The 57,671-nt window shown below is 67.5% G+C and carries 41 protein-coding genes, 3 tRNA genes, 1 other RNA gene and 2 pseudogenes (1 of these 47 running past the window's edge); 27 read left to right on the forward strand and 20 right to left on the reverse strand.

Annotation, left to right across the window (positions count from 1 at the left end):
• From GX414_10250 to GX414_10275, 6 genes and pseudogenes are all read left to right on the forward strand, one after another.
• Window positions 1-360, forward strand: a 360-nt coding sequence (locus tag GX414_10250; GenBank protein NLI47478.1) for a (4Fe-4S)-binding protein, incomplete at its 5' end; no start/stop codon positions are given.
• Window positions 344-727 (forward strand): annotated as a pseudogene (locus GX414_10255) (iron-sulfur cluster assembly scaffold protein). The gene GX414_10250 and the pseudogene GX414_10255, both read left to right, overlap by 17 nt.
• A gap of 123 nt (window positions 728-850) precedes the next feature.
• A pseudogene (locus GX414_10260) lies at window positions 851-2,035 on the forward strand (P-loop NTPase).
• Window positions 2,036-2,091: 56 nt separating this feature from the next.
• Window positions 2,092-2,532: a CGGC domain-containing protein gene (locus GX414_10265; GenBank protein NLI47479.1), complete on the forward strand. Its 441-nt coding sequence runs from the start codon at window positions 2,092-2,094 to the stop codon at window positions 2,530-2,532.
• Entirely contained in the window at window positions 2,529-2,972 is a 444-nt protein-coding gene (locus GX414_10270) for a PaaI family thioesterase (GenBank protein NLI47480.1), read from the forward strand. Before GX414_10265 ends, GX414_10270 begins: the two co-directional genes overlap by 4 nt.
• On the forward strand, window positions 2,948-3,778 hold the full coding sequence (locus tag GX414_10275; protein NLI47481.1) for an MBL fold metallo-hydrolase: 831 nt from the start codon (window positions 2,948-2,950) through the stop codon (window positions 3,776-3,778). The genes GX414_10270 and GX414_10275 overlap by 25 nt, the downstream gene beginning before the upstream one ends.
• Window positions 3,779-4,121: 343 nt before the next feature.
• Here the strand turns inward: GX414_10275 and GX414_10280 are convergent, their stop codons facing one another.
• The 6 genes from GX414_10280 to GX414_10305 form a co-directional block, all read right to left on the reverse strand.
• Complete coding sequence (locus GX414_10280; protein NLI47482.1) at window positions 4,122-5,492, reverse strand: FAD-binding oxidoreductase; 1,371 nt, start codon at window positions 5,490-5,492, stop codon at window positions 4,122-4,124.
• 251 nt (window positions 5,493-5,743) lie between these two features.
• On the reverse strand, window positions 5,744-7,795 hold the full coding sequence (gene ligA / locus GX414_10285) for an NAD-dependent DNA ligase LigA (GenBank protein NLI47483.1): 2,052 nt from the start codon (window positions 7,793-7,795) through the stop codon (window positions 5,744-5,746).
• 90 nt (window positions 7,796-7,885) lie between these two features.
• Entirely contained in the window at window positions 7,886-8,935 is a 1,050-nt protein-coding gene (recA, locus tag GX414_10290; GenBank protein ID NLI47484.1) for a recombinase RecA, read from the reverse strand.
• Window positions 8,936-8,953: 18 nt separating this feature from the next.
• Window positions 8,954-10,129 carry a tetratricopeptide repeat protein gene (locus GX414_10295; protein NLI47485.1) on the reverse strand — a complete coding sequence of 392 codons (1,176 nt, stop codon included), beginning with the start codon at window positions 10,127-10,129 and terminating at the stop codon, window positions 8,954-8,956.
• Window positions 10,130-10,154: 25 nt separating this feature from the next.
• Window positions 10,155-11,012 carry a 3-hydroxybutyryl-CoA dehydrogenase gene (locus GX414_10300; protein NLI47486.1) on the reverse strand — a complete coding sequence of 286 codons (858 nt, stop codon included), beginning with the start codon at window positions 11,010-11,012 and terminating at the stop codon, window positions 10,155-10,157.
• A gap of 80 nt (window positions 11,013-11,092) precedes the next feature.
• On the reverse strand, window positions 11,093-11,758 hold the full coding sequence (locus tag GX414_10305) for a TrkA family potassium uptake protein (GenBank protein ID NLI47487.1): 666 nt from the start codon (window positions 11,756-11,758) through the stop codon (window positions 11,093-11,095).
• Between the two features lie 116 nt (window positions 11,759-11,874).
• On the opposite strand from GX414_10305, the gene GX414_10310 reads away from it, so the two are divergent.
• Together GX414_10310 and GX414_10315 are read left to right on the forward strand one after the other, a co-directional pair.
• A tRNA-Ala gene (locus GX414_10310) sits at window positions 11,875-11,950 on the forward strand.
• Window positions 11,951-12,043: 93 nt separating this feature from the next.
• Window positions 12,044-12,271, forward strand: coding sequence for a hypothetical protein (locus GX414_10315; GenBank protein NLI47488.1), 228 nt, complete (start codon window positions 12,044-12,046; stop codon window positions 12,269-12,271).
• A gap of 487 nt (window positions 12,272-12,758) precedes the next feature.
• On the opposite strand, the gene GX414_10320 is transcribed toward GX414_10315, so the two are convergent.
• The 3 genes from GX414_10320 to GX414_10330 form a co-directional block, all read right to left on the reverse strand.
• Window positions 12,759-12,846: transfer RNA gene (locus GX414_10320), tRNA-Leu, on the reverse strand.
• Between the two features lie 140 nt (window positions 12,847-12,986).
• Window positions 12,987-14,345 carry a hypothetical protein gene (locus GX414_10325; GenBank protein NLI47489.1) on the reverse strand — a complete coding sequence of 453 codons (1,359 nt, stop codon included), beginning with the start codon at window positions 14,343-14,345 and terminating at the stop codon, window positions 12,987-12,989.
• Between the two features lie 22 nt (window positions 14,346-14,367).
• Entirely contained in the window at window positions 14,368-17,511 is a 3,144-nt protein-coding gene (locus GX414_10330) for a VCBS repeat-containing protein (protein NLI47490.1), read from the reverse strand.
• 85 nt (window positions 17,512-17,596) lie between these two features.
• Here GX414_10330 and GX414_10335 point away from each other — a divergent pair, with 85 nt between their 5' ends.
• The 15 genes from GX414_10335 (at window position 17,597) to GX414_10405 (ending at window position 33,422) form a co-directional block, all read left to right on the forward strand.
• A complete protein-coding gene (locus GX414_10335) occupies window positions 17,597-19,147 on the forward strand; it encodes a hypothetical protein (GenBank protein ID NLI47491.1) in 1,551 nt (516 codons plus the stop codon).
• A gap of 102 nt (window positions 19,148-19,249) precedes the next feature.
• A tRNA-Val gene (locus tag GX414_10340) sits at window positions 19,250-19,324 on the forward strand.
• A gap of 62 nt (window positions 19,325-19,386) precedes the next feature.
• Window positions 19,387-21,174, forward strand: a complete 1,788-nt coding sequence (gene thrS, locus GX414_10345; GenBank protein NLI47492.1) for a threonine--tRNA ligase — start codon at window positions 19,387-19,389, stop codon at window positions 21,172-21,174.
• A gap of 38 nt (window positions 21,175-21,212) precedes the next feature.
• On the forward strand, window positions 21,213-21,746 hold the full coding sequence (locus tag GX414_10350) for a translation initiation factor IF-3 (GenBank protein ID NLI47493.1): 534 nt from the start codon (window positions 21,213-21,215) through the stop codon (window positions 21,744-21,746).
• A gap of 145 nt (window positions 21,747-21,891) precedes the next feature.
• On the forward strand, window positions 21,892-22,089 hold the full coding sequence (gene rpmI / locus GX414_10355) for a 50S ribosomal protein L35 (GenBank protein NLI47494.1): 198 nt from the start codon (window positions 21,892-21,894) through the stop codon (window positions 22,087-22,089).
• Window positions 22,090-22,111: 22 nt separating this feature from the next.
• Window positions 22,112-22,462, forward strand: a complete 351-nt coding sequence (rplT, locus tag GX414_10360) for a 50S ribosomal protein L20 (protein NLI47495.1) — start codon at window positions 22,112-22,114, stop codon at window positions 22,460-22,462.
• Window positions 22,463-22,540: 78 nt separating this feature from the next.
• Complete coding sequence (gene pheS, locus GX414_10365; protein ID NLI47496.1) at window positions 22,541-23,575, forward strand: phenylalanine--tRNA ligase subunit alpha; 1,035 nt, start codon at window positions 22,541-22,543, stop codon at window positions 23,573-23,575.
• 25 nt (window positions 23,576-23,600) lie between these two features.
• Window positions 23,601-25,646 (forward strand): phenylalanine--tRNA ligase subunit beta, encoded by a 2,046-nt coding sequence (locus GX414_10370; GenBank protein ID NLI47497.1) that lies wholly within the window; start codon window positions 23,601-23,603, stop codon window positions 25,644-25,646.
• 7 nt (window positions 25,647-25,653) lie between these two features.
• Window positions 25,654-25,926 (forward strand): cell division protein ZapB, encoded by a 273-nt coding sequence (gene zapB / locus GX414_10375; GenBank protein NLI47498.1) that lies wholly within the window; start codon window positions 25,654-25,656, stop codon window positions 25,924-25,926.
• Window positions 25,927-25,946: 20 nt separating this feature from the next.
• Window positions 25,947-26,234: a cell division protein ZapA gene (locus GX414_10380; GenBank protein ID NLI47499.1), complete on the forward strand. Its 288-nt coding sequence runs from the start codon at window positions 25,947-25,949 to the stop codon at window positions 26,232-26,234.
• A non-coding RNA gene (ssrS, locus tag GX414_10385) (6S RNA) lies at window positions 26,233-26,405 on the forward strand. Before GX414_10380 ends, ssrS begins: the two co-directional genes overlap by 2 nt.
• A gap of 95 nt (window positions 26,406-26,500) precedes the next feature.
• Window positions 26,501-28,075, forward strand: coding sequence for a ribonuclease Y (gene rny / locus GX414_10390; GenBank protein ID NLI47500.1), 1,575 nt, complete (start codon window positions 26,501-26,503; stop codon window positions 28,073-28,075).
• Window positions 28,076-28,119: 44 nt separating this feature from the next.
• On the forward strand, window positions 28,120-28,905 hold the full coding sequence (locus GX414_10395) for a TIGR00282 family metallophosphoesterase (protein ID NLI47501.1): 786 nt from the start codon (window positions 28,120-28,122) through the stop codon (window positions 28,903-28,905).
• A 112-nt stretch (window positions 28,906-29,017) separates the two neighbouring features.
• On the forward strand, window positions 29,018-31,810 hold the full coding sequence (locus tag GX414_10400) for a hypothetical protein (GenBank protein ID NLI47502.1): 2,793 nt from the start codon (window positions 29,018-29,020) through the stop codon (window positions 31,808-31,810).
• A 19-nt stretch (window positions 31,811-31,829) separates the two neighbouring features.
• Entirely contained in the window at window positions 31,830-33,422 is a 1,593-nt protein-coding gene (locus tag GX414_10405) for a glycosyltransferase family 39 protein (protein ID NLI47503.1), read from the forward strand.
• Between the two features lie 19 nt (window positions 33,423-33,441).
• Here GX414_10405 and GX414_10410 read toward each other — a convergent pair whose 3' ends face one another.
• Window positions 33,442-34,548 carry an NAD(P)/FAD-dependent oxidoreductase gene (locus tag GX414_10410; GenBank protein ID NLI47504.1) on the reverse strand — a complete coding sequence of 369 codons (1,107 nt, stop codon included), beginning with the start codon at window positions 34,546-34,548 and terminating at the stop codon, window positions 33,442-33,444.
• Window positions 34,545-35,690: a deoxyhypusine synthase gene (locus GX414_10415; protein NLI47505.1), complete on the reverse strand. Its 1,146-nt coding sequence runs from the start codon at window positions 35,688-35,690 to the stop codon at window positions 34,545-34,547. Before GX414_10415 ends, GX414_10410 begins: the two co-directional genes overlap by 4 nt.
• A 443-nt stretch (window positions 35,691-36,133) precedes the next feature.
• Between GX414_10415 and GX414_10420 the strand changes: the two genes are divergently transcribed.
• Together GX414_10420 and GX414_10425 are read left to right on the forward strand one after the other, a co-directional pair.
• Entirely contained in the window at window positions 36,134-37,675 is a 1,542-nt protein-coding gene (locus tag GX414_10420) for a hypothetical protein (GenBank protein NLI47506.1), read from the forward strand.
• 25 nt (window positions 37,676-37,700) lie between these two features.
• Window positions 37,701-40,865: a DUF4981 domain-containing protein gene (locus GX414_10425; GenBank protein NLI47507.1), complete on the forward strand. Its 3,165-nt coding sequence runs from the start codon at window positions 37,701-37,703 to the stop codon at window positions 40,863-40,865.
• Between the two features lie 1,270 nt (window positions 40,866-42,135).
• Here GX414_10425 and GX414_10430 read toward each other — a convergent pair.
• From GX414_10430 to kdsB, 3 genes are all read right to left on the reverse strand, one after another.
• A complete protein-coding gene (locus GX414_10430) occupies window positions 42,136-42,783 on the reverse strand; it encodes a LysE family transporter (GenBank protein ID NLI47508.1) in 648 nt (215 codons plus the stop codon).
• 133 nt (window positions 42,784-42,916) lie between these two features.
• The gene (locus GX414_10435; GenBank protein NLI47509.1) at window positions 42,917-43,849 is read right to left on the reverse strand and encodes a VWA domain-containing protein; all 933 of its coding nucleotides are present in this window, start codon (window positions 43,847-43,849) and stop codon (window positions 42,917-42,919) included.
• 142 nt (window positions 43,850-43,991) lie between these two features.
• On the reverse strand, window positions 43,992-44,765 hold the full coding sequence (gene kdsB, locus GX414_10440; GenBank protein ID NLI47510.1) for a 3-deoxy-manno-octulosonate cytidylyltransferase: 774 nt from the start codon (window positions 44,763-44,765) through the stop codon (window positions 43,992-43,994).
• Window positions 44,766-45,017: 252 nt separating this feature from the next.
• On the opposite strand from kdsB, the gene GX414_10445 reads away from it, so the two are divergent.
• On the forward strand, window positions 45,018-46,397 hold the full coding sequence (locus GX414_10445; GenBank protein ID NLI47511.1) for a hypothetical protein: 1,380 nt from the start codon (window positions 45,018-45,020) through the stop codon (window positions 46,395-46,397).
• Window positions 46,398-46,404: 7 nt separating this feature from the next.
• Here the strand turns inward: GX414_10445 and GX414_10450 are convergent, their stop codons facing one another.
• From GX414_10450 to GX414_10475, 6 genes are all read right to left on the reverse strand, one after another.
• A complete protein-coding gene (locus GX414_10450) occupies window positions 46,405-47,811 on the reverse strand; it encodes a hypothetical protein (protein NLI47512.1) in 1,407 nt (468 codons plus the stop codon).
• 239 nt (window positions 47,812-48,050) lie between these two features.
• Complete coding sequence (locus GX414_10455; protein NLI47513.1) at window positions 48,051-51,383, reverse strand: hypothetical protein; 3,333 nt, start codon at window positions 51,381-51,383, stop codon at window positions 48,051-48,053.
• Entirely contained in the window at window positions 51,380-52,231 is an 852-nt protein-coding gene (locus tag GX414_10460; GenBank protein ID NLI47514.1) for a hypothetical protein, read from the reverse strand. Before GX414_10460 ends, GX414_10455 begins: the two co-directional genes overlap by 4 nt.
• 200 nt (window positions 52,232-52,431) lie before the next feature.
• A complete protein-coding gene (locus GX414_10465) occupies window positions 52,432-55,140 on the reverse strand; it encodes a transglutaminase domain-containing protein (GenBank protein NLI47515.1) in 2,709 nt (902 codons plus the stop codon).
• An 84-nt stretch (window positions 55,141-55,224) separates the two neighbouring features.
• The gene (locus GX414_10470; protein NLI47516.1) at window positions 55,225-56,373 is read right to left on the reverse strand and encodes a hypothetical protein; all 1,149 of its coding nucleotides are present in this window, start codon (window positions 56,371-56,373) and stop codon (window positions 55,225-55,227) included.
• On the reverse strand, window positions 56,370-56,903 hold the full coding sequence (locus GX414_10475; protein ID NLI47517.1) for a hypothetical protein: 534 nt from the start codon (window positions 56,901-56,903) through the stop codon (window positions 56,370-56,372). The genes GX414_10470 and GX414_10475 overlap by 4 nt, the downstream gene beginning before the upstream one ends.
• A 192-nt stretch (window positions 56,904-57,095) precedes the next feature.
• Between GX414_10475 and GX414_10480 the strand changes: the two genes are divergently transcribed.
• A protein-coding gene (locus tag GX414_10480) for an enoyl-CoA hydratase (GenBank protein NLI47518.1) crosses the window boundary here: on the forward strand, window positions 57,096-57,671 show its 5' portion. Its footprint extends 210 nt past the window's final position; only the first 576 of its 786 coding nucleotides appear in the window; its start codon is at window positions 57,096-57,098; the stop codon falls past the right edge of the window.

The following is a 57,671-nucleotide window of genomic DNA, read 5'->3' on the forward strand; positions in this document are numbered from 1 at the left end:
ATCGGCTGTCCCGTCATCGCCTCGCTCACCGGCGCCGCCCGCGTGCTGGTGGTGACCGAACCCACAGTTTCCGGCGAGCACGACCTGCACCGCGTGCTCTCGCTGGCGCGGCACTTCGACATTCCGGCCGCGGTCTGCGTGAACAAGTGGGACATCAATCCGGACATGACCGCCCGGATCGAGGCCGCCGCCGGCCAGGCCGGCGCCCGGGCGATCGGGCGGATCCGTTACGACTCCGCGGTGACCCGGGCCCAGCTCGCCACCCGGGCGGTGGTGGAGATCGGCGGTCCCGCCGCCGAGGATATCCGCACTATCTGGACTTTGCTGATGGAAAAGGAGACCTATGGATCAACCGAATGAAATCACCGGTTCGCCGGAGCTGGCCAAACACGCGGCCCATCCCCGGAACCGGGGCGCGATGCACCGCGCCGACGGCCACGCCCAGGTGACCGGGCCCTGCGGCGACACCATGACCTTCTGGGTCAAGGTCCGCGGGGAACGCCTGGTGCGCGTCACCTTCGAAACCAGCGGCTGCGGCGCCACGGTGGCGTGCGGCAGCATGGCCACGGTTCTGGCTCAGGATCGCGAACTGACCGACGTCCTGGATCTGCAGGCGGAACAGATCCTGGCCGCCATCGGCGGCCTGCCGCCGGAGTACGCGCATTGCGCCCAACTGGCCTGTGACACACTCCACGCGGCCTGCGAGGACCACCTCTTCCGCCAGGCCCGCCAGTCACCCACCCGGACGGGCGACTGCCAGACATGCGGGGACACCTCCTGCGCGGCCGCCAACCGCCAGGAGGGTGAAAGCGACAAGGATTTCGAAGAGCGCCGCCAGCTCCAGGCCCGCATGTGCCGCATCCGGCACAAGATCGTCGTCTTGTCGGGCAAGGGGGGCGTAGGCAAGAGCACGGTGGCGGTGAACCTGGCCGTGGCGCTGCTGCAGTCCGGCAAGGCGGTGGGCTTGCTGGACGTGGACGTGCACGGCCCGAGCCTCCCCACCATGCTGGGCCTCGAGGGTGCGGCCGTCCACGGTGACGACGGGATGCTCATCCCCGTGGACGTGGACGGACTGAAAGTGCTGTCCATCGGTTTTTTCCTCCGCAGCCCGGACGATCCGGTGATCTGGCGGGGGCCGATGAAGTACAGCGCCATCCGGCAGTTTCTCAAGGACGGCGAGTGGGGCGACCTGGACTACCTGATCGTGGATTCGCCGCCGGGTACCGGTGACGAGCCGCTGTCGGTCTGCCAGCTCATCGGGTAGATGGACGGCGCCGTGGTGGTGACCACGCCCCAGCGGGTGGCGGCGGTGGATGTGCGCAAGTCCATCAATTTCTGCCGGCACCTGGGCGTGCCGGTGCTGGGTGTTGTGGAGAACATGAGCGGTTTTGCCTGTCCGCGCTGCGGCGAGATCACGCCGATTTTCCGCTCCGGCGGCGGCCGGCAGATCGCCGAAGATATGGACGTGCCGTTCCTCGGCTCCATTCCCATCGACCCGGTCATCGCCGAGGCATGCGATGCCGGCCGGGCGTTCATCCTGCACTACGCCGCCTCGCCCACGGCGGCGGTCATGCAGGACATCATTCGTCCGTTCCTGGCACTGGATCTTCCGGATCCACCGGCCGCGAGCGAATCGGAATCCGAATCGGAATCCGAATCCAAATCCAAATCCAAATCTGAAAAGGAGAACACTATCATGCGTATCGCCATTCCCCTGGCCGACGGCCAGTTGGCACTTCATTTCGGTCACTGTGAGCGCTTCGCCCTTCTCGACGTCGATCCCGCGACGCGACAGATCCTCAAACGGGAGGACGTGGAGCCCCCGCCGCACCAGCCGGGCCTGCTGCCGCCCTGGCTGGCCGAACGAGGCGTCCAGGTGGTCATCGCCGGCGGCATGGGCCAGCGGGCGGTGGCCCTGTTCAACCAGCAGGGCATCCATGTGCACGTGGGCGCCGCGGCCGCGGCGCCGGAGCAGATCGTGCGCGATTTCCTGAGCGGATCGCTGCAGTTGGGCGACAACGCCTGCGACCATTGAGGCCGGCCGGTCCGGCCCGTGTGTTTCCCAATCCATCGGGAGGAGTTGCATCGGCCATGAAAATCGGCATCATCATCTGCGGTCGGTACCAGTCGTGCGGCGGCGGCAAGTGTCTCCGGGCCGTCCGGGAGCGGGTGGGCGGCTTCGCCCGCTATCCGGCCGACGAGCCGCTGGAAGTGGTGGGCTACTCGTACTGCGGCGGCTGCCCGGGAGGCAACATCGAGTACGTGCCCGTCGAGATGAAAAAGAACGGAGCGGAGGTCATCCATTTGGCCACCGGCCTGGTGGTGGGGTATCCGCCGTGTCCCCGCCTCCGCCAGTTCAAGGAGTATATCGAGACGGCTCACGGTCTCAAGGTGGTCGTGGGCACTCACCCCATCCCGCTGAAATACATGGAACAGCACCGCCGGCTTCCCTTCTGGAAGGCGGCCGGGATGGAGAAGCTGGCGGGGGATCTGATGGCGGAGGATTCCAAAATCATGGAGGCCTACAATTGACCGGAGAGTCGGCGCCGGCCGACGGATTCGACCATGAGCACTGCCTGCTGTGCGGCCAGCGCAATCCGTTGTCGCTCCGGCTCCGGTTCGAGCCGGTGGAAGGCGAGGCGGTCTGCGCCCGTTTCCGCCCCGGCCGCCGGCTGCAGGGGTACCGGGGCGTGCTCCACGGCGGCGTGATCAGCGCCCTGCTCGATGCCGCCATGACCCACTGCCTGTTCCACAAGGGCATCCGGGCAGTGACCGGTGACCTGTACGTCCGGTTCCTGGCGCCCGTGTCGTGCGATGACGAGGTGGAGCTCGCCGCTTGGCTGGTGGCGAAAGCGCCACCCGTCCACCGCCTGGAAGCCCGGATCACCCGGGAGGGCAAGACCATGGCCCGGGCCCGCGCCCGGTTCATGGAGAGCGGGAGGACCCGATGCCGGCGACCGAAGCGACCCTGACCATCCTGGTGGATAACGAAGCGGCGCCGCCCCTGGCGGCAGAGCACGGCTTCGCCCTCTGGATCGAGGCCGCCGGCCGGCGCATCCTGTTCGACACGGGGCAAGGCGGCGCGCTTGCCGGCAACGCCGGGCGGCTGGGCGTCGATTTGTCCGCCGCTGACACCTTCGTGCTGAGCCACGGCCACTACGACCACGGCGGCGGCATCCCGGCCGTGCTGACCCTGAACCCGGACATCTCGGTCTTCGCCCATCCCCACTGCCTGCGCCGCCGTTTCGTCGTGTCGCCGAAAGAAACCCGGGCGGTCGGGCTGCCGGACGAGGCGACGGCGGCGCTGCGGCGCCACCACTCCGTCACCTGGTTGGAGGCGCCTGCACTGCTTGAGCCGGACGTGGGGCTCACGGGACCTGTCGCTCGCGCGACCGCCTTCGAGGATACCGGCGGCCCCTTCTTCCTGGACCGCGACGGCCGGCGGGCCGATCCCCTCGACGATGACCTGGCCCTTTGGATAAGGACCTCCCGCGGCCTCGTGGTCTGCGTCGGCTGCGCCCACGCCGGCGCGATCAACACCGTCCGCCAGGCGCAGGCCCGGAGCGGGAGCCGCGAGCTGTTGGCGGTGATCGGCGGCTTCCATCTCGGCGCCGCGAGCGCGGCGCGCATGGCGGCGACCATCGCCGCGCTGCGGGAGCTGGATCCGCGGCATCTGGTCCCGTGTCACTGCACCGGCCGCGCGGCGTCGGAGACACTCCGGGCGATGCTGGGCGACCGTGTGGCGCCGGGCGCGGCCGGGCAGACCTTTCGCTTCTGAGTCCGCCTCCTCCACTCGGGCCCCACGCCCTCATCGCCCTCGTGCATCGGATTCGTATTGATATCCACTGGATTTTGCCAACATGGTGAATCGTGAGTGGCCGAAGGAATTAGTTAAATGGTGAATCGGCGAATGGGTACCAGGATCCGGGTTCCGTGATCCGGGGCCCGGAACCCGGGTCCCGGGTCCGAAGTCCGATGTCCGATGCCCGATGATCGGTAACGAGCCTCGAGTCTCGAGCCTCCAACCTCGATCACGATTACGATCACGATTACAACTTACGGTTACGAGCACGACAAGAAGAACCGTTGTGTCCTTCGTGCCTTCGTGGTGCACGCGCTTACTAGAAATCAAAAATATTCCCGGGGGCGAGGATGAGGGCGGGGTCGAGCTCGCGCTTGAAGGCGCGCATCCACGCGATGGCCCGGGGCGGGAAGCAGTAGGGGAGGAATTCCTTTTTCACCTTGCCGATGCCGTGCTCGGCGCTCACCGTGCCGGCGGCGGCCTGGACCAGCCGGCACATCTCGTGGACGGCCGCTTTGGCCCGGGCCTTGGCGTCGGCGTCGGCGGCGACGATGTTGAAGTGGGGGTGGCCGTTGCCGATGTGGCCGTAGCCGTACACCTCGTCCAGGCCGTGTGTTCGGCAGATGGCGCGGACGGCGGGGAACATCGCGGCGATCCGGTTGTGGTGCACCGCCCAGTCGGTGGAGACCTTGCCGCCGCCGGCGCCGCGGCAACGGATGCCGCGCTCGTTCAGCGTGGACGGGATGGCGTGGCGGAGCGCCTTCATCTCCTCTTTCCGCGCCCGGGTGTCGCCCACCATGGTGTCGTCCACCAGGGCGCCGCTCCCCTCCAGCCGCTCCAGCCATGCCTCGAGCAGCGCGTCGACGCCCCCTGCGGGCGCCTCCTCCTCGATGAAGAGCATGCCACCGGCGCCAGCCGGCACGGCGGCGCCCTTCTCGTCGCGGATGAGCGCCAGCGACCCGCCGTCGAAGTACTCGAGGCAGCGGACGCCGGGGGCGTTCTCCCGGAACGCGGCCGCCGCGGCCAGGGCCGCGGCCTCGTCGGGATAGTAGGCGTAGAGCGACAGGTAGTCGGCGGGGAGGGGCAGGCACCGGAGCTCGATTTCGGTGATGACGCCCAGGGTCCCTTCGCAGCCGATGAAAAACTGGATGGGATCCTGGAAGCCGTAGTAGCCGGCGGCGTTCTTGTCCACCGCCGCGGCGTGCAGCTCCAGCGCCTCGCCGGAAGCGAGCACCACGCGGAGCCGCTGCACCCAGTTGCGGACGGCCCCGTACTTGAGGCTGCGGGCGCCCGAGGCGTTGGTGGCCACGGCGCCGCCGATGCAGCAGTCGGGCTCGCTGGTGGGGTCGGGCGGGAAGAACAGGCCGTGCGTCTCGAGCTGCGCCTTGAGCTGGGCGAGGTTCAGCCCGGGTTGGACCACGGCGGTGCGCGTGTCGGGGCGGATGTCGGGCGGGGCCTGGAACCGCTCCAGGCTCAGCAGGTACCCCGACGGCGCCACGCAACTGCCGGTGGTGGACGAGCGCAGGCCCACCGGCGTGACCGCCCGGCGTTCCGCCAAGGCCCAGGCCAGGATGTCGCGCACCTCGGCCTCGTCGGCGGGGCGGAACAGCCCCTCCGGCGCGCCGCGGTAGCCCAGCGCGTCGGCGTTGTATCCCGCGAGGATTTCAGGGTCGGTGACTGGTGCGATCATCGGTGGTTGCCTCGACTCGCAGCATCGATCTGCGGGGCTCGGGACTCGAGGCTCGCGGCTCGTTCTCGCTCCCTCAATTCTAACTCGTAATCGTAATCGTAATCGTGCTCGTAATCGTGGTCGTGCTCGTGATCGTAATCGAACTGTTTGATGCAGGTTTGAACGTTTGAATGTTTGAATGTTCGCATCTGCTCACCCATTCACCCGCTCACCCATCTAATCCTCTGGGTCCTCTGCGCCTCGGCGGTGAATCAGCCTTCTTCCAACTTCTCGAGAAACGCGGCCTCGTCCAGCACCGCTACGCCCAGCGCCTGCGCCTTGGCCAGCTTCGAGCCGGCGTCGGCGCCCACCACCAGATAGTGCGTCTTCTTGCTCACCGAGCCGGTGACCGTACCGCCCCGGGCGCGGATCTTGTCGGCCGCCTCGTCGCGGCTCATGGCCGCCAGCGTGCCGGTGAGCACGAACGTCTTGCCGGCGAAGAACGCCGCCTCGCCGCCCGCGGGGACCGGCGGGGCTTCGGGTTCCGCCAGGTTGAGACCGGCGGCACGCAGGCGCTCCACCAGCGCCCGGTTGCGCGGCTCGGCGAAGAAGGCCCGGATGCTTTCGGCCACCACCGGGCCCACCTCCTCGGTGGCGAGCAGTTCCTCCTCCGAGGCGGCCATCACGGCGTCGAGGGTGCCGAAGCGACGCGCCAGCAACTGCGCCGTGCGCTCGCCCACGAAGCGGATGCCGAGGCCGAACAGGAGCCGATGCAGGGGATGGGCGCGGCTGGCGTCGATCTGGGCGAACAGGTTCTCCGCCGACTTGCGACCCATCCGCTCCAGCGCCACAACCGTGTCGAAGTCCATGGTGTAGAGGTCGGCCACGCTGGCCACCATCTCCGTGTCCACGAGCTGGTCCACCAGCGCCTCACCGAGGCCCTGAATGTCCATGGCCCGGCGGGAGGCGAAGTGGAGGAGCGATCCCTTCAGCTTGGCCGGGCAGTCGGCCGACTCGCACCGCGCCACCGCCTCCCCCTCGGGGCGGTGGACCGTGCCGCCGCACGCCGGGCACCGCTCCGGCATGACGAATTCGGGGAGCTCGCCCTCGCGACGACTGATGATCACCTGGACCACCTTGGGGATGACATCGCCCCCCTTCTCGATCAGCACCCAGTCGCCTACGCGGACGTCCAGCCTCCGGACCTCTTCCGGGTTGTGCAGCGTGGCCCGGCTCACCGTGGAGCCGTCGAGGAGCACCGGATCGAACTCGGCCACGGGGGTGAGCGCTCCGGTGCGGCCCACCTGGACGGCGATGTGTCGCACCCGCGTGGTGGCCTGTCGGGCCGGGTACTTGTACGCAACGGCCCAGCGCGGGATCTTGGCGGTGGCCCCGAGGCGGGCCTGCAGCGCCGCGGCGTTGACCTTGACCACCACGCCGTCGATTTCGAAGGGGAGATCGGGCATCCGGCCGCGGACCTCCTCGATGAACGCCTCAAGCTCGGCGAGATCGCCGCACTCGCGGACCATCGGGCTCGTCCGGAAGCCGTGGCGGTTCAACCAGTGCAAGGTGTCCAGATGAGTGGAGAGCGGCGTGGTGCCATCGACCAGGAGTCCGTAGGCATAAAAGTCCAGGCGGCGGCTGGCCACCACGCGGGCATCCAGCGTCCGCACCGTGCCGGCGGCGGCGTTGCGGGGGTTGGCGAACGGCGCTTCGCCCGCTTCCCGTCGCGTCCGGTTCAGGCGCTCGAAGCTCGCCAGCGGCATCACCACCTCGCCGCGCACCTCGATGCGGCCGGCAACGGACGGACCGGCCGGCTCCCGCGCGCCGGCGCGGGCGCCGCGGGCTTCCAGCACAAGCGGGACAGTCCGGATGGTCCGGATGTTGGCGGTGACCACCTCGCCGCGCAGGCCGTCGCCCCGGGTGACGGCCTTGACCATCCGGCCGTCCTCGTAGAGCAGCGACATGCTCAGGCCGTCGAACTTGAGCTCGGCGGCGTAGGTGAACGCCTCGCCGGGGATGAGCTTGCGCACCCGGGCGTCGAACTCGCGGATCTCGTCCAGGGAGTACGCGTTGTCGAGGCTGAGCATGGGCGCGGCGTGGACGTGGATGTCGAACCCCTCGGCCGGCTCGCCGCCCACGCGCTGCGTGGGCGAGTCGGGAGAGCGAAGCTCAGGATGCGCCGCCTCCAGCTCCTGGAGGCGCCGCATGAGCTGGTCGAATTCGAAGTCGGAGATCTCCGGCGCGTCCAGCACGTAGTAGCGGTGCTCGTGGTGCCGGATCTCCCGCCGCAGCCGCTCGATGTCCTTTCGGATGTCGCCCATCCCGTCACCGCTCCCGCTGGGCTGTCGCCCGGATATCGTCATCCCGCCGCCGGCGGGGTGCGTCCGGGCGGACCGGTCGTGGCGCCCGCGCTAGGCGTCCTCGTCCCCGGCCGCCGCTTCCTCGGCGGCGCCAGGCGTCCGCACCAGGCCCATCTTCTCGCGCACGAGCGGCTCGATCTTCGCCTGGACGTCGGGGTTGTCCTTGATGAACTGTTTGGCGTTCTCGCGCCCTTGGCCCAGCTTCATGCCGTCGAAGGAGAACCAGGCGCCGCTTTTGTCCACGACCTTCAGGTTGATGCCAAGGTCCAGGAGATCGCCCTCGCGCGAGATACCCTCGGAGTAGATGATATCGAACTCCGTCTCCCGGAAGGGCGGGGCGATCTTGTTCTTGACGATCTTGAGCTTGGTCCGGTTGCCCACGACCTCCTCGCCGATCTTGATGGAGCCGATGCGACGGATGTCCACCCGGATGCTGGAGTAGAACTTCAACGCCCGGCCGCCGGTGGTGACCTCGGGATTGCCGAACATGACCCCGATCTTCTCGCGCACCTGGTTGATGAAGATCAGGCAGGTTTTCGACTTGGCCACGATGGCGGTGAGCTTGCGCAGCGCCTGGCTCATGAGCCGGGCCTGAAGCCCCATGAACGAGTCGCCCATCTCGCCGTCGAGTTCGGCCTTGGGGACCAGCGCGGCCACGGAGTCGATGACGATGATATCGACGGCGCCGCTCCGCACCAGCAGCTCGGCGATCTCCAGGGCCTGCTCCCCGTGGTCGGGCTGGGAGACCAGCAGCTCGTCGGTGTCCACGCCCAGCTTCTTGGCGTAGATCGGGTCCAGCGCGTGCTCGGCGTCGATGAAGGCGGCGGACCCGCCCTGACGCTGGGCGGCGGCGATGGCGTGCAGGGCCAGCGTGGTCTTGCCGCTGGACTCGGGGCCGTAGATCTCGACGATCCGGCCCTTGGGCCAGCCGCCCACCCCGAGGGCCGCGTCGATGGACAGCACGCCGGTGGGGATCACCGGGATGTCCAGGTCGCGGGGCCGGTCGCCCAGCTTCATGATGGATCCCTTGCCGAACTGACGCTCGATCTGGCTGAGCGCCGTCTCGATCGCCTTGCTCTTCTGGTCGCGTTCGTTGGCCATATGTGCTCCTCTGATCGGTTATGGTTCCATGGACTGGATTTCGCTGATGAGCAGGCCCATCAGCGATTCCATCTCCCGGTGCATCCGGGAGGTGAAGATCCGGACTTCGGTCCGCCGGACCGCGTCCGGGTCGCCGGTGCGCACCTGCTCGATCACCGGCTGCCAGCGCGGGTTGTGCCGGACCACCTGTTCAAAGTGTTGATCGGCGCGCTGCGGCTGGCGCCGCCGCCGCTCGATGAGCCCGGCCAGGAAATGGAAAAACGCGGTGCGTCCGAGCCGCGGCGTGACCTGGCGGGTGCCCGCGGCCGCCTCCCGCGTGGCGTCGCCCAGGTAGTAGGCAACGGAGCTCAGCAGCGACACCTGGGGCAGGGGCCGCGCCTGGAAAGCGGAGCGGAACGTCCGCCCCGAGTGCTTGAAATCCTCCGCCAGGAAGCGGGTGATGCCCAGCAGGAACTGGGGCGCGAACGCCCGCGGCGCCCGGTGGCCGGCCACCTCCAGGTGCGACTGGGCGTCGTCGAACCGGCCGCGCTTGATCTGGATCAGCCCCATGAGCAGATTGGCCGGCGCGTGTTCCGGGTGCCGCTGGAGGAGCCGTTCGAGGCAGCGCCGGGCGGCCGCCTGGCGGCCGGCGATGAAATGCAGCTCGGCGAGGATCCGCAGCACCCCCTCGTTCTCGGCGTCCAGGGCCAGCGCCTGCTCCAGCAGTTGCACGCCGCGGCGATGCCGGGCGGTGTAGAGCAGCGGCACGGCCATGCGGATGTACCGCTTGAACTGCGGCGCCGGGCCGCGGTAGCGGGCGGCCACCGGCTCGAGCCGCCGGGCCAGGTCCTGGCGCTGGTCGTGTCCGAAGAGCTGACCCTTGAGTTCGTCCCTGACGCGCCGCTCCAGCTCCTTGCGCTCCAGCACGCCGCGCTGCTCCAGCGCGTCGATGATCTTCTCCACCGAAATGCTCAGGTAGAGGTTGTTGAGGAACTGCTTCTCCAGGTAGCCGACGAGCTCCTCCAGGTTCTTCTCCGAGCTCTTCAGGCTGAACTCGATGGTGGAGATCCGCTCCAGGTCGGCGTCGTCCAGGAGATAGTTCACCTCGTCCCGGTACTGGTGGGGCACCACCGGCGGGGTGAGCTCCGCGTGGCACTTGGCGCAGCGGAGGGCGAAATCGGGATTGCGGGCGTGGCAGCGCTGGCAGATGTTCATCGGTGCGTCGGCGTGCGCCTCCCCCTCAGACCGGATCGTATTCGTAGAAGCCCCGGCCGGACTTGCGGCCCAGCCAGCCGGCGTCGACCATCTTCCGCAGCAGCGGGCACGGCCGGTACTTGGGATCGCGGAAGCCCTCGTGCAGGACCTCCAGGATGTTGAGGCAGACATCCAGGCCGATGAAGTCGGCCAGAGTCAGGGGCCCCATCGGGTGGTTCATCCCCAGCTTCATGACGGTGTCGATGGCCTCCCGGCCGGCGACGCCCTCCATCAGGGCGAAGGCGGCTTCGTTGATCATGGGCATCAGCACCCGGTTGGCGATGAAGCCCGGGAAGTCGTTGACCTCCACCGGCACCTTGCCGAACCGTTCGGCCAGGCCGCGGGTTTCGGCAAAGGTGGCGTCGCTCGTGGCGATGCCGCGGATGATCTCCACCAGTTTCATGAGGGGGACCGGGTTCATGAAGTGCATGCCGATGACGCGGTCGGGCCGGCGGGTGGTCGCCGCCAGGCGGGTGATGGAGATCGAACTCGTGTTGCTGGCCAGGACGACCTCGGGGCGGCAGAGCGCGTCCAGCCGCCGGAAGATCTCCTGCTTCGTGGCGAAGTCCTCGAACACCGCTTCGACGACGAAGTCGGCGTCGGCGCACTCGTCCAGAGAGGGGGTCGTGGTGATCCGCCCCAGGGTCTGCCGCCGGGCCTCGTCGGTGATGACGCCCTTCTCGACGAACTTGGCCAGGCTCTTGCCGATGGCGGCCATGGCGCGCTCCAGCGGCGTCGACTGCACGTCCACCAGCTTCACCCGCAGGCCTGCGGTGGCGGCGGTCTGGGCGATGCCGTTGCCCATGGTGCCGGCGCCGATCACGGCAAACGTTGTGATGGCCATCGGTGCGATCCCTCCTTTCATTAATAGATAACGTTTGAGTCGGTCGGGTGTTCGGGTCCGGCGATGCGCGCCGGGTCCGCTCACGACGGGATCCCCTTGAACGCCTCCACCCGGTCGTCAGGGCCCACGAGGACGAGCACGTCCGTGCGCTTGAGAATGAAATCCGGACGGGCGAGCACGAAGGCGTGGCCGCCGTCCGGCTGCAGTTCCTTGATGCCGATGACGTTCAGCGAGTAATCTTTCCGTAGTTTGGCGTCCAGGATGGATTTGCCCACCAGGAAGGGAGGCACGATCAGCTCCAGGATGGTGACGCCGTCGCCCAGGGGGATCTGGTCCAACACGTCCCGGTGGCTGTACCGGTCGGCCGTGCGGATGGCCATCTCCTTTTCGGGGAAGACCACCTCGGTGGCGCCGATCTTCCGGAGGATCTTGCCGTGGGTGTCGTTGGCGGCCTTGACCACGATTTTCTTGACGCCCATTTCGGCCAGGTGCAGGGTGATCAGGATCGAGTTGTCGATCCGCTCACCCACGCTGATGATGGCGCAGTCGACGTCCTGCAGGCCCAGCGCCTCGAGCGTCTCGCGGTCGGTGGCGTCGGCGTGGACCGCCTGGGAGGCGGTGTCGCGGGCGCGCTGCACCATCTCCTCGCTGATGTCGACGGCGATGACGTCGTGGCCTTTCTCGTACAGGGACTGAGCGACATGGAAACCGAAAATCCCCAGTCCGATCACCGCATATCGCGCCATGGTGGGTGTGCTCCCGGCCCGAAATTCAAGCCGGGATTATACCACAGCGGAAAATGGTCTTGACAATAAAGAACCCCTGCGGTATTAAGGGTGCTCGCTGGACGGATCTTTGCCGTGGGGCTATAGCTCAGCTGGAAGAGCACATGACTGGCAGTCATGGGGTCAGGGGTTCAAATCCCCTTAGCTCCACCAAATATACGAGGCACCCTGAGGGTGCCTCTTTTTTTCGGCCGGCGCCGGCCGGGCATCCCGGCGGCGCCGCCGCCGCCCGAGAAGAGGACCATCATGGAGCCGACCGCCGTCACCGACCGGGACCGGGCCATGGCCCGGCGCTGCGTGGAGTGCCCCGTCTGCACACGGGCCCGGCGCCGCCAGCGCGGGTTGGCCTACTGGTTTGTCCGCCGGATCGAAGCGAGCGTCTGTCCGTATTGCCGTGCCTACGAGCGGGTCTACGACCGCAAGGCGCACGAGCCGGTGCCGAATGAGCCGGATGTCGCGTCAATGTATCGATGAGCAGCGGATGGCCGGCAGGCAGACCGGCTGCGGAAGCCCATCGCGTCACGTCCCGGCGCCGGCCACGGGTGTCACGCCTCGGGATCGGCGGACGTCGGGGGGGTGCTGCGGGATTTGTCGGGCTTGGCGCCTCCGCCGGAGGCGATGAGCCAACCCATCCCGCCGCCCAGCAGCACGGCGAGGTACGGGTTGCCGGTGATGCCTCAGGTGGATCCGGCGCAGGCCGACAGATAATGAAACAGGAAGCCTGCGGCGGCTCCGATCACGACGGCCGCGGCTTGTTTGAGAATGCTCATGGAACCAGCCTCCCGGAGCGGATTAGCCGTGGCTGGGGTGGCATGGCCCCGCTCCGCTCAACGAGATGGATGCCTGAAATCCGCACCGGATTCTCGATACCCGCCCGATCGCCGGCCGCCCACGTTGGCGAGACACCGGGGCGCCGCCAAAAAAAAACAGCCGGCCGCTCTCGCGACAGGCTGTTGAAACATGGTGCCGAAGGGGGGACTTGAACCCCCACGGCCACATTGGCCACTAGACCCTGAACCTAGCGTGTCTGCCAATTCCACCACTTCGGCACATTGGATTCGCTGAAAAGAACTCACGAAGCGGTGTTATTGTAGCCATCCGGCGGTGATTGTCAAGCCCCGATTGTCAGCGGAGACTTCTTCGCGGCCGGGGGCCGTCGCGGAGAATCTGTGACCGCCGGACTAACCGGTCAGAAGTTGTACATCGCCGAGATGGCGAAGCTGTCCTTGTCGCGGGCCAGGTCCCCGGCGATGTCGATCTGCAGGTGACCGAACAGCACGAAGCCGGCGCCGAAGGTGGCGTGGTGGTCCACCTTCATTTCCGGGAAGGTCGTCTGATAGAGAATCGCATGGGCCGCGTCGGCGCCCCCCAGGTAGTGGATGGAGGGATCCGGGGCCTGGTAGTAGCCGGCCAGCAGGGCGACGGAGTTGCTCCGGCCGATGGGGATCAGGTACTCGGCGCCCGCGTGGTATTCGTCACCGTCCTCCCAGCCGAAATACGTATCGGCTTCCGGGCTGGCCGATTGGTTGAGCACGGCCAGGAACTGGTCGTTCAGGTCGGTGTACCGGATCCGGACGTAGTCGAAATTGAATGCCCATTGGTCGGTGGGGGTGATGGAGACGCCCACGCCGAGCCGGTCGGGCACGTTGATCTCGAACTCGGGGTACTCCTGTCGGAGTGAGACATACTGTCCGGTTTGCCAATTGAAGAGATGCAGGTTGTCGTTGAACACCGCTCGGATCTTGTGCGTTTCGCCATACCGGTACACGGCGCCGATACTCACGTAGTCGTTGGGCTTGTACTGGACGCCGGCGACGAAGCTGACGCCCCAGCTGTCGTCGTCCGCGACCATGAAGCGGCCGATGGTGCTGCCGTCGTCAGTCGTGACTTGCGGTTCGACCATCGGGGGCGGTTGCGTCATGTCAGCCAGATCGCTCCCGTCCAAAGCCAGACGGGCGGCGCGCACGGAGAAACCCACGGCGAATGTCTCGTGCAACCGTTTCGCGACCGAGAAGCCGTAGTTGTCGAGGTTGAATTTCAGGCGAGACGCCTGGCGGTTCACCACCCAGATGATCTGCTCACCCGGCAGATCATTGGGGATGAGGAAAGACGCATTGTAGTAATTGGCCTCGAAGTTGGCCAGCTCCTGGCGGTAGAACGCGAACGCCCAGCTCTTGTACGGGTAGACAAAGCTGATGAAGGTGGGGCTGTTGACGCTGTCCTCGAACTGCTGGCCGATCACGGCGTCGTCGGTGGCGTCCACCGCCCGGTCGGCGAAGTACTTGAAGTAGCGATATTCGCCGTGGATGGTCGGCTTGGGGATGAAGATGAGGCCGGCGGGGTTGGTCTCCGACCCCGTGGCGTCGTTGCCCTGGGCGATGAAGGCGCCGCCCATGGCCGTGGCCCGGGCGCCCGGGTTGATGAAGTTGAAGCGGAACGACGAGAGGCTGGTGGGCAGCGCTTCATCGCTGGACCCCTGGGCCAGCGCCGGCGCAGCCAGGAGCGCGGCGAGGGCCAGGCAGCCGGCTAACCGTAGCGTGTTATGCATCATTCCTCCTGATGAGAAAGATTTACTCGATGGGCACGGCGGGCACGGCGGGCACGGCGCTCAGGAAGTTGAGGCCGGTGTCGCCGAAGAGCTCGAACACGATGAATTCCGGGTGAATGGAATCGCATTCGACAACGAGGTATCCGCCGAAAATGTTGATCAAGCCGGGGATCACCTGGTCCACCATGGCGATCGCCCGGCGATTCGGCTGCAGAAACAGCTTGACGGTGTCCAGCAGCACGCCGTTCTGGTCGTAGGCCGACAGGAAGACCGACTGGGTCGTGGTGTACGGATTGACGACGGCGAGGCCGGTGAAGAACGGAATCTCGTCCAGGGTTCCGTTGGCGATGTGCCCCAGGATGAACCGCCGATGCCGGGGGGATTGCAGCGGCAGGACCGACCGGAACGCTCCGGCCGTGGCGTCACCGAACGTCACGCAGCCCACCACGCCGGTGAGCCCCTTGAGATCGAGCTTCAGATAACCGGTGACCGTACCGCTGAGTCCCATCATGGTGCCGACGTTGTAGACGACCTTGGAACGGGGACCGAGGTTGATGGCGGCGAAGCTGTCCAGATACTCGCCGTCGTTGTCGTACAGGATCGCCTCCACGTTCGCCCCGATGTCGGAGGTGTTGACCAGCGTGAGCCAAGTGTCGTAGACGATGCCGCCGCCGAAGTCGCCGTGGGCGACGTGGCCGCTGAACAGCGTCCCCTGGTCCTCGCCGATGGGGAACGGCTCCAGCACCGAGACGGTCTCGGCGTCGCCGAAAATCTCGCCGCCGATGATCGCCAGATCCGATTGCACCGTCAGGTAGTCGGAGTCGGCGATGCCGGGAAAGACGCCCGCCAGGTCCAATATGGCCCGTCCCCGCTTGTTGAGCAGCACGGTGTGGCTGGCCTGCTGGACGCCGGCGGCATTGTGGCGGCGGACGGTGACGTGCGCCTGGCCCTGCTGAGGATTCTCCAGGTACAGTTGGGTGTAATGGCCGCCGGTGACATCCACCACCGGCAAGACGAACTCGGATCGGGCGTCGGTGATGCTCTGAATCTTGCCGCCGTCCAGATAGGTCAGATTCGTGCCGTTGTTCAGCAGCCAGATCCCGGTGAGGTCGGAGTGGGTCAGGAACGTGCGGACCCACCGTTGGGTGTTGGCGGTCTCGGGGCCGAGCAGGTCGCCGAAGTAACGGGGGAACTGGGTCCGGGGATCGATCGACTGGGTGGTGAACGATTTGACCGCGCCGGAGTCGTCGTACAGCTCGAAGTTGGCCAGCGCGGGCTCGGTGCCCAGATTGACCAGCGAGAACGAGATGTTCGCCGAGCGCGGGAAGTGGACGACGTCGTAGCCCTGGCTGGCGATGGACGCGGCGCCCTCGCGGGTGCTGATGCCGCCCGCGGCCGTGCCGCCGGCGATCGACAGGATGCTGTCCTCGCTCAGGAGCACGCCGCTGATGGGATCGACCACCACGTCCGCCAGCGTGTCCAGGTTGTACGCGTACGCCAGCGCCCCGGCGGCGTCGGAGACGCAGACGGCCAGCTTGTGGAAATTGGCGAAGCCCACGATGGCGTCCGCGCCGTTTTGAGCGTCGATGTTCTCGGCCAGTACGGCGGAGGGATTGCCCTGGAAGAAGACCTTCTGCGCGGACGCCGGCACGAACGTCCCGTCCGTCTGGGCTTTCCAGAGCGAGATCGATTTGGTGCTGTTGTCCGCGTACGCCACCACCAGGTCGGTGCGGCCGTCGCGGTCGAAATCACCGGTGTCGATATCCACCGGCGCTTTGCCGTTGGCGGCGTAATCCAGGCTGGTCAAGCTGCCGCCGCCGGTATTCCAGAACACCGACACCGAATGGCCGCTCCGGTTGGCGGTGGCCACGTCGGGCTCAGCGTAGCCGTTGAAGTCGCCGACGGCCATCGCCACCGGCTGGGTGCCGGTGGGATAGACCTGCTGGGAGCCGAAGTCCGATCCGATGTAGACGTTGAGCGTGTTGTTGGCCTGGTCGGTGACCAGGTAGTCGCTGGAGCCGTCGCCATTCAGGTCATGCAGGGCGGTGTCCCCCGGCACGGCCGCCGCCTTGAACGAGAAGGCGGACCATGCCATCCGGGTGTCCTGCGCCTTTTGGCCGAACACGCTCCAATAGTCATAAATGTGCACGACGCCGTCGCTGTCGACGATGAAGAAGTCGAGCCGGCCGTCGCCGTCGGTGTCGGTCACATCCAGCCGGACCGGCTCGAACTCGGGCAGCCAAAGCCAGTCGAGATCCACAAACGTGTCGTCCGCCGTCCCGAAGCTCCAGTACAGCCGGCGGCGGGAGCGGTCAACGGAGCAGACGTCGTCGTACCCGTCCTGATTCAGGTCGGCCACGGTCACGTCGGTCAACTCCGTGCCCACGACGGATGTGGCGGGAGCCTCCAGCGTCTCGAAGGTGGTGGCGGAAAAGGCGATGAAGCTGCCGGGGAATAGATAGGTCGGAGTGTACCCGCCCGACTGATACACGCTCTCAACCCAAAACAGGTAATCGTCGACGACGGGCGGGAATGAATGCTGGCGCAGATCGGCGACCACGAGGGTGGACTGTTGCTGGTACCGGCCCGCCGCGCCCCAGTTGCTGTTGGCGTTCGGGGGCCAGACGCCGCCGCCCAGGGCGACGGTGAAGCCCCAGCGCACACCCTCAAGGCCGGTGGGCCAGGCGGCGGTGCTCTCGTTGAGCCGGATCCAGAACTCCGACTCGCCGGCCACGTAGCGGAACAGTTGCACGGTGTCCGGTATAAGCGGGGTGGGGACGGCGCCCGGGTCGGGCAGCCAGAGGTCGTCATACAATCTGAAGGGCACCACCGCCAGCGGGAACACCACTTCGCCGTAGCTCGGCAGCGGCGACGTGGTTTCGGTGGTGCCGGTGGCCAGCGTCTGGCTCAGCACCTCCCGGTCGGCTTTCGTGACCTGGGTGATGTGGATCTTGATCAGCACGGGATTGGCAGGCGAAGCCTCAGGGAAACTGTCGGGATCCAGCAGGAAGGTGATCTGGGTGGAAGGCAGGATCTGGGATGGTGAATTGATGTACAGTTTCTGGTTTTCACGCTCCTCGACCAAGATCTGGCCGTATCCACTGCAAATCGCCGTGAATCCGAGACACACGGCGAGCGCCATCAGCAAAGTCCGGATGCGTCCCATAGCCCCTCCACGTGACGAATAATGGCTGGCGGATGAACCGAAAACTGCTATAATTATAGCACGCTGTGGGAGAATGCAACACGCCATGACCCGGCCGCGTCCGTTGATCGTCATCTGTCTCATCCTGTGGGCGATATCTGCCCTCAGTCAAGCCCAGCTCGACCGGAAATGGTACCTGAACTATCTCGACGGCGTCGAGCAGATCAAGAACGGCAATTACCAGAAAGGCATCGAATTTCTGGAAATCGCCATCGCCCAGAAGGGGAAGCCCGACCCCAACACGAAGTTCTACGGCGTGATGCGGGGATCGTATATCCCGTATTTCTATCTCGGGGTGGCGTATCATCACATGGGCCAGTATGAACTGGCCAAGCACAACTTCGAGAAATCGCTGACCCTCGGCGCGATCAAGGAGTTGCCCGAGCTCAACGACCTGAACCGCTATCTGGCCGAGATCAACCAGAAGCTTGCCCAGAAGACGACGCCGTCCACGGGACCCACCACGCCGACGGAGACGGACGCCGATCTCCGCGAATTCCAGCGGGCCTCCGACCTCTTCAACCAGGGCAAGCTGGCCGAGGCCCTCCCGCTGCTCGACAAGATCAAGACCGCCGGCGGCCGCTACGCCGGCGACGCGGACCGGCTGGTGCAGCGCATCCAGGCCGGGCAGGCGCTGGAGGCGGAAGTGCAGGGATTGGCCCGGCAGGCCGACGAGGCCTTCCGCAAGGGCGACTGGGCCGCCGCCCTCGAGCGCTACCAGTCCATCTACAAGAAGAAGCCCGATTATCCGAACCTGCTGGATCTGATCGACCGCTGCCAGGCTCATGTGAACCTGCAGCGGCGCCTCGATGACGCGCGCCGGCTGGCGCCCGTCAACCCGTCGCAGGCCGAGGAGATCCTCGTCGCCATCCGGGCGGAGCAGCCCGGCTTCCCCGGGCTGGAACCCGTCCAGCGGCTGGTCGCCGAGGAGAAGCGGAAGAAGGAGCTGGGCGACCGGAGCGCCGCCTTCGCCGCCTATTATCAGGACGGCGTCAAGGCCTTCAACGACCGGAACTGGGAGCGGGCGCGCCGCCATTTCCAGGATGCCCGCAAACTCGCCGCCGGCCCCGACCAGGGGCGCGAGATCCAGGGCTACCTGGACCGCATCGAGGTGCAGCTCAAGCAGGCCGGCCAAATCGGCCAGCTGGTGGCCGCCGCGCGGCGGGACATCCAGGCCGGCCGGAAGGAGCCCGCGCTGCAGTCCCTGCAGCAGGCGCTGGCGCTGGACCCGAACAACTCCGAGGCGAAGACGCTGCTGGGGATGCTCCAGAGCGCCGGCTCCGGCCAGGCGGTCTATCAGACCCTGCTCAAGAACGGCATCCGCGATTACTTCCTCGGCAAGTATCCGGAGTCGGTGGCCTCCATGAAGAACTACCTGAGTTTTTCCACCGAGAAGGCCGGCTTGGCCAACTTCTTCATCGGGGCGGCCCTCGTCAGCGAGTACTACCTGGCCCGGGAGCGCTCCGCCGAGCAGCTCGATGAGGGGCGCCGCCACCTGCGCGAAGCCCGGCAGACCGCCGGCTTCACCCTGCCGCCGCCGGTGCGGGCGATGCTTTCACCGCGCATCCTGGAACTGTTCGAACGCGGTGCCAGCTGATCCATGTTCCGGTTTTGCCTGCATCCGTCCGCCCGTCACGCCGCACGAGCCAAAAATGAATTGACAACCCGCCCGCCGTCTGATAATTTGGCCGCCTTGCGTAGGTGCGTAGCTCAGGGGGAGAGCACTTCCTTGACGCGGAAGGGGTCAGCGGTTCAAATCCGCTCGCACCTACCATTTTTTTATTTATGCGATCGGAGTGCCCCATTCCCGCACCGGACACGGAGGACAATCCAGCCATGCTCCAAGTGATCGAGCGCGACGGCACACGTCGCGTCGTGGCCGATTCCGCCGAAGCCCTGACCATTCTGCGCCACAGCACCTCCCACCTCATGGCCCTGGCCGTGCTGCATCTGTTCCCCGGCACCCACCTGGGCATCGGCCCCGCCACCGAGGACGGCTTCTATTACGACTTCCAGATGGACCACGCTCTGACCGAGGAGGACCTGGCCCGGATTGAGGAGAAGATGCGGGAGCTGGCCGCGCGCGACCTGCCGTTCGAACCCGCGGTGATCGGGCTGGCGGAGGCACAGCGCGTCTTCGACGAGATGGGCGAGGCGCTCAAGTGCGAGCTCATCGACGAGAAGGCCGGCGAGACGCTGTCGTGCTACCGGCTCGACACGCTGTACGACTTCTGCCTCGGCCCCCACGTGGCGTCGAGCGGCGCGCTCAAGGTGTTCAAGCTGCTGTCCATCGCCGGCTCCTACTGGCGCGGCGACGAGCGGCGGCCGCAGCTCCAGCGCATCTACGGCACCGCCTTCCTGACCCAGGCGGAGCTGGACGCGTACCTGGCGTTTCTCGAGGAGGCCCGCAAGCGGGACCACCGCCGGCTGGGCCGCGAACTTGACCTCTATTCCATCCAGGACGTCGCGGGGGCGGGATTCGTTTACTGGCATCCCAAGGGCGCCCTGATCCGGCACCTCATCGAGGACTTCTGGAAGAACGAGCATTTCCGCCGCGGCTACGAGCTGGTGGCTATCCCCCATCTGGCGCGGCACAACCTGTGGCGCACGTCCGGGCACTTCGATTACTACAAGGAAAACATGTACACCCTCACCATCGATGAGGAGGAGTACGTGGTCAAGCCCATGAACTGCCCGGGGCACATCCTGATCTACAAGAGCCGGCTCCACAGCTACCGCGATCTGCCCGTCCGCTTTGCCGAGCTGGGGACGGTGTACCGCTATGAGAAGAGCGGCGTGCTTCACGGCATGCTCCGCGTCCGCGGCTTCACCCAGGACGACGGCCACATCTTCTGCACCCCCGACCAGATCGTGGACGAGCTCGGCGGCGTGCTCGACCTGTGCCTGTTCTTCATGCAGACGTTCGGGTTCGAACAGTACCAGGTGGAGCTCTCCGTCCGCGATCCGGAGAACAAGGGCAAGTACGCCGGCACCGACGAGGAGTGGGAGATGGCCGAGGCCGGCCTGGTCAAGGCGATGGAAATCCGCGGCATCTCCTACACGCGCAAGGAAGGGGAGGCGGTGTTCTACGGTCCCAAGATCGATTTCAAGCTCGTGGACGCCATCGGCCGCAAGTGGCAGTGCAGCACCGTTCAGTTCGACTTTAACCTGCCGCGGCGGTTCGACGTCAACTACGTCGCCGCCGACTCCAAGGAGCATCACGTCTTCATGGTCCACCGGGCCATCATGGGATCGCTGGAGCGGTTTTTCGGCACGCTGGTGGAGCACTACGCAGGCGCCTTCCCCATCTGGCTGAGTCCCGAGCAGGCCTGGGTGATCCCGGTGAGCGAGAAGTTCGGCGACTATGCCCGGTCCGTCACTGCGCGCCTGCAGGCGGACGGGTTGCGCGTCCGCCTCGACGATCGAAACGAGAAGGTGGGCTACAAGGTCCGCGAGGCCCAGGTCCAGAAGATCCCGTTCATGCTGGTGGTCGGCGGCCGGGAGCAGGAGCAGGGGACCGTGTCCGTGCGCAACCGCTACGAGGGCGACCTGGGCGCCATGGGCCTGGACCAATTCGCGCACCTGGTCAAATCCCATATTGACAGCCGCGCGATCAAACCTTAAATTACGGCAACCGTAAACTCTTTGTCAGGAGGACGTCAATTAAACCAGCACCCAAAAACGAGAACCGGGACCGAGTGCGCATCAACGAGGAGATCACCGCACCGGAAGTCCGGCTGATCGACGGCGACGGGGCGCAGCTCGGCGTCGTCCCCATCGCCCAGGCCCTGGCGCTCGCCACCGAGAAGCAGGTCGACCTGGTGGAAATCGCCCCCAACGCCGAACCCCCCGTGGCCAAGGTCATGGACTACGGGAAATTCCTCTACCAGCAGAAGAAGAAGCAGCACGACGCCAAGAAGAAGCAGAAGGTGGTCCAGATCAAGGAAGTGAAATTCCGACCCCGTACCGACACCCACGACTTCGAGTTCAAGAAAAAGCACATCATCCGGTTCCTCGAGGAAGGCAACCGGGTCAAGTGCGGCGTCTTCTTCCGCGGCCGGGAGATGGCGTACCCGGAACTGGGCTACGAACTGCTGGCCCGGCTGGTCGAGGAGCTCGAGGGGGTGGCCGAGATGGTCAAGCCGCCGGAGATGGAGGGCCGGCTGATGGTGATGCACCTCATGCCGAAAAAATGAACCGCCGCCTGAAAGGCCATTGACAGATTCGAATTAATCATTATAATTAGCCCGTTTTTTCGCGGGAGCAGGCTCCAGCCCCGTTGCCGGCTCCGCGACAAGCCATAACTTGGTGTCATCGCAAAGGAGTTGGACCGTGCACAAGCTGAAGACGAAGCAGAAGACGAAGAAAGGCGCTGCCAAGCGCTTCCGGGTGACCGCGACAGGCAAGGTGCTGCGCGGCCACAGCCATAAGAGCCACATCCTGACGAAGAAGACCCGCAAGCGGAAGCGCAACCTCCGCCAGACCGGCCTCGTCGCCGGCGCCGACCTGGGCCGCGTCAAGGAAATGCTCCAAATCTGAAGGCGCCGAGGAGAGTACTGTCATGCCCCGAGTGAAGCGTGGAAACAAGAGACTGCTGAACCGAAAGAAGATCCTGGCCTTGGCCAAGGGCTACCGGGGGTCACGGAACCGCCTGTACCGCACCGCCAAGGAGACTGTCGAGAAAGGGCTGGGTTACGCCTACCGCGACCGGCGGCAGCGCAAGCGCGAATTCCGGTCGCTCTGGATCATCCGGATCAATGCGACCACCCGTGAGCACGGCCTGTCATACAATCGATTTATGTCCGGTTTGAAAAAAGCCGGTGTGGAGCTCGACCGGAAAGTCCTGGCGGAACTCGCCGTGCACCATCCGGTCACCTTCGCCGAACTGGTGTCAGTGGCCAAGCAGGCATAATCCTCAGTTCGTTTGAAAGGAACATCAACCGGCTGTCCCGCTACGGTGCAGCCGGTTTTTTTTTGCAAGGAGCCCTCGATGCGCGATGATCTGGCCCGAATCATGGATGGTTTCGAGACGGAATGCGGGACGGTCCGCGACGAGGCGGCCTACGGCCTGCTGCGGGAGCGCTACCTGTCACGGGAGAAGGGTCTCCTGACCCTCCAGCTCAAGCGCCTGCGCGACCTGCCGCCCGCCGAGCGGCCCGCCTTCGGCCAGGAGGTCAACCAGCTGAAGGCGGCCATCGAAACCCGGCTGGAGGCGCTGGCCCGGCAGGTCCGCCTGGCGGCCTACCAGGACCGGCTGGAGAAGGAGCGCCTCGACGTCACGCTGCCCGGCTTCCCCGTCGCCCGGGGCACGCTGCACCCCATCAAGCAGGTGGAGGCCGAGATCTGCGGCATCTTCGAGCGGATGGGCTACGTCATCGCCGAGGGGCCCGAGATCGAGACCGACTTCTTCAACTTCGGCGCCCTGAACTTTCCGCCCGACCATCCGGCCCGCGATGCACAGGACACCTTCTTCATCGGTGGCGGATCCTTCCTGCTGCGTACGCACACCTCGCCGGTTCAGATCCGGACCATGCAGACCGTGGCGCCGCCGCTCAAAGTCATCGCCCCCGGCAAGGTGTACCGTAAGGACACGCCCGACGCCACTCACTTTCCGATCTTCCACCAGATCGAGGGGCTGGTGGTGGATGAGGGCGTCTCGCTGGCCGACCTGAAGGGCACACTGGAGCATTTCGCCCGGGAGTGCTTCGCCGCCGACGCCCGCATCCGCCTGCGGCCCAGCTTCTTTCCCTTCGTGGAGCCCGGCGCCGAGGTGGACGTGAGCTGCTTCTTCTGCGGCGGCGGCGGCTGCCGCATCTGCAAGGGGAGCGGCTGGATCGAGATCCTGGGCGCCGGCATGGTCCATCCGCACGTCTTCGACGCGTGCGGCGTGGACAGCGAGCGCTACACGGGCTTCGCTTTCGGCATGGGCATCGACCGGGTCGCCATCCTCCGGTACGGCGTCCCCGACATCCGGATGTTTTGGGAAAACGACGTCCGGTTCCTGAACCAGTTCTACCGCTTCTGACGGGCCGCGAAGGAGAGCGCACACCATGAAAATCAGCTGCAACTGGATGGCCGATCTCATCGCCCTGGACGAGCCGCCCGACCGGCTGGCGGCCGATCTGTCCATGCTCGGCCTGCCCGTCGACGCGGTGGAGCGGCTGCCCAACGACACCCTCATCGAGATCGACGTCACAGCCAACCGCCCCGACTGCCTCAGCCACCTCGGGATCGCTCGGGAGCTCAGCGCTCTGTATCACGAGCCGCTGCGGCTGCCGACGCCCGCCGCGCTGGACGCCGGCCGGGACCCCGCCCCGGCGCCGGCCATCACCATCGAGGATCCGGATCTGTGCGCCCGCTTCTGCGGGGTGCGCATCACCGGCGTCCGCGTGGCGCCGTCGCCTCAGTGGCTCCAGGAGCGGCTCCTCGCGGTGGGCCAGCGCCCCATCAACAACCTGGTGGACATCACCAACTACATCCTGCTGGAGTTGGGCCATCCGCTCCACGCATACGATTTCGGCAAGCTGGCCGGCGGGTGCCTGATCGCGCGCCGGGCCCGCGCCGGGGAGACAATCCAGACTCTCGACGGCCGCATCCGCGCCCTCGCCCCGGAGATGCTGGTCATCGCCGACGCCGGGCAGCCGGTGGGGATCGCCGGCGTGATGGGCGGCGCGGCGAGCGAGGTGGCCGACACGACCACCGACATCCTGCTGGAAAGCGCCTGGTTCCAACCCGCGTCGGTCCGCCGGACCGCCCGGACGTTGGAGATGCGCACCGAGGCGTCGTACCGCTTCGAGCGGGGCGCGGACGTGGCGATGGCGCCGATCGCCCTGCGGCGGGCCGCGCAGCTGATTTTGGAGCTCGCCGGCGGCGCGGCGGTCTCGCCCGTGGTGGACGTCTGCCCGCGCCCCTGGTCGCCGCCCGTCATCGCCCTGCGCCGCGGCCGGATCGAGCGGCTGGTGGGCATCTCCGTCGCCGGTCTCCCCGTCGACGCGATGCTCCGCCGCCTGGGGTTCGATGTGGCGGCGGCGCCCGACGGCTGGCTCGTCCGGCCGCCCGCCCACCGCGTCGACGTGGGCCTGGAAGTGGATCTCATCGAGGAGATCGCCCGGCTGCACGGCTACGACCGCATCCCCTCCACCCTGCCGCTCCATCCGACACGACCGGTGTCGCGCCAGCTCGCCGGGGAGAAAGCCGCGGCCCGGCAGTTCCTCAAGGAGTCCGGTCTGCAGGAGGTCCTGACGCCGAATTTCGCCAGCGTCGCGCGCGACGCCGATCTCCTCTGGGCGCCTGACGGCGAACCGGTCCGCGTGGACAACCCGCTGGACGAAGGGGAGCCGTTCCTCCGCCAGGGCCTGCTGCCGGGGATGGTGGCCGCGCTCAAGTTCAACGAGAACAACTACAACGCCGACGTCCGCCTCTTCGAGGTGGCCGCGGTGTACGGCCGCCGCGGGGACGGGCACGTGGAGCCGGTCCGGCTGGCCCTCGGCGCGTACGGCCAGTGGCTGCCCGCGCACTGGTCCGCCGCCGGAGTGCCGGCGGATTTCGTCCGCCTCAAAGGCGTAATCGAAGGCCTGTGCGACCGCCTGAACGTTCCGGCGGTGACGTTCGACGAGGCCGGGGACGCGGCCTTCCTGCAGCCGGGGGCGGCGGCCTGGATCCGGCTGGGGGACGAAGTCGTCGTCTACATCGGCCAGCTCAACGAACTGCTGGCCCAGAAGCTCAAATTCAAGCGCAAGGTGTTCGTGGCCGAGCTGCTCTTCGAGCGGCTGGCGGCGGGGATCGACCGGTCATTCGCCTTCCGCACCCTGCCGCGGTACCCGTTCGTGGACCGCGACATGTCCTTTGTCGTTGACATCGGGATCAGTTTTAGTACAATTAAAATGTCGGTCATTGAGTTGAAAATGCCTGAGTTAGCGGAGGTTAAGCTCGTTGACCTCTATCGGGGGGCCGACATCCCCCCGGGCCGCAAGGCCATGAACGTCCGGCTGGTCTTTCAACATCCCGAGCGCACCCTGACCGACGAGGAGGCTGACCGCCTCCGGGAACGTGCCGCCGCGAGCCTGCGGAAACGTTTCCAAGCCCAGTTTCGATAGGGGCGGCATGAGCGAGAAAAAAGAACCGGATGGGCTGGAGCGCTTCGCCCATCTGGAAGATAAGATCTACCGAGTGAGCGAGTTTTTCAAGAACTTGCAGTCGCAAAACTCAGCATTGAAGGAGGAATTATCCGATTTTCAACGCCGGTATCGCGAACTGGAAGAGCGCTGCCGGACGATTGAGACGATGATGGTGACAGTCCGGGAAGAAAAGGAGAAGATCGCGGAAAAACTCAGGGCGCTCATCGAGCGCCTCGATGGTTTGGAGAGCGAACAGTAACCGCGCGAGGGCAAGGATCGGTGCAGATCAAGATATTGAACCAGGTGTTCAACATCCAGGACGTGAACGACGAGGCGTACGTCAAGGAACTGGCGAGCTTCGTCGAGGAGCGCATGACACAGCTCCAGCGCGCCTCGAACATCATCGACTCGCACCGGCTGGCTCTGCTCGCGGCGTTCCAGATCGCCGACGACTACTTTCAGCTTCGCAAGCAACATCGCGAGTTGAACCAGTTCGTGGGCCGCAAGAGCGCCGAATTCGTGAAGATCCTGGATCAGTTCAACGATCCGGCACCGAAACGACCTTGACCTGCAACGCGTGCGGGGTGATTCCAATTGGGTCTGCGATGAGAATGGACGGGAGTTTAGAGTTTCGGCACGGTGTGCAAGCCTTCTGCGGGAAGGAAGCCTGAAGTGCTGAACAGACACCCACTTTGAACTGCCGGACCACAACGATTCGCCCCGCACCGTTGCAGCTTTTTGCCGCCTGATCTTCTTCGGAACGGTTTCCCGGACAACTTGTGAGAACAAGGACCCCCGCGGGTCTGTGTACATATTGCCCGAAGGAGACGCCCATGAACGCATTCTATACGGCGCTGATCATTGCGGCCCCCGTGGCCGTAGTCGGAACGGTCCTGCTGGTTGCGTACCTCCGCCTGAAGAACCGAGTGGTTGCCGAGCGGCTCCGCGCCGCGCAGGCGCAGGCCGACGAGATCGTCACCCGGGCCCGCCGCGATGCCGAGCAGATCAAGCGTGAGAAGGTCCTGGAAGGGAAGGACGAGCTGTTCAAGCTCCGCAGCGAGCACGAGGCGGAGGTCAAGGAAAAGCGGAAGGAGCTGGCCGCGACCGAGCAGAAGCTCACCCAGCGCGACCAGGCGCTCGGCCGGCGCGAGGAGCAGCTCAACAAGAAGGAGAAAGACCAGGCCAACCGGGAGAACGGGCTCATTTCGCGCGAGGTCCGGATCAAGGAAGAGGAGACGAAGGTGAAGGAGCTCCGCCGGGTGCAGCAGGAGCAGTTGGAGAAGGTGGCCGGCATGACCCGCGACGAGGCCAAGCAGCAACTGGTGGACATGCTCCAGGAGGAGGCGCGGCGCGACGCGACCGCGCTGGTGAAGCAGATCGAGGACGACGCCCGGAACCGCGCCAACAGTCTGGCCCGCAAGATCCTGTCCACGTCCATCCAGCGCTGCGCCGTGGAGCACACCATCGAGACCACGGTGTCGGTGGTGGATCTGCCCAGCGACGAAATGAAGGGCCGCATCATCGGCCGTGAGGGGCGGAACATCCGCGCCCTGGAGATCGCCACCGGGATCGACCTGATCGTCGACGACACCCCGGAGGCGGTCATCCTGTCCGGCTTCGACCCGTATCGCCGCGAGATCGCCAAGATCGCCATCGAGCGCCTCATCACCGACGGCCGGATCCATCCGGCGCGGATCGAGGAGATCGTGGACAAGGTCAAGGCCGAAATGGAGCAAAAGATTTTGGAAATCGGCGAGGAGGCCGCCTTCGAGATGGGCTTCCACGATTTCCACCCCGACGTGCTCAAGCTCCTGGGCCGCCTGCACTACCGGTCGAGCTACGGCCAGAACGTGCTGGAGCACGCGAAGGAGGTGGCGCACATCGCCGGCATGCTGGCGCAGGAGGTGGGCGCCGACGAGCGGGTCGCCCGGCGCGCCGGCCTCATCCACGACATCGGCAAGTCGCTGGACCGGGAGGTGGAGGGCACCCACACCCAGCTCGGTGTGGAACTGCTGCGCAAGAGCGGCGAGAAACCCGAAGTGCTGCACGCCGTCGAGGCGCATCACTTCGACGTGGACTTCCAGAGCGTCGAGGCGGTGCTGGTGCAGGTGGCCGATGCGGTGTCCGCCGCCCGGCCGGGCGCCCGCCGCGAAATCCTCGAGTCGTACATCAAGCGCCTCGAGAAGCTCGAAAACATCGCCGACAGCTTCACCGGCGTGGCCAAGGCCTATGCGCTGCAGGCCGGCCGCGAGATCCGTGTCATCGTCGAGAGCAACAAGATCAGCGACGAGCAGGCGTTCTGGATGGCCAAGGACCTGACCAAGAAGATCGAGAGCGACCTGCAGTACCCGGGCCAGATCAAGGTGACGGTGATCCGGGAGCGGCGGTTCGTCGAGTACGCCAAGTAGAACTCCGGCCGGGGTGCCGGCCGGCCCAACAGCGGGAGGAAGCGATGCGCGTGCTGTGTGTGGGCGATGTCATGGGGCGGCCGGGGCGGCGGGTACTCCGCGAAATGCTGCACCGGGTGCAGAGCGAATACCGGATTGACTTCACCATCGCCAACGGCGAGAACGCCGCCGGCGGCTTCGGCATGATTCCCGAGAAGTTCCAGGAGCTCATGCCCCTCGGGATCGACGTGATGACCACGGGCAACCACATCTGGGACCGGAAAGAGGCGTACGATCTGCTCAACCAGACCGACCGGCTGCTCCGTCCCCTGAACTACCCGCCGGGCGTGCCCGGCCGGGGCTTCACCGTCGTCGACTCGCAGATCGGCGTGCCCGTGGCGGTGATCAACCTGCAGGGCCGGGTGTTCATGCCGCCCATCGACTGTCCCTTCCGCGGCGTCGAGGCGGTGCTGCCCGAGCTGCGGCGCCGCACACCCATCATCTTCGTGGATTTCCACGCCGAGGCCACCTCGGAGAAGGTGGCCATGGGCTGGTTTCTCAACGGCAAGGTGAGCGCGGTGTTCGGCACCCACACCCACGTCCAGACCGCCGACGAGCGGATCCTGCCGGACGGCACGGCGTACATCACCGACCTCGGCATGACCGGCCCCCACGACTGGGTCATCGGCATGGACGTGGAGGGCTCCATTCAGCGGTTTCTGTTCCACCTGCCGAGCAAGTTCACCCCGGAGACCCGCGGGCACCGGCTCAATGCGCTGGTGGTCGAGGTGGACCCCGAGACCGGTCGCGCCACCGGCGTGGAACGGCTCAACCTGCCGCTGCCGTCCTGAGTTGGGACGGAACGCGCCGGTAACCGATCAACTTTCGGCTGTCCGGACACATCTATAGACCGGACACGAAGGCACCCGGACACCCGGGATACCCTGCAGCGAGGTAACGGCAATGAGGATATGGCAGCGGGCGGCGATTGCGGCGGTTGCAGCACTGGGACTGGCGACGGCGGCGGCCGCGGCGACGGAGACAGTGAACGCCGGCGGCCGGTCGTTCCGGGTGGAGCGCTGCCCGGAGACGGCGCTGCCCCTGCAAGTCCGTCCGACGGATCCTGTGCGGTACGCAGGCGAGCCCGCGGCGGCCGCCCGCCGCTTCCTGGCCGACCACGCCGCCTTGCTGGGGCTCGGCGCCGAGCTGGCGCAGTACCAGCCCGTGGGGGAGCGCCGGTCACCCGCCGGACGCCACGTGGATCTGGACCTCTGGCACGCCGGCCGGCCGGTGGTCAACGGCCGGATCAGCGTGCATCTGGACGCCGCCGGTCGGGTGACGCTGGCCCAGCGCATGCCCATGCTCCCGGACCCCGCATGGCCGGAGGTTTTTCCCGACCGGACGGCGGCGCTCGACCTGGCCGCCGACGCGTTCGCCGAGCGGGTCCTCCGTTCGGCCTGGCCCAAACCGCTGGTCGAGAAACCGCTGCCCGCCACGGCGATGCTGACGGCGGAGCAGGAGGCGTACTTCATCGAAGCGGGCCGGCCGCTCGCGGTACGGGAGTTCTGCCTGGTGACGGAGGAACCGCTGGCCCGCTGGACCCTCTGGGTGGGCGGCGCGCCGCTCCGCGTGCTGGGCGCGTCCTCCGACGTCTGGTACGCCGACGGCAGCGGCCGTGTGTTCCAGCCCAATCCGGTGAACTACCTGAACAATTCCAGCCTGCGGGACAACTCGGACGGCAGCCTGTTCCTCCCTGCCTACCTCGACGTGGTGCTGGCGGAACTCGCCGACCCTGACCCGCAGGGCTATCATCTGGCGGGGCCGTGGGTGCAGATCGTGAGCCGCACCGACGAGCCCCCCCTGACGGCGCCGCCGGCGGAACCGTCGCCCGTGTTCGACTATCCGCGGGACCCGGCGGGATTCGAGGCCGTGATGGCCTACTACTGGATCGATTCGGCCCAGCGGTACATCCAGTGGCTGGGCTTCGACACCATTGTCCACTTTCCCCTCCCGGTGGACGTGCACGGGCTCGACGGCGCCGACAACTCCCATTTCGTGCGGCAAGGCAGCACTCGCTACATTGCTTACGGCGACGGCGGTGTCGACGACGCCGAGGACGCCGATATCATCCTCCACGAATACGGCCACGCCATTCAGGACACCTCGAATCCCCTCGCATTCAGCAACGCCATCGTGGAGTCGGGGGCCATCGGCGAGGGATTCTCGGACTACTGGGCGTTCAGCCGGACCTACGACCTGAGCGTGACCAGCGGCTACAACCCGTTTCACATCGGCGAGTGGGACGCGAAGGGCTATACCCCGCCCGCCGTATACCTGCGTCGGATCGATCATGACGACATGCGCTACCCCGAGGACCGGACCAACGACATCTACGGCGACAGCGCGTACTGGTCCACGGCGCTGAAAAACCTGTTTCTGCAGCTCGGCCAGGAGGTCGCCGACCGGATTGTGCTGCAGAGCCACTTCCTCATGCCGGCTGCCGCGCAGAACACCTTCCGCAACGGCGCCCTGGCCATGATCGACGCCGACCAGGCGCTTTACGGCGGCGCCCATGTCTTTGAAATCTGCCAGGAGTTTCTCCGGCCCGGCATCTTCTCCGTCGACGACTGCCGCGCCCAAGGTCCGTTCCTGGAGACCGCCGGCCGGGTGCTGGCGGAGGTTGAGGGGAACGGCAACGGCATTGCCGAACCGGGCGAACTGGTCACGCTGGCGGTGTCCATTCAGAACACCGGTGCGGCGTCGTCCGGGGAGCTCCTGGTCACGCTCGCTGCGCCGGATGACCTGGTGGTCTACCGCGGCAAGGCGCACTACGCGGCGCCCGCGGCCGGCGGCGCGGCCGTGGCGCCGGGCGTGCCGTTCCTGTTCCGGATCCGCGACGGCGCGGCGTGCGGCGTCGGCCTGGCGCTGGAGCTGGAGTGCCGGTTCGGGACCCACGTCCAGCGACTGGCCTACATCCTGCCCGTGGGCCAGACCGTCGACTCCACGCTGGTCGCCGACGACATGGAGGCCGGCGGCTCGCTCTGGGAAGTGGATCACGGGCCGGGGATGGTCTCGTACTGGGAGCGCGTGGCGGCGAGCTATTACCACGCCGGGCCGACGGTCTGGCGCGCGTTCGACCGCGACAAGAAAAACGACGACTACCTGATCTGGGGTCCCCTGGAACTGCCCGCCGGTTCGCTGTTCGAGCTGAGTTTCTGGCACACGTACTATCTGGAGAGCGGATCGTCCGCCTACGACGGGGCGGTGCTGGAGGCGTCCACTGATCTGGCCGCCTGGACCGACCTCGGCGCAGCCATGGTCGAGGGGGGGTACAACGCCACCGTCTCCATCAATTATGAGTCGCCGATCCTCGGCCGGCCCGCCTGGTCGGGCGGGGGATTCGGCGCCATGACCCGGGTGCGGGTCGATCTCTCCGCCTGGGCCGGGCAGACGGTATGGCTCCGCTTCCGCCTCGCCTGCGACAGCTCCACGAAGGTGGGCGGCGGCTGGTACGTGGATGACGTGCAAATCGCCCGGTCGGAGCCCGACTGCGCGGCCTACGACTTCCGGGCCGGCGACCTCGACGGCAACGGCGTCCTCAACGCCGTGGACGTGGCCCTCCTCGAGGCGCTGCTCGGCGGGAATCTGGCCGCCGGGGAAGGGGAATTCCTGCGCAGCGAGTGCACTGCCGACCTGGACGACGACGGCCGAATCACCGTGCGGGATCTGGCCCTGCTGGTCCTGTTGACCGATTAGACCGCGGTTGAGCCGGAGCATGGACATCCACCCGGCGGATTCCCCTTGCGGCGGCGGGCAACCGGAGCGCGCCATGGCGCGTGTCGGCGCCTGGGTGCTGCTGTCGCTGTTGTTTCTCGCCATGCGGGTGGGGTACCTGCGGGAACCGCTGATCGGCATCGACGAGACGGGCTACATGGTCGTGGCGGACGTGCTGGCCCGGGGCGGCCGGCTCTATGCGGACGTCTGGGATCAGAAACCGCCGGTCCAGTACCTGCTCTACCTGGGTGTCCAATCCATTGCCCACTGCCCGGAAGCCATCCACGCCGCCGGCATCCTGCTCGGCCTGGCCAACACCCTGCTGGTGCTCTCGCTCGGCCGCCGCCTGTTTGGCTGGTGGGCCGGGCTGGGCGCTGCGTGGCTCTACAACGCCTACACCGCTTCGTTCGGCGCCGTCTCCTTCAACTCGGAGGTCTTCCTGGTCTGTTGCCAGCTTGCGGCGATCCGGCTGTTGTTCTCCCGGGTGATGGCGCGCGCCCCCGCCTGGACGGCCGCCGGCGCGGGTGTCCTGCTGGGACTGGCGTTCATGAACAAGTACGTGGTGGCTTTCCCCATGGCGGCGATCGCCGTCTGGCTGGCGCTTGCGGCGCCGCCGGGCGCCGCCGCCGGCCGGCGCCCGGCGGTCCTGGTCGCCTTCGCCGCCGGACTGGCCGCGGCGCCGGCGGCGTGCCTCGCTTGGTGCGCGGGGCAGGGTGTGCTGAGCGACTTCTTCCGGATCACGTTCGGCTACAACGCCCGGTACGCCGTCCACGATTTCTGGCGGCTCTTCTTGAACTATTCCACCGGCTTCATTCGGGAGTTTGCCGCGACCCGGTGGTTCCTGATCCTCGCTGCCGCGGCCGGCGCCGGGTGGCTGGCGGCCCGCCCCGCACGGTTCCGGTTGGTCGAACCGGAGGCGCGCCGGTTCCTGTTTCTCTGGCTGGCCGGCTCGGCGCTGGCGGTGGCCGGACCGCTGAAGTTTCTGGACCACTACTTCCAGCTCATTATCCCGGTGCTGGCCCTGCTGGCCGGAGCGCTCCTGGCCGAGCCGATCCGGTGGCGGACCGCGGCGGCCGGCCTGCTGGCCGGGGTGGCGGTGACGGCCTGGCCGGTAGCCACTGCGGCGGCGCAGAGCGTGGCGGTCTTCGCCGCGCGGCCCGGCTGGGTGGCGGAATCCGGTTACGAGCCGGCGCGGATCGGCCGCTGGCTCGCCCGCCAGGCGCCGCTCGGCGGGGCGCTGCTGGTCTGGGCGGCGGATATCGACATCTACTTCTACGCCCGGCGCAACCCGGCCGTGCGATTCTTCTGGTGGCCGCAACTGGTGCGGGATCCCCTGCCGGACGGGGCGCTGGAGATGTTCTTCGCCGACCTGGAGCGGCGGCGACCGCGGTTTGTCGTGACGGGGGATCATCCCGTCTACGAGGCGCTGCGATCGGACAACCCCGCCGCGGTGGAGCGGTTCGAGCGGCTCTGGCGGCCGTACCTGGCGCGGCACTACGCCCCGCGGCCATGGCCGGCTGACGTCGGGCTGCCGGCGGAGCGCGCCGCGCGGCTGCGGCTCTGGGAACGCGTCCCGTCGGCCGGGAATCCCTGACACACAGTCGGAGAAGGGATCAGATCTGATCCGTCAGCCGGTAGAACTCCCGCGGCATGGCGCCCTGGAAGACGCGACGCACCGCCGCGCCTAGCAGCCCGGAGGTGATGAAGCGCACCGAGGCCCGGAGCAGCGGCCCGTTCTCCTCGAGCAGCCGCCCGGCGCGCTCCAGCGCCGCCGGGCCCTCGGCCAGCCACTTGTCCATCACCCGCTGCTCCACGCAGCGCATCAAGCCCAGCTTCCGGTTCAGCTCGCGGAGGAAGTGCGCCGGCTCGCCGCGGGCGACGGTCTCCACCGCCAGCCGGCCCGTGAGCCAGGCGGCGTCGATGCCGCCGCCGTGCAGGGCCGAGGCGAAACCGCCCGCGTCGCCGGTCCGGATCACCTTGCCGGCGAACGGCGGCTGGGGACAGGTGCCCACCAGGAAGCCGCCGATCTTGCGCACGCGCCGGTAGCCGGCGATACCGTTCGCTTCGAGGTAGCCCTCCAGGATCTCCCACGGCGGCGCGGCGGGCCGGGTCAGCCAGCCGAAACCCACGTTGGCCTGACGGGTGCCCTTGGGGAAGATCCAGAAGTAGCCCGGCTGCTCCTCGAGGATCTTGACGTCGATGGTGTTTGCCCAGGCGGAGAAGTCGCCCTCCAGCGTCCACTGCAGGCCGAAGCCGGGAGGCGGATCGAACTCGTGCCAGCGGGAGTAGAAGGCGTACATCCCGCGCGCGTCCACCACCGCCCGGAAGTCGTCTTGCAGCGCAAACGGGTCCGCGCGCTCGCCCTCGCGCACCGCCACGCCGGCGGCCCGCGCCCGCCGCCCCAGCTCCGCCTGCCATTCGCCGCGGTCGATGACGAAGAAACGGTTGCGTGAGCCGATGTCGAAGGTGAACGACCGGCCGTTGACGTGCAGCCGCGCGTGGCGGATCCGCGTGCGGATGAACGCCTTGTCCATGGTCAGGACGCCGGCCGGGTCGTAGATCCCCTCTGCGCACTGGATGTTCCCGCCGATCTCACCCTTTTCGAACAACACGCACGGCAGGCCCAGTCGCGCCGCGGTGAGCGCGGCCGAAAGCCAGGCGGGCCCGCCGCCCACGACGGCGATCCTGTCGCGGTCGCTGTGGCCGGAGCGCCGGGTCATGGGCGTCCCTCCAGGCCGGCGGCGAGTCCGGTGCGCCGCTCCTCGACCGCGGCAGCCAGGTGCGCCACCGCCTCCTCCCGCCGGGCCATGAGCCGGCGCGGTTCACGCCGCAGCCCCGACTGGGCCAAAGCGTGGACCAGCAGCGGGAAGAGCTGGGTGACGTCACCGTGGCAGTAAACGCTGTTGACCACATACTCGGCGGTGGTCTTGCCCCAGGTGTGTCCCTCGCCCGCTGGGCAGCCGGAGAGGCCGCCGGTGTGGACATTGGCGTCGCTGATCTGGATGTCGATGTCGAAGCCGCCCACGTCGATCTCCAGGATCTGACTCATGAGCGGCTCGCCCTGGAGGGTGTAGTTCTTCGGCACGCCGCCGCCCAAGATGATCACCGCCATCTTGCGGGAGCCGGCCGACTTGGCCAGGTACTGGAACGCGGCGTACTCGAACACGTCGGCGGCCAGGTCCAGACGGAAGCGGAAGGCATCGCCCAGCAGCCGGGCCAGCTTGACCACGTTGAGGAAGATGGAGCCGTCCTGCGGCGCGCCGCAGAAGATGGGCACCTCGAGTCGGTGGCAGGTGGCAAGCAGACTGGGATTGTCCGCGCGGCCCAGTCGCTCCTCCACCTCCCGGAGATATCGACCCAGCAGGAAGTGGCACTCGGAGGTGGTCATGGGCCGCTGAAACTCAGGCGCGGCAAGGACGCGGCTGAAGAACTGGTCGGTCTCAAGGAGCACCTGCTCGTTGAAGAAGATGTCGTAGATGCGGATGATCTGTTCCTTGCGGAGCACCCGGTCGTCCACCGCCGGCGAGCCCTCACGGAGGATGTGGCCCAGGCTCCGGTGGGCGTCGTGGTACAGATTGGCGCCGGTGGTGCAAAGGACGTCCACCACGCCGCGCTCCAGAAGCGGATTGAGGCAAGAGCGGGCCAGGTCGGCCGGGGTCATGGCCCCGGACATGGTCAGCACGATGGTGTAGTCCTCGCGGACGGCCCGCTCCAGCAGCTCCCAGGCGGTCCGCAGCTCCCGGCCGCCGTAGGCCAGGAACGCCTTCTGCAACAGCTCGGGGGTGGTCTCGCGGCCGTCGATGGGCTGGGACTGCAGAACGCGTCCGCCGCCGGCCGGCTGCTTCTGTTTGCGCGCGCTCACCGGGTATCCTCCTTGAGAAAAAATCCCAAAAAGTATAGCACAGCCCCGCACCTCTTGTGGTACAATCACCGCCTTTGCGTGGCTAAGTTTAGACGGAGGTCTCCGATGGGCAGCGTACTGAAGAAGAAGCGTAAGCGCGCCGGCAAGCTCAGAAGGCAGCGCAAGCACAAGATGAGACGCAACCAGCACACCAAGAAGTAAGACTTCGACTGCCGATCCCGGTGTGCTCCGCCGCGTGGTTCCGCAGGATCGGAGTGACTGGTGATCGCGGCGCGTGGCGTCCGGGGATGCCCGCTTCGCACAGTCGCAGCAGCTGGATGAATACGCGCCGGACAGATTGACCGTCTGTCCGGCGCTTTGTTCTGACGGAATGAACGCCGCGGGGTCGCCGAATGCTGTATAATCGGCGCACACTCAATGAGAATGTGGAGGGCGTGGATCCGGTGACCATCACAGTCCGGTCCACAGAGATCAAAGTTTTCGCCCTATTCCTCGCGCTGGCGGCCGTCAGTCGCGTCCACACGTTTTTTCTCACCGTCATTGACTGGGACGAGACGACCTATGCCCTGCTGGCCAGCAGCCTGCTGCACGGTCATCTCCCTTACACCCAGATATGGGACAACAAGCCGCCGCTGTTGTACCTGGTCTACGCTTGCGTTCAATTCATCTCAGGCGATTCCGTCTTCTCCATTCGTCTGCTGGCGGTGGTTTTCACGGCCGGCAACGCGTTCATGATCCGCCGCATCGGACTGCAGTTCTGGCCGGACGGCCGACCCATGCTGGCGGGGCTGCTGTATCTGGTTGTTTCCCTGACCAATGGCGGCCTGTCCTCCAATTCCGAGCACATCTTCATGTTCTTCGCTCTGTCGGGAGTCTGGCTGCTGCTGGCGAAAGCCCGTCATGAAGACGATGGATTCGCCAGAATGGCTTGGGCCGGAGTATGTTTCGGCCTGGCGTTTCAGGTCAAGTACTTCGCCCTGACCGACACTCTGGCCGGTTTGGCGGGTTATGTTCTGTGCGTACCGCCCGGGGGCCGGCGGGTATTGCGAGACCGATCGGCGCGCACCGCCCTGCTGATCACCTGTGCCGCATTCGGCGCGGTCAGCCTGCTGGTGGTTCTGGTCATCTGGCTCTGCGGGATCTGGCCGCAATACTGGGACGCCAATTTCGTCGCCAATTCCACCCGGGCCGTGCTGATCCGGTGGGATCTGCGAGTGGTGGCGGACTCCCTGATCCACCAATTTCGCACGCACCCGCTGCTCTGGATCTGTTTTGGAGCCCAGGTGTTTGGAGTGCTTCGCGGCCGAGAGAGCTTCCCCCGGTTCCGTACGACCTGCATCCTGTGGATCATATTGGATTTCCTCGCCATTCTGTCGACACGCTCCTTCTACCACCACTACTACCTGCCACTCTTCCCGGGCTTGTGCCTGTTGAGCGCAGATTATCTGCAGGCTGTGTGGAGGTGGCTCAAGCGGGCGGGGCGGCTGGATCGAGTGGCGCAGGTCGCTGTCGCCCTGCTGGTGGTTCTGCCCCTCGGCTGGCAGGTCTATGCAGCGTACCGTTTCTCCGTGGCGCACACGGTGGCCAAGCCGCCGGTGCGTTTGTTTCAGTATTGGGACACACCCGCGGAGGTGGCCGATTACCTGCGCGCCCGGCTGCGACCTGGCGAGACGATCTATGTTGCCGACTATCACCACGTGATCTATTTCCTGTTGCACGTGGATCCTCCGACGCGGTATGTCGGGCCTCCGTTCGTGATCGGTTTTGAGGAGATGGACCGGATCGCGGGTGTCGACGGAATCTTGGAGCTGCACCGGATCATGGAGCGGCAACCCGCCTTCGTTGTCACCGCGCGCGAGTACGGCCTGGGGCGGCCGGAGTACTATGAGGCGTTGGACGCGCACTTGAACCGGTCGTACATGCTGGACGGCCGGATTGGTCCCGTGGCGATCTATCGACGGGTGCATCCCGCCCGCACGCCGTGACGAGCGTGCAAGGAGGAATAACTCCGTGCGCCGTGAAGCACTGACTGCCGTGTTGGCCGGCCTGCTGGCCGCCGTGGCCGCGGCGCCGCACCCGGCGGCGCCCGCGACGCTGCATGACTGGGAGAACCTGAACGTCCAGGAGCGCAACGCCGAAGCGCCCCGCGCCACCTTCGTGCCGTACGACAGCCCGGACGCCGCCCGGGCCGGCGGACCGTCCCCGTGGGTGAGGGGGCTGGACGGTCCGTGGAAATTCCACTGGTCGCCCCGGCCGGACCTCCGTCCCGCGGATTTCTACCGGGTGGACTTCGACGCTGGCAGCTGGATCGACTTCCCCGTCCCGGCCAACTGGGAGTTCCGCGGCTTCGGCGTGCCCCACTACTACGACTCGGCCAACTCCTTCCCTGCCGATCCGCCTCGGGTGCCCCACGACGACAATCCGGTGGGCTCCTATCGCCGCACGTTTACACTGCCGGCCGAGTGGAACGGCCGCCGGATGTTCCTCCGGTTCGACGGGGTCAACTCCGCGTACCATGTCTGGCTCAACGGCCGCTACGTGGGCTTCAGCAAAGACTCCAAGAGCCCGGCCGAGTTCGACGTGACGGGCCACGTGGCGCCGGGTGAAAATCTCCTGGCCGTCGAGGTGTACCGCTACAGCGACGGGACGTACCTGGAGGCGCAGGACATGTGGCGCGTCAGCGGCATCGAGCGGCCGGTCTGGCTCGTCGCGACGCCTTCGGTGCGGATCCGCGATTTCTTTGCCCGGGCTGGCCTCGATTCGGCCTACCGCGACGGGCGGCTGGACGTTGCCGTTTCCTTGCGCAATCACACGACGGCGGCGGTCCGCGGCGCCGTGCGGCTGGCTCTGTTTGACGGCGAGGGGCGGACGCTGCCGCTGGCCGCCCCGGTTCGACCGGTGGAGCTGCCGGCGGACGGCGACGCCGAGGTTGCGTTCGATGAGACAATCGCGGCGCCTGCGCCTTGGACCGCCGAGACGCCCAGTCTCTACCGGCTGGTCATCGTCCTCGAGGATGCGGCGGGCCGAGTGATCGAGGCCACGGGCTGCCGGGTGGGCTTTCGCACCGTCGAGGTGCGGAACGGCAAGCTCCTGCTCAACGGCGTGCCCCTGGTCATCAAAGGCGTGAACCGCCACGAGTGGAGCGCCACCGATGGGAAGGTCGTGGACGAGGCGCTCATGCTCCAGGATATCCGCCTGATGAAACAGTTCAACATCAACGCGGTGCGCACCAGCCACTACCCCAACCGGGAGGAGTGGTACGACCTGTGCGATGCACACGGTCTCTACGTCATCGACGAGGCGAATATCGAGTCCCACGGCGTCAGCTTCGACGCCGACAAGACCCTGGCCAACAAGCCGGAGTGGCTCCCGGCCCACCTCCACCGCACCCGGCGGCTGGTGGAGCGCGACAAAAACCACCCCTCGGTGATCGTCTGGTCCCTGGGCAACGAGGCGGGCGACGGCACCAACTTCGAGGCCACCTACCGCTGGATCAAGGAGCGCGATCCGGGCCGGCCGGTGCAGTACGAGCCGGCGCGTCGCCGCGCTCACACCGACATCGTCTGTCCCATGTACGCCCGGATCGAGCGGCTGGAGGAGTACGCCGCCGTGGAGCGCGACCGGCCCCTGATCCTGTGCGAGTACGCCCACGCCATGGGGAACTCCGTTGGCAATCTCGGCGACTACTGGCGCACCATCGAGGCGCATCCGCAGCTCCAGGGCGGACTCATCTGGGACTGGGTGGACCAGGGTTTCGCCCGGGTGGACGAGCAGGGCCGGCCGTACTTCGCCTACGGCGGGGACTTCGGCCCGGCGAGCCGGCCCAGCGACCGCAATTTCCTGTGCAACGGCCTGGTCGCACCCGACCGCGGTCTCCACCCCCACATCTGGGAGGTGAAGAAGGTGTACCAGTACATCTCCGTGGAGCCGGTGGACCTGGCCGCCGGCCGGCTGAGGGTGCGGAACAAGTATGCCTTCCTGAACCTGGACCACTTCCGTCTCGAATGGCGGGTCGAAGCCGAAGGCCGGCGAATCGCCGCGGGCGAACTGCCGCCGCTGAACCTCGGCCCACGTGATTGGGCGGAGATCACGCTGCCGCTGCCGGCCATCCGGCCGGAGCCGGGCGTGGAGTACTTCCTCACGGTGAGCACGCGCACCGCCGCCGCCACGGATGCCGTGCCGGCGGGGCACGAGGTGGCGTGGGACCAGTTCCAGCTGCCGGTCTTCGCAGCGCTTGCCGCGACGGATCCGGCCGGGCTGCCGCCGGTGCACGTGGCCGAAGACGCGGCGTCCGTCCGCGTAGCCGGTCCGGGTTTCGAGTTGGTGTTCGACCGGGTTGCCGGGACCATCGCATCATGGACCTATCAGGGGGTCGCGATGCTCCGGACGGGCCCCGTCCCCGATTTCTGGCGGGCGCCCACCGACAACGACTACGGCAACGGCATGCCGGTGCGCTGCGCGGCGTGGCGCGAGGCGGGCGCCCAGCGGACCGTGGAGTCGGTCACCGTCCGGCGAAAGGCCGGCGCGGCGGTGATCGAAGCGGCGGTGAAGCTCCCCGCCGGCGACGCGCGGTGCGTCACCCGCTACACGATCCACGGCAGCGCCGACATGGTGGTGGAACATCGCTTCAGCCCCGGCGCGGCGGCGCTTCCCGAGCTGCCGCGCCTCGGGTTGCAGCTCACTCTTCCCGAGGGCTTCGACCGCATCGCCTGGTACGGCCGTGGGCCCCACGAGAACTACTGGGATCGCCGCGAAGGCGCCGCGGTGGGCGTCTGGCGGGGCACGGTGGCGGAGCAGTTTCACCCGTACCTGCGTCCGCAAGAAAACGGCAACAAGACGGATGTCCGGTGGATGGCGGTGATGCGGGAATCGGGCGTGGGCCTGTTGGCGGTGGGCATGCCGCTGCTGTCTGCTTCCGCGTCGCACCACGACATCGGCGACTTCGAGCACGCGCCCGAGAAGGACCAGCGCCACCCCACCGACATCGTCCGCCGACCCTGGACGGTGTTGAACCTGGACCTGGGGCAGACGGGCGTGGGCGGGGACAATTCATGGGGCGCCCGCCCGCACCCGGAGTACACTCTGGCACCACAGGAGTACACGTACCGCTTCCGCCTTCGCCCCTTCGTCGCCGCCGACGGCCCGCCGGAGGCGCTGAGCAAGGCGGGGTTCTGACGGTGAACGGTGAACGGTGAACAGTGAACGGTGAACAGTGAACAGTAAATAGTGAGGAGACAGGCGTGAGGAGTTAGGAGACGAAAGCTCCGTCGCGCTCGTAATCGTAATCGTGCTCGTAATCGTGATCGTAATCGAGGCTCGAGGCTAGAGACTCGAGGCTCGTTCCCGTAATGCGGACAACGGGTCTCGATGTTCGGGGCTCGGACCTCGCTCCTGACGATCAACGATCAACCATCAACCATCCACTGACTCGAACTGCGGATCCGGGTTCCGGGACCTAGGTTCTGGGTCCTAGATTGTGGATCCCAGTTCCCGGCATCCAGGTCCTGTTCCTCCTGTTCACCCATTCACCGATTCACCGTTCCCCTGCCTCTGGCACGATCCATCGGTTGGCAACGTGGAGGTACCGCGAGCGGCAGCGAGCGTCGCGAAAGCCACTTCGCCACGCCTTGCCCCAGGCGCCCAACCACTCTGTCTGTGCCGCTTGAATGCCCGTCCGGGATCAAAGGGCCAACCATCACCGCGGGTTCAGCAACAGCACACCAGGTCGCGTGACACGCGCTACCGCCACCGTGATGGAATGGTCTCGCGGCATCGGGACATCGTGGCGGCTGGCCGCTGGCGCCGCTCGCTGCCGCTCGCGGTACCTCCCGCCTGCCGGCTGCTTGATCCTACGCATGACTTCAGCTAAAAAAACCTGCCAAAACTTGGCAGAAAAACGGGAGTAACTGAGTAATCGTCATCGTGATCGATACTCGGGACACGTTCCCGGTCCCGCTCGCGCGGCGGGATCCTGACATGGCCCGCGCGATGGTGCGGTGGTTCGACACCGCTTAGGATAGCACGCAGTGCTCTGGAGTGCGGCGGCACGACGCCGCTTTGGACTCCGGATCGGTTTGCCGATTTGCGACGGCTGCAATAGACAAATACGCTGCGCGTCGTTCCAAAGCGCAGTCGAGCCTGCGCACTCCAACCAAAGCGAGCGCGCTATCCAGAGCGCTCCGCGCGCGGACCCGAGCGGCGTCATGCCGCCGCACGCCGGACCGTCGTGTTGTTGAACGATGAATCGGGGCGATTCAGAGGGCCGCACTAATCCATTTGGGATTTGGAATCCGGAACCGAGCACCCGAACCGAGGCCCCGGGTCCGATGTCCGAAGTCCGATGATCTTAACGAGCCTCGAACACGATTACGATGACGATTACGAGCACGAACATTCGGGACGGGAACGAGCCTCTAGCCCCGAGCCTCTAGCCTCGAGCCCCGAATCAGAAAACCAGCTTGAAGAACTTTGCCGTCATGTAGAGGCCGAAGCCGAGGAAGGCCCAGCCGCAGAAGCCCCGCACCCGCGCTCCGATGTCGCCCAGATGATGCCGGTTGAGCTGCACGAACTTGCCGATGGTCCACAGCCACAGGAAAGTGCCCGCCTGGCTGCCGATGAGAAACGCCAGGTTGTTTCCCATGTGCAGGTAGAGCACGCCCACCGAGTAGTACAGCTCGGTCACCGCGATCATGACCACGATGTAGAACGGATTGGAGAGCGCCAGCAGCAGCCCCGTGATGAAGTGGCCCTGGTGGGCGTGATCCGGATGATCCCGCGGATCGGGGGGCAGACCGGTGGCGGCCGGCAGCGGGCACTTCCTCAACCAGATGTAATAGACGCCGAGCCCGATGAGAAACAGTCCGCCGAAGGCGCTGAAGACGATCTTGACCAGCTCCAGCAGCTCGGTGGAGAGCTGGTAGATGATGGCCACGAGGCAGTAGAACGAGTCGCCGGTCACCGCCCCGGCGGCCAGCCGGAAGGCGGCCCGACGCTGCCCCTTCATGCTTTTTTCGAATACAGCGAAATTGATGGGCCCCGGCGGAATGGCTAGCAGGCAGCCGGTCAGAACACCCGCTAGCAGGCTGATCAGCATCACCGGACCTCGCCCCGGCGCTCGACACGGTGAGGGAAGCAGCCATCAGTTGGTCGCAGCCGTTTGGATGTGTGCGTCTGGCGCATCCGTTTGTCCCGGTCCGGGGCGGCCGCGGTCCGCGCGGGGCGGCGGCTCATTCCTCGGGTGCGAAATAGCCCTGCCGGTATTGGAGCTTGAGCCCCTTGCGGAGGCAGGTCACCTTGATGTCGCGGTACGTGCCGTCGCGGTTCTGGTTCTTCGGCTCGTACGCGATGTTGTACTGGTGGTTGATGTCCTCCATGATGGCGTCGAACGTCTTCTTCAGCGACTCGAACGACGCCTTGGGGGAAAAGAACAGGCCGCCCGTCTCCTTGCAGAAACGCTCCAGGGCGCGGAAGTCGGCGCCGTAATTCATGGAGCGGACGCCCAGGCCGTAGATCAGGACATCATTCTTCTGGGCCACTTTGATGGCCTCGTCCATGCTGGTTTTGGAAGCGGTGTCCTCGCCGTCCGATAAAATGACGATGATCTTGCGCCCGGCCTCGCTCTTGAGCTTCTCCTCGCTGGCCAGGTACACCGCGTCATAGAGGGACGTGTTGCCGCCGGGCCGGAGTCGACTCAGCGACTTCTGCATCCGGTCGATGTCGTCGGTGAAATCCTGCACCAGGATCACGTCGGAGTGGAACTCCATCACCGTGACCATGTCCTTGCCGGGGCGGACGATGTGCTTGCAGAAAGCAGAGGCGGTGGCCACCTCGTGGGGAAGCTTGTCGGCCACCGAGCCGCTCGTATCGATGAGCAGCGCGATGGTCAGGGGCAGGTCACGGGACTGGCTCAGATTGTTGAAGTACTTGATCTCCTGGCGGGCGCCGTTCTCATAGATGGCGAAGTCGTCGCGGGTCAGGTCCCGGACGTAGTTCTTGCCCGAGGCGGCGGTGACGAACAGGTTGACCACGAACACACGCGAGCGGATCACCGGGCCGCTGGTCATGTCCTGCGCCGGCGCGGGTGGCGCCGCCGCGGCGACGGCCAGCAGCGCGGCCAACACGATCGGGAGCAAGGCGGGCTGGTACGTTGGTTTGTTCATGTTCCTTTCCTGCGGGATCTCCGCGGATCATTATAGAGCCGGCGGGACGGACGGACAACGCCAAATGTGTCAGCCGCGCCAGCGGCTCTGATGGAATAGAGATGGATTGCGGCAAAAGGTTTCGGGAACGCGCCAGGTGGAGTCAGGCGCCTTCGACGATGGCTTTGATCCGCTGGTAATCCGCCTCGGTGTCGACGCCGAGGGCGGTGTCGCGCACCTCGACCACGCGGATGGCATAGCCGTGCTCGAGGGCGCGGAGCTGCTCCAGTTTTTCCATCCGCTCTAGGCTGGAGGCGGGCAGATTGACGAAAATCTTCAGAAACTCGGTCTGGTAAGCGTAGAGGCCGATGTGCCGGTAGAAATTCTTCAGCAGCAGCGGGTGGGTGTCGATGTGCTCCCGGTAGCGGGCGTACTCGAGGCCGGGCTCACGGATGAAGGGGATGGGCAGACGGGAGAAGTAGATGGCGTCGCCGGCGGCGTTGAGGATCACCTTGACGCAGTTGGGATCGAACAGCTCGTCGGTGCTGCGGATCGCCGTGCAGGCGGTGGCCATGCACACGCCCCGGTCCTCCAGCAGCGGCGCCACCGCGGCGGCGATGGTGGCAGGGTCGATGAGGGGCTCGTCGCCCTGGACGTTGACGGCGATGCGGGTGTCGATGCCGGCCAGCGCCTCGGCGATGCGGTCGGTGCCCGATGTGTGGTTCGTCGAAGTCATCACCGCCCGGCCGCCGAATGCGGTCACCGCGTCGACGATGCGCTCGTCGTCGGTGGCCACGATCACCTCGTCCACCACAGCGCAGCGGCGGGCACGCTCCCAAACATGCTGGATGATGGGCTTGCCACCCAGCGGGAGCAGCAACTTGCCGGGGAGGCGCTGCGAGGCGTAACGGGCGGGGATGACGGCGGTGCAGTTCATGATGATTTCAGCCTGAAAGAATGCTTTGGCAATGATCCCCGATAAATTGCAGCATTTCCGATGCAGTGTCAACAGGAAACGGTGAATGGGTGATTCGGTGAATCGGGAGATTGCCTGGGGTGGCGAATTATGGACAAAAACAAATGTGATAAAATCATCACAACGATTCACCGCGCCGACGGCACCGTTTCATCCGAATACGCGAGCCTGTTCTTCCATACACATTCCGTCGGGCCGGCGAAGGAGGGAACCATGAATCACGACCTTATTCGCACGGTGACATGGTGCGGGAGAGCGCGGCTCCGACTGCTGCTGTGGGCGGCCGTCCTGATGGCGATTGCGGGAGCGGTGGCGGCCGAGTCCATCGACGGGGTGTACACCCTCATCGGTGACACGGGCGGGCGCTCGGTCAAGGCCGGAGCGGTCATCACCCTGACCGTGTCCGGATCGCCGTCGGGCACCATGGCGGTGGTGGCCGTTCAGCCGGGCCAGACGGTCACCGACACAGGCACCTTCACCCTGAGCGGCGGTCGGATCACCCTGTCGTTCCAGGAGCTGGGCTGGGCCGCCGCCAACGCGGCCTACAGCCTGAGCGGCGGCGTCCTGGTGCTGCCGTTCAAAGCGCTGGATGACGGTCCCGGCTCCTCCCGCTGGAAGTTGCTGAACGGCGGCTCCGGCGGCGGTGGCGGCGATGCGGCCGGCGGATCCGGGGATACGGGCGGTGGCTCCGGCGGTTCCAGCGGCGCGGGCGGCTCCGGCGGCAAGGGCGGCTCGAGTGGCACGGGCGGCAGCGGCGGCTCCGGTGCGAGCGGGGGCCAGGGAGGCTCGGGTGGGAGTGGCGGCAAAGGCGGCGGCGGCAGCTCCGGCGGATCGGGCGGCTCCGGCGGGGGGAAGGGCGGCGGCAAGGGTGGCGCGGAGAAACCGCCCACCCTCAAGGATCTGGTGGGCAACTGGACGGGCCGGGCCGCCGGCGAGGAAGTCCGTTTTCGGGATCCCAACTCGCTGCTGATCCTCACCGTGAAGCACAATGCCGAGTTCTTCTTCCACGTGGATGAGACCGGGCGGGTCACCGGCGAGGGGACCATCGAATACGACCTGGAGCGCAACACCGAGGGACTCGACGCCCTGGCGGCGGGGGTCAAGGGGTTGATGGGGCTGATGCCGGGGGCGCCGGGCCTGCCCGGGCAGGGCGCCGCCGCGGGTGTCGCGGGCCGGATGGGCGACGCCACCCGTGACGTGCCGGGTGTGACCTCGTTGCAGTACGATGCCCCTCACCTCAAGCACGGCAAGGAGCTCCGCCACTTCACCTTCACCGGTCAGGCGGAGATGAGCAGCGGCTGGAACTCGGGACAGCGGGTGGACAACTGGAAGCTGACCCTGGTCCAGCAAGGCCCGTTCACCCTGCCCGACGGATCCACCGACAACCAGCTCATCGCCGCCTACGAGGTGAACAAGGTAAAGGAGGAGAAGCCGTTTCCCTGCTGGTCACCCTTCATGAAGGAACCGGCGACGCTGCGGCGCGGTCCCGGCGGGGCGTGGGTTGCGGAGTTCCAGCAGAAGGGGACCCACCGCGAGGGGAAGAAGGTCTGGCAGGAATACGGCTACGTCTGGATGGCCCGACAGATTCGGTGAGCCGGATTCAGGCGGGCCATCTCAGCGTCCGGCCGCGGGCGTGGTCCCGCAGGCCGGCGACCATCACCGCCAGCGCCGGCACGTGGGCCAGGAGCGCATACAGCGCCTCCATCACCGGATCGTGGCGGAACCGGATCTGCCCAACGATGAACAGCAGGGGGTAGTAAAGGAAGGCTGTGGCGGCGAACACGCCGGCCACGCGTTCGAGCCACGCCCAGCGGGTGTCCGTCAACAGCAGGCTGATCACGAGCGGCCAGATGGCATACCAGGGCCAGAACACGGGGCTGACTAGGAGCAGGTAGGCCAGCAGGGCCAGCACGACCCAGGCGGCGGCGCCGTCGTGGGTGCGGGGATCGGGCTTCGGGCGGACGGCCAGCAGCAGGGCCAGGGCGGCCAGGCCCAACGCCGCCCGAATCCAGCCGGTGTGGTTCGCGGTGCCCGGCAGGATGTTCCGGGTGGCGAGTAAAATCGAATTGGCTGTCCAGCCGGCCTGGTGGATCACGCCGACGAGCAGCTCCGGCAGACGGCCGAACGGCTGGCTGGCGGCGATGCCCGCCGCCAGGACGATGGCGGCGCCGCCCGCCATTCGGGCGAGGCGGCGCGGCAGCGGCTGAACGGCGTCGCAGAGCGCCGGCAGGAACAGCGGCAGGGCAAAGACGGCGCTGTACTTGATCCAGAACGCCGCGGTCCACGCCAGCACCGCCGGCCACCAGCGGCCCTGCCGGAGCTGCCAGGCGGCGGCCAGGCAGCCCAGCAGCCAGAACAAGTCAAAGTGCATCATGGACAGACCCTCGAGCAGGAGCAACGGGTGCGCCAGATAGGCCCAGGCCGCCGCGTCGCCGGCGGGCTGGCCGGCCAGCAGGCGGCGGAGGATGAAAAAATTACCGGCGTGACAGGCGCCCATGAGCAGCTTCAGCAGCAGGAAGAAGCCGAGCAGATGTCCGCCGGCGAGGCGGTGAAGCGTGCCGCAGACGATGACCCAGAGCGGCGGGTAGGGCAGATAATCCACCGTCGCCGCCAGCCCGCCGCCGAGGAACGGATTGAACACCGAGAAGGGCACGGCGTAGGGATTGACGCCGCCGGCCCAGCGCTCGGCCATGCGGAAATAGAACACCGCGTCGTAGCTGCCGAACGGAGGCACGAGGGCGAATGCCACGGCCGCCACGGCGACGGTCCACGCGGGCCAGGCGGCGCCGACGCGGCGATGGACCGCCAGCAGGCCGGCCAGGCCGAGACCCACCCACAGGAAATCGGCGAGCCGAAGCCAGGCGGGCGGGTCCGGGGCGCCGCCGAGGTACGAGTCTTGAAACGAGTAGGTCAGACGGAACAGGTCGTCCAGGTGCGGCAGCACGGGCAGCGCCAGGAGCGCGACGCCGGCGAGATACATGGTGCGGATGGGGGACAAGCGCGCCATGGCTGCTATCTTAGGGCTTGTCCGGAGCGTTTGCAACCGAGGCCAGCCGTTCGAGTAGAGCAGAAAATAGTAAAGAGACAGGCGATAGGAGTTTAGAGCTCCTCGTGCTCGTAATTCGTAATCGTAATCGTTATCGTAATCGAGGCTCGTTTTCCGATTGCCAGAGTGGCCGGATACTGAGCGGTGGTATGGATGTACCCGCACCCAGGGCGCGTGTGCGACGGCAGCACGTGGCGGAACTACTCGGCGCTGCCGTAGCGGCCTTCCACCCGAAGCGTCGCCAGACCGAAGGCGGGAAGGGGTACCGGGCCGTCCACGGGGCGCAGACGCGTGCCGGACGGGTTGCTGAGCCAGACCGCCGCAGGTTGGAACCGGTTCCATTGCAACGACACGGTTTCAGGGCGGCCGGCGGCGTTGTACAGGCGGACGAGGAAGCCGTTCCGCTCCGGCAGTGGAATCAGACTCGTCACCACCACGGCGGGGGAGCCCACGGTGAACAGGGAGCGCGGCGCCGCGACGTCCCGCGCGGGGCACACCAGCAGCGGCTGGCTCCGCTCCACGCCGAAGCGGTAGGCGGCCAAGGCATCGAACAGCCCGTGGGGGTGCACGGCGTAGCTGAAAGAGGCAGGCCCCGCCTGGTCTGCCTTGTAATTGGTGTGCCAGTAATTGTTCATGGCGTAGGAGAACACGGTGTTGGACGACGCCACGTGCGCCTTCCATCCGGTGGGGCCGTCGTTGTGAGCGGTCTCGTCCACCATGTCGCCGACGGTGACCAGCGGTGCTTCCACCGTGGCCCAGGTGACGCCGAACCGCTGGTTGGACACGTCCGCCCAGCGCTGGACGGTGAAGAAGTCGCGGCAGGCGCCGGGGAGCTGGTCCGCCTCGGGCCGGATGAATCCCCAGCCGAGGTCCAGGCGCGTCACGTCGTCAGGCACGGCGAACGGGAAGGCGAAATAGATCGCCTCCTTCTCGCGCACCGCGGCCTTGTCCAACTCGTTGCGGATCGCCAGCCAGTCCAGACCGTCCACGAGGCGGTATTCGCGGACCAGCGCGCGGACGCCCGGAGCCGCGTCGCACTCCACCCGCAGCGTGGCCACCAGCGGGCCGGCGTCGGGTGCGGTGATGCGGACCGGACCGGTGCGCCGGGCGTCGGCGGGCGACTTGCCCGCGACGTAGAGAAACTCGTTCAATCCGTGCGCGCTTGCGTCCACGAGTTCCCGGCCGCCGGCGGCGAGGCTGGCCACGGCGCCCGTGGCCGGATCCAGCCTCAGCGCCAGACCCGAGGCGGCGGCGCGGCTGTCTTCCGCCCCGGCCGTCCCGCCGGCAGGCGCGGCACCGGCCGTCACCCGGAACCGCCGGCCGCCGAGCGGCGGCACGTCGACGGCGAGGAAGGCAAGTTCCCCACCGGCAAGGCGCTGGGACGGCACGGGACGCCCGGCGTCGTCCACGACGCGGTCTCCGGCGCGGAATTGCACCGCCGGCAGCACCACGAGGTCGGTGCGGGGCCATGAGCAGGTGTTGAGCACGTCGACGGCGCTCCTCGCATCGGGACAACCTTCGAGGGCGTTGACCGTCTCGAGGAGTTCGGTGGAACGGCGATCGGCGGTTTCGGCGAATGCCTGCTTCAGCCGCCACTGGCCCACGGCGTTGGGGTGGTCGGGATCGGAGACGCTGTTCCAGGCGCCCCAGGTGTGCTCGTCGGCCAGGTGGACCTCCCGCCAGGCGATGTCGAACTCCTCCGGGTGGTAGCGACCGTCCACGGCAGCGGCCAGGGCCTCCGCCTGCACCAGGCGTTCAGCCGCCCTCCGGGCCAGCCCCAGCTCCCGCGCCGTGGAGGCGGCGCCATCCTCCCAGTAGGGAGTGAGGTCGCCGGCGAACGCCGGCAGCACCGCGCCGTAGCGCCGCTCAAACTCGGCGAAAAGGCGGTCGGCCGTGTTAATGACGAGACGAGGCGACGCGTACCGTTCGTTCCACGCCCGCACGAAGTCGGGCAGGGTGGGGTCCACGGGGCCGTTGTCGGAGTAGATGGTGTAGCGGAGCTGGATTAGCTCGTACGGGTAGCCGGCCGCGTCCAGCTCGTCGAGGTAGCCGAAAAGCTTCGGCCGCGCGTCGGCGCTCTGGATGCCGTTGGTCTGGTGGAATAGCGAGTAGCCCTTGCCCGCCACCCAGTAAAGGAGTTTATCCTGCCCCGACGGCCCCACCCACCAGCAGGGGCGGTCGCCCCACGCCGCGGTGGAGCGGCCGATCCGGTCGGAGGCGTTGGGCCCGCTGGATAAATACCGGATGCCTGCGTGCGCCAGCGCCGGCACCGCGCCCCAACTCACCCCGGGGATGTCGGTGATCATGGCGGTGTCGATCTTCAGGCCGTGGCGGGCCTCGAGGCGGCGGGCGCAATCGGTGAGCCGGAACATCTCCTCAGGGCGCAGCAGGCCGGTGAGCGGATTCGTGTAGAGCGCCTGCAGCCCCATGTGTCCGCTCCGGACCGTGTCGAGAAATGCGTCGCGTTCCGGGATGCCGGCACGAGTCAGGTACTCGTCGACCGCCCAGAGGATTTCGGCGTTCCAACGAAACTGCGCCTCGGGCGGGTAGTCGGCGGTGCTCCGGATGAGACGGACGGCATCGGCGAGGTTCTGGAGCTGCATCGCCAGGACGTCGCTCTGCAGGTGGGTGTAGCCGATGTCGTTGTGGGAGTGGGGCAGGAAATGCACCTCGCGCCGGCTTACGGGCCGGAGCGCCGCCTCGAGGCGGACCTCCGCGCGGCCATCCACCCGGACGACCACCGGATAAGGCGTCGGAGCGGACGCCGGAGGCGCCAGCAGATCCAGCACGTTCAGGCCCAGGCGCAGGGGGTGCGTCGCCGGCGCCCCACCGCCCGCCTGAACAACGGCCGCGCCCGAGTCGGCGGTGTGATCGATCCGGAGCTCCACGAGCTGCCGCTCGCCGTCCGGGGTCCGCACCAGGGCCGGCTGCGGCCGCACGTCCACCGAGGGACGGAACGCGTACATGAAGGTCATGTACCAGTCGCGCGAGCCCGCCGCCTCGCCTGTCACCCGAACCGCCACCGGACGGCCGGGCGAAAGGAGCGTTGCCGGCACATCCAGGAGCATGTAGCCGAAGGCGTCACCCACGTGGTCCGTCCAGACGTGGCGGAACGACAGCGCCACGCCGCCGGCGCCGCGCACGGTCCAGTTCTCGGCCACGCCGCCGGCGCGGGTGACGAAGCGGAGCGTCGGCCGCCCGTCCAGTGACAGGTCGAAGGCGCGGTCGCCCCCCGAGGTGCCGGTGGAGTGGGCGCCGATCCAGACGAAGGTGCACGGTGCGGCGGGGAGCGGGTCGGGCGCCGGGGCGGTGATCCACTCGATGGCCATGCGGCCGTCGGTGACGCAGGTCAGCAGCGACTCGCGGGCGTACGGGTGAAACGAGTGGTAGCGGAGACGTTCGCCCGCCACCGCGGCATCATAGCCCGCCAGACCGCCGTGGCCGGGCGACAGGAGCCCGGGGACAGCGGCGGCCGCGGCGGCTGGAATCAGCGTCAGCAGGGCTGCGATCAGGGTGGCGCGGATCCGGCTCATGGGCGGTCTCCTTCGGGAGCGGGCGGCCGGCGGCCACCCAGGTGAACGTATGAAAAGCACTCGGGGATGTGGGAGTCGTAGACGCCGTGGGGATTCAGTGCCCAGCCGAGGCTCGGCGAGAGCCGGCGCCCCCCGGCATCCACGTGCTCGAATCGGGAGAAGTCGAGCCGCAGGACGTCCCCCTCGCAGGGCGGCCACGCGCGCCCCGCGAAGAGCGCCGCCATGCCCGCCCAGGGGAAGGCGATCTCGGCCGTCCAGCCGCGGTCGATGTCGGAGTCGTCGTTGAGGGTGCCGTCCACCCGCACCGCGGCGCTGAGGCCGGAGAGGTCCCAGTCCATGAAGGCCCACCGGCGGCCGCGCGGGTGGCGGCCGCAGCGGCTGGCGTCCTGGAAGCCGCCCAACACGTCCACGGAGCGGACGGCCAGGTCGAACTCGGGGCGCCGCCGGAATCGCTCGCCGTGGCGGTACGCCTCCTGCCAGATGTAGAAGACCTCGTAAACGGTCCCGAGCGCGTTGATCTGGAACTCGTAGTAGCAGTCGTCGCCGCCGATGAACACCTCGACGTCGTTCTCGGTCCAGACGAAGGCGTCACGCTCGGCAAGACGCGCCTGGACGCGGGGCTCCTCGATCCAGAAGCCCACGTAAAGGGCGGCGTCGTCCCAGAGCGCGGCCATCCGCGTGTCCAACAGCGCCGGGGCGCCGGTGACCAGGTCCACGAAGCGGGAGGATCGCGCCGCGCTCCGCCACGGTTCCTTGTCCAGGTCGCCGTCGATGCGGATGGGTCCATCGATGCGATGGGCCGTGTAATGGACCAGTTGTTCCTCGCCGCAGCCGTATCCATGGATCATTTCATTACCTCAGTTCAAACTTCGGACATCGGATTTGGAGCACCCGGAACCTGGGTCTTAAGATTTGGGATCCGGGACCTGGATCCTGAGTTCCGGGGCCTTGGACATGGGAAACAGGGTGTTGTTCCGGCACACTCCGAATCGATTCCAAATTACCAACAGCATATAAGCAATCAGCAACAACCAATAAACACAATCACCTATTCGCCTCCCGCTCGGTTCCCCGCATTCATGTTCTCCAAAATCCGATCGGCGGTTCCGATGGCGTACCCTTCGGCGGCGTGGACGATGTCTCCCGCCGCCGTGACCACCAGCACCACCGGCCGAAGCGGGAGCGCGGCGCCCAGGGCCGTTCGCACCGCCGCCAGCAGCGCCTCACCCGGATCGCGAGCCCAGACCACGTTGGCGGGCAACTCGTCACCCGGCGGGGCCGCCTGGTCCGCCGGAAGGCAGAGCAGAATCCGGCCGCCCCATGCCTCCAGCGCCGCGCGCCGCGCCGCCAGTTCCGCCAGCACGTTGCGGGTGGGCTCCGTTCCCGGGGCCAGCCACGCCATGACGAATCCGCGATCGCCCGGTGTGGGCGCCAGCGGCAGCGGGCTTCCGTCAAGACTGGACAGTGCGGCCTCCCTGGGCAGCCGCCCCAGCACGCGGGGCGGCCCGGCGAGCTGCCGGAGCACCAGCGGCACCTCCGCGGCGCCGCCGGCGGGGAGGGAGAAGAAGGCCAGCCGGGCCAGCACCGAACCGTCGTGTCGTCGGTTGCCCGTCACCAACAAATAGCCGCCGCCGGGCAGCTCGGCGGTGCCGAACTCGGCTGCGGGCTGGCCCTCGGGGTATTCGAGGGTTTCCGGCGACCCTCCGCGCAGGCGCGCCAGGGTGAAGTGGGTGAAGTAGCGCGCCTGGCCTGCGGCCCCGGCCGGCTGCAGGGACAGACGGCCCATGGCCGGAGCGGGTTCGGCGGGAGGCGGCGGCACGGCCGGCTGCCATCGCCCGTTGAGATGCAGCTCGGGTGCGCGAAGCGCCGGGTGCAGCCGGGCGGGGATGCCGAGGCTGCGCGCCAGCGCCACCAGACAGATGTCACAGGACCACCGGTCGGCCGCGCGCAGTTCCAGGACACCCCGCGGCGTGACGGGGAGGCGGTAGGGGCTCCGGTCCTCGCGATGGGCGACGCGCCGCCGCAGCCATTGCCAGAGCGCCAGGGGATCCTGCCGGGCCTTTCGGGCGACGGCGGCGGGGACCGCCCGCCGCAGCGGCTCGCGCCAGGCCACCAGCGTCTCGGTGTCGATCCGGGGTGCCAGCACGGCGTTCACGAACAGCTCCCGGTCGGTCGTCATGAGGGGATGGGGCCGGGCGAGGGCGCCGGCCAGGTGCGCCAGCAGCACGTCCGCCGGCGCGTCCCGGAGGTCCTTGTCGGACAGGGTGCCCAGCAGCGGCAGCGCCCACACGCGCTGCTCCGCCGGGCAACGGCGCAGGAACGCCTCGATGGCGCGCCAGTTGCCCCGGCTGGCCGCGATGATCCGCCACAGGGCGTCCGGTTCCAGGCCGGTGGCGGCGGCGAGCGCGCGGGCGGCCGGTTCGGTCATGAAGGTCGCGATGTAGCTGGCCCGGCGGGCGTCGTTTTCTTTCAGCCGCCGGGCGTTTTCCGCCTGACCCGCGGTGGGGACGGGCTGGGGCGGCGGGGCGGGCGGCGCCTGCACGTCGAGGTCCGCGACGAGCGCCGCGAGCGGGTCCGCGAGCGACACCGTGAGCTCGCCATCGAGATCGGGCGGAGCCGCTGTCCAGCCGCAACGGCCGTTCTTCCGGGCCCAAACCAGCACGGTTCCCCGGCCGCATGCCAGGGCGGCCCGGCCGTCGGACCCGGTGGTGAAGGTCGCCAGGGGGTAGAACTCCGCATAGTTGTAGAGCCGGAAGGACACCTCCGCCCCGGCCACCGGCCGGCCGGCGGCGTCCACCACCTGCACCCGCGCCTCGCGCAGCGGGGCGTAGCCGGCGGTGAGGTTCAGCACGGGGCCCAGCGGCGGATGCTCCAGCACCGGCTCCGGGCCGGCGTAGGCGCCGTACACGCGGGTGTGGACCAGCATCGCCCGGCGCACCGGCTCGCGGAACCACGCCAAGTCCAGTTCCGGTTCCGGCTCGCAGGCGCCCAAGAAGTGCCAGGCGCCGTCCACCCACGCCTCCACCCAGGCGTGGTTGTCGTCTGTATGGGCCCAGCGCGGCGTGTAGCACTGGCGGGCAGGGATCCCGACGGCCCGGAGCGCCGCGACCGCCAGCACCGACTCCTCGCCGCAACGCCCGTAGGCGGTGCGGATGGTCGCGAGCGGCGCGCTGGTGCGTGCGTCGGTGCCCTGATAGACCACCCGCTCGTGGCACCAGTGGTTGATCTCGAGCACCGCCTGCCGCAGGGTGAGCCCGGCGACGCGGTCCCGCAGCTCGGGGTACATGTCCTGGCGGAAGGTGTCGAGGGTCTCGTTATTCACGCGCAGCGGCAGGACGAAGTGGCGGAACAGTGCGTCGGGGATCTGCGGCCCCCAAGGCAGCTCGCGGCGGGCCCGCAGGCTGGCGCGGACGGCGGCCAGATAGAAGTCGCCGTCATGGTCGGCCAGATCGGCCAGGGGCATGTAGGCGTACAGGAATTCCATGGCCTGCCGCTCGTCGGCCGTGAGCAGGCCGCGGAAGACGTCGAACAGGGCGTCGGCGCGGTGCCGCGCCAGCTTCCGGGTTTCTTGAAATCGCCGCTGGACGTCGGACCGGCTGTCCGGGGCGGGGCCGGCGGCGGCCGCGAGTCCCGCGGTTGCGAGCAGCGCGAGCCAGCCGGCAAGGAGTCCGCGGCGGCGCGGATGCGGCCGGCTCCAGGCGCCACCGGTGGTCCGATCGAGTGCCGCACCAGATGACGCCAACACAGGATGGTTCATGCCTGCGTCCTTACCGTTGGATTGGCACGTATTGTATGCGGAGGACCGCTGACGCCCCAAGAGGATTTTTCGCGCCACGCCCGGTCAGCGGGTTTCGTAACACTCGAAGGCGTCGATCAGGTCCAGGTAGACGCCGTCGAACCCCGCATCCAGGATTCGCTGCAGGTACGAGCCGGCGCCGCCGCGGATGATCGCCTGCCAGCCGGGGTGCCAGTAGTCCACCTTGTAGTTGCCAGGCCAGTCGGGATTTTCCTCGCCGAGCCATGCGGGCGGCGAAACGGCCCACTCGGGTCGCCAGTAGTACCGGTAGTCCTCGGCCTCGCCGATGCTCAGGTACGCCACCACCAGGCGCCGCCCGCCGCGGGCCTTGGTCTTCAGCGCTGACACTTCCGCCGGGGTGAGCGCCGCGCCGTCGTTGAAGAACAGGTCCACGAGCACGAGGTCGAAGTCGGTGGCCGCCAGCGTGGCCAGGAAGCCGGCCCGATCGTCGCCGAACGCGCCGGGATTGATCAGGTACAGGAAGTTGCGCGCATCGGCCAGCGACGCGACGTCGCCGCCGTGCACCCGGAAGGGCGCCGGCGGGTAGGCGGGGATGTTGTCCAGGTCCCGGTGGTCCGCGGCGAACGAGATGTAACCGCGCGCCGCGGCGGTGGCATACGAGTCATCCATCTTGACCGGGTCGGAGCAGTAGTCAATGACCATCACCGTGCGGCCCGCTGCGGCGGCGCGGTCCATGAAGCCCTCGAAGTAGGCGGTCACGTCCGCCGGCGTCGCTGCGTTGTCCGCGTCGTAGCCGTAGTAGGCGTCCTCGCGGCCGATCCCGGTGATCGCGTCGAGGTACGCGGGGACGAAGGCGCCGGCAGCGGTCCCGTCGACGGTGAGGAGCTCCTGGCCGTTCTGGGGGATGACCGCGCAGCCGGGCCGGGCGGCGCGGCTGATCGCACCGACGAACCAGCGCATCTCCCGGCGGTAGTCGATCCCGCCGCCGGACTTGCGGGCGATGAGCGCGAGGTCGACGGCGCCGGCGGCCCCGGAGCCATCGAGGTCCGCCGTGGCGTCGCCCGCGGGCAGCGCCGCCGAGTATCCGGCGAGCACGCGGGCCAGGAGCCGCGTGTCGTCGGCGGTGACGGCGCCGTCGCCGTCCAGGTCGCCCATGGGCAGGACCGCGTCCGTGGCGGCCGACGATCCGGCCAGCAGCATCAGCATGCCGAGTATCATGAGCAAGCGATTCATGCCCCCTCCTCCCGGTGGGGTGCTGAAGGACACGGCGGCTTTCGGGAACCGGCCGCCGGCGGCGGGCCCGGGTCCAGACCCAGGCGGCGGAGCATCTCGCACATTCGCTCCCGGTGGGTGCCGGGCCAGTAGATCCTGTTGCACGACGGGCAGCGGCAGAACTCCCGGTGATGCGCCAGCACGTAGGGCGGCACCGATGGCGCGACTTCGGCGGCATCCACCGTCACCAGAGGCTCGTTGCAGCGCAGGCAGCGGGTGAGGGGGCGGATGGGGCCCAACTCCGGCCGGCCGGCCAGCAGCTCCGCCACCTGATCGGGCCAGCGTTCCGCGGCGATCAGGATGACTCGGTCGCGCACGGCCCGCCGCCCCGCCAGCCGCCGGTCGCGGGTCACCAGGATCCGGTCGGCGGCCACGGCGAGCTCGATGAGCTCGTCGTCGGGAAGGCCGGGCCGGAACTCGGCGTCCAGGCCCAGGAGGCGCATCCACCGCGCCAGCCGCCCCAGCATGCCGTCCACGAGAAAACTACGCACCGTCGCCTCCCGGAGAACTGCTGCATCCTTTGTACCACAGCCGCTGCCCGGGCGGCAGGGGTCTTTTGGCCGCCGCCGATGCGCGGCCGGCGGTCGTCGCAACGGACAATTATAAGTTGATGCCGGCGGAGGTCCTTTGTATGCTGTAGGCCCGACACCCCAAACCGGGCGAGATCGAGAGAGGAGGTGGCTATGGCCGAATATGAGACCATCCGGGTGGCGCGCGACGGCGCCGTCGCCACGGTGACGGTGGATCGGCCGACGGTGCTCAACGCGCTCAACCGCCGCGCCGTAGCCGAGCTGGACGCCGCCTTCGCCGCGCTTGGCGCGGACGAGACGGTGGCGGGCGTCATCCTCACCGGCGCCGGGGCCAAGGCATTCGTCGCCGGCGCCGACATCGGCGAGGTGCAGGTGCTGGACGCCGCGTCGGGCCGCGCGTTCGCGCAGGCCGGCCAGGCGGTGTTCAGCCGGATTGAGGGGCTGGGCAAGCCGGTGGTCGCCGCCATCAACGGCTTCGCCCTGGGCGGCGGCTGCGAGCTGGCGCTGGCGTGCACGCTGCGCGTCGCGGCCGAGACGGCGCGTCTCGGCCAGCCGGAGGTGAAGCTGGGGCTGATCCCCGGCTACGGCGGCACCCAGCGCCTGGCGCGGCTCGTGGGCCCGGGGCGGGCGCTGGATCTGCTGCTGACCGGCCGGATGGTGACCGCCGCCGAGGCGCTGGCGATGGGGCTGGTCCACCGCGTGGTGCCGGCCGACCAACTGCTGGCCGAG

Source organism: Acidobacteriota bacterium (assembly GCA_012517875.1).
Taxonomy (GTDB): Bacteria; Acidobacteriota; JAAYUB01; order JAAYUB01; family JAAYUB01; genus JAAYUB01.

Bases quoted from the DNA above. Each gene is read 5' to 3' on its own strand.
- pheS (NLI47496.1), top strand. From the start codon at position 22,541: ATGCGCGATGATCTGGCCCGAATCATGGATGGTTTCGAGACGGAATGC.
- GX414_10295 (NLI47485.1), bottom strand. From the start codon at position 10,129: ATGAACATCTGCCAGCGCTGCCACGCCCGCAATCCCGATTTCGCCCTC.
- rny (NLI47500.1), top strand. From the start codon at position 26,501: ATGAACGCATTCTATACGGCGCTGATCATTGCGGCCCCCGTGGCCGTA.
- GX414_10335 (NLI47491.1), top strand. From the start codon at position 17,597: ATGACCCGGCCGCGTCCGTTGATCGTCATCTGTCTCATCCTGTGGGCG.
- GX414_10280 (NLI47482.1), bottom strand. From the start codon at position 5,492: ATGATCGCACCAGTCACCGACCCTGAAATCCTCGCGGGATACAACGCC.
- GX414_10325 (NLI47489.1), bottom strand. From the start codon at position 14,345: ATGCATAACACGCTACGGTTAGCCGGCTGCCTGGCCCTCGCCGCGCTC.
- thrS (NLI47492.1), top strand. From the start codon at position 19,387: ATGCTCCAAGTGATCGAGCGCGACGGCACACGTCGCGTCGTGGCCGAT.
- ligA (NLI47483.1), bottom strand. From the start codon at position 7,795: ATGGGCGACATCCGAAAGGACATCGAGCGGCTGCGGCGGGAGATCCGG.
- GX414_10470 (NLI47516.1), bottom strand. From the start codon at position 56,373: ATGAATCGCTTGCTCATGATACTCGGCATGCTGATGCTGCTGGCCGGA.
- GX414_10395 (NLI47501.1), top strand. From the start codon at position 28,120: ATGCGCGTGCTGTGTGTGGGCGATGTCATGGGGCGGCCGGGGCGGCGG.
- GX414_10455 (NLI47513.1), bottom strand. From the start codon at position 51,383: ATGAGCCGGATCCGCGCCACCCTGATCGCAGCCCTGCTGACGCTGATT.
- GX414_10460 (NLI47514.1), bottom strand. From the start codon at position 52,231: ATGATCCATGGATACGGCTGCGGCGAGGAACAACTGGTCCATTACACG.
- GX414_10315 (NLI47488.1), top strand. From the start codon at position 12,044: ATGGAGCCGACCGCCGTCACCGACCGGGACCGGGCCATGGCCCGGCGC.
- rplT (NLI47495.1), top strand. From the start codon at position 22,112: ATGCCCCGAGTGAAGCGTGGAAACAAGAGACTGCTGAACCGAAAGAAG.
- GX414_10330 (NLI47490.1), bottom strand. From the start codon at position 17,511: ATGGGACGCATCCGGACTTTGCTGATGGCGCTCGCCGTGTGTCTCGGA.
- GX414_10430 (NLI47508.1), bottom strand. From the start codon at position 42,783: ATGCTGATCAGCCTGCTAGCGGGTGTTCTGACCGGCTGCCTGCTAGCC.
- zapB (NLI47498.1), top strand. From the start codon at position 25,654: ATGAGCGAGAAAAAAGAACCGGATGGGCTGGAGCGCTTCGCCCATCTG.
- GX414_10410 (NLI47504.1), bottom strand. From the start codon at position 34,548: ATGACCCGGCGCTCCGGCCACAGCGACCGCGACAGGATCGCCGTCGTG.
- GX414_10435 (NLI47509.1), bottom strand. From the start codon at position 43,849: ATGAACAAACCAACGTACCAGCCCGCCTTGCTCCCGATCGTGTTGGCC.
- kdsB (NLI47510.1), bottom strand. From the start codon at position 44,765: ATGAACTGCACCGCCGTCATCCCCGCCCGTTACGCCTCGCAGCGCCTC.
- GX414_10305 (NLI47487.1), bottom strand. From the start codon at position 11,758: ATGGCGCGATATGCGGTGATCGGACTGGGGATTTTCGGTTTCCATGTC.
- GX414_10465 (NLI47515.1), bottom strand. From the start codon at position 55,140: ATGAACCATCCTGTGTTGGCGTCATCTGGTGCGGCACTCGATCGGACC.
- recA (NLI47484.1), bottom strand. From the start codon at position 8,935: ATGGCCAACGAACGCGACCAGAAGAGCAAGGCGATCGAGACGGCGCTC.
- GX414_10300 (NLI47486.1), bottom strand. From the start codon at position 11,012: ATGGCCATCACAACGTTTGCCGTGATCGGCGCCGGCACCATGGGCAAC.
- GX414_10445 (NLI47511.1), top strand. From the start codon at position 45,018: ATGAATCACGACCTTATTCGCACGGTGACATGGTGCGGGAGAGCGCGG.
- GX414_10400 (NLI47502.1), top strand. From the start codon at position 29,018: ATGAGGATATGGCAGCGGGCGGCGATTGCGGCGGTTGCAGCACTGGGA.
- GX414_10450 (NLI47512.1), bottom strand. From the start codon at position 47,811: ATGGCGCGCTTGTCCCCCATCCGCACCATGTATCTCGCCGGCGTCGCG.
- GX414_10275 (NLI47481.1), top strand. From the start codon at position 2,948: ATGCCGGCGACCGAAGCGACCCTGACCATCCTGGTGGATAACGAAGCG.
- GX414_10405 (NLI47503.1), top strand. From the start codon at position 31,830: ATGGACATCCACCCGGCGGATTCCCCTTGCGGCGGCGGGCAACCGGAG.
- GX414_10370 (NLI47497.1), top strand. From the start codon at position 23,601: ATGAAAATCAGCTGCAACTGGATGGCCGATCTCATCGCCCTGGACGAG.
- GX414_10265 (NLI47479.1), top strand. From the start codon at position 2,092: ATGAAAATCGGCATCATCATCTGCGGTCGGTACCAGTCGTGCGGCGGC.